24 protein-coding genes and 2 pseudogenes (1 of these 26 cut by a window edge) are annotated in these 43,820 nt (G+C 59.4%); 21 read left to right on the top strand and 5 right to left on the bottom strand.

What is annotated here, in order from left to right:
• Positions 1-929: 929 nt before the first annotated feature.
• The 5 genes and pseudogenes from tnpB (at position 930) to HNR60_RS24370 (ending at position 7,281) form a co-directional block, all read left to right on the top strand.
• Complete coding sequence (gene tnpB / locus HNR60_RS03580; protein ID WP_184254333.1) at positions 930-1,286, top strand: IS66 family insertion sequence element accessory protein TnpB; 357 nt, start codon at positions 930-932, stop codon at positions 1,284-1,286.
• A 122-nt stretch (positions 1,287-1,408) separates the two neighbouring features.
• A pseudogene (locus tag HNR60_RS03575) lies at positions 1,409-2,423 on the top strand (IS66 family transposase).
• Positions 2,424-3,744: 1,321 nt separating this feature from the next.
• Entirely contained in the window at positions 3,745-5,583 is a 1,839-nt protein-coding gene (locus HNR60_RS03570) for an ATP-binding protein (RefSeq protein WP_184254331.1), read from the top strand.
• The gene (locus HNR60_RS03565) at positions 5,580-6,407 is read left to right on the top strand and encodes a response regulator (RefSeq protein ID WP_184254329.1); all 828 of its coding nucleotides are present in this window, start codon (positions 5,580-5,582) and stop codon (positions 6,405-6,407) included. The genes HNR60_RS03570 and HNR60_RS03565 overlap by 4 nt, the downstream gene beginning before the upstream one ends.
• Positions 6,379-7,281, top strand: a complete 903-nt coding sequence (locus HNR60_RS24370) for a TIR domain-containing protein (protein ID WP_184254327.1) — start codon at positions 6,379-6,381, stop codon at positions 7,279-7,281. Before HNR60_RS03565 ends, HNR60_RS24370 begins: the two co-directional genes overlap by 29 nt.
• 459 nt (positions 7,282-7,740) lie before the next feature.
• Here HNR60_RS24370 and HNR60_RS03555 read toward each other — a convergent pair whose 3' ends face one another.
• Positions 7,741-9,003, bottom strand: coding sequence for a HipA domain-containing protein (locus tag HNR60_RS03555; RefSeq protein WP_184254325.1), 1,263 nt, complete (start codon positions 9,001-9,003; stop codon positions 7,741-7,743).
• On the bottom strand, positions 8,993-9,334 hold the full coding sequence (locus HNR60_RS03550) for a helix-turn-helix domain-containing protein (RefSeq protein ID WP_184254323.1): 342 nt from the start codon (positions 9,332-9,334) through the stop codon (positions 8,993-8,995). Before HNR60_RS03550 ends, HNR60_RS03555 begins: the two co-directional genes overlap by 11 nt.
• Before the next feature lie 366 nt (positions 9,335-9,700).
• Here HNR60_RS03550 and HNR60_RS03545 point away from each other — a divergent pair, with 366 nt between their 5' ends.
• The 10 genes from HNR60_RS03545 to HNR60_RS03500 all read left to right on the top strand — a co-directional run bounded on the left by HNR60_RS03545 (position 9,701) and on the right by HNR60_RS03500 (position 26,733).
• Entirely contained in the window at positions 9,701-10,792 is a 1,092-nt protein-coding gene (locus HNR60_RS03545) for a tyrosine-type recombinase/integrase (RefSeq protein WP_184254321.1), read from the top strand.
• 213 nt (positions 10,793-11,005) lie between these two features.
• Entirely contained in the window at positions 11,006-13,195 is a 2,190-nt protein-coding gene (gene zorA / locus HNR60_RS03540) for an anti-phage ZorAB system protein ZorA (RefSeq protein ID WP_184254319.1), read from the top strand.
• A gap of 10 nt (positions 13,196-13,205) precedes the next feature.
• The gene (locus HNR60_RS03535) at positions 13,206-14,078 is read left to right on the top strand and encodes an OmpA/MotB family protein (RefSeq protein WP_184254317.1); all 873 of its coding nucleotides are present in this window, start codon (positions 13,206-13,208) and stop codon (positions 14,076-14,078) included.
• A 26-nt stretch (positions 14,079-14,104) separates the two neighbouring features.
• Positions 14,105-15,466 carry an EH signature domain-containing protein gene (locus HNR60_RS03530; RefSeq protein ID WP_184254315.1) on the top strand — a complete coding sequence of 454 codons (1,362 nt, stop codon included), beginning with the start codon at positions 14,105-14,107 and terminating at the stop codon, positions 15,464-15,466.
• Positions 15,466-18,453, top strand: a complete 2,988-nt coding sequence (locus HNR60_RS24050; protein ID WP_184254313.1) for an SNF2-related protein — start codon at positions 15,466-15,468, stop codon at positions 18,451-18,453. Before HNR60_RS03530 ends, HNR60_RS24050 begins: the two co-directional genes overlap by 1 nt.
• On the top strand, positions 18,450-19,370 hold the full coding sequence (locus tag HNR60_RS03520) for an ASCH domain-containing protein (RefSeq protein WP_184254311.1): 921 nt from the start codon (positions 18,450-18,452) through the stop codon (positions 19,368-19,370). The genes HNR60_RS24050 and HNR60_RS03520 overlap by 4 nt, the downstream gene beginning before the upstream one ends.
• A gap of 157 nt (positions 19,371-19,527) precedes the next feature.
• Entirely contained in the window at positions 19,528-21,072 is a 1,545-nt protein-coding gene (locus HNR60_RS03515) for a type I restriction-modification system subunit M (RefSeq protein WP_184254309.1), read from the top strand.
• Positions 21,073-21,077: 5 nt separating this feature from the next.
• On the top strand, positions 21,078-22,256 hold the full coding sequence (locus tag HNR60_RS03510) for a restriction endonuclease subunit S (protein WP_246432798.1): 1,179 nt from the start codon (positions 21,078-21,080) through the stop codon (positions 22,254-22,256).
• A 12-nt stretch (positions 22,257-22,268) separates the two neighbouring features.
• A complete protein-coding gene (locus tag HNR60_RS03505; protein WP_184254305.1) occupies positions 22,269-25,694 on the top strand; it encodes a DEAD/DEAH box helicase family protein in 3,426 nt (1,141 codons plus the stop codon).
• A gap of 88 nt (positions 25,695-25,782) precedes the next feature.
• Positions 25,783-26,733, top strand: a complete 951-nt coding sequence (locus tag HNR60_RS03500; RefSeq protein WP_184254303.1) for a DUF5655 domain-containing protein — start codon at positions 25,783-25,785, stop codon at positions 26,731-26,733.
• 488 nt (positions 26,734-27,221) lie between these two features.
• On the opposite strand, the gene HNR60_RS03495 is transcribed toward HNR60_RS03500, so the two are convergent.
• Positions 27,222-30,101 carry a helicase-related protein gene (locus HNR60_RS03495; RefSeq protein ID WP_184254301.1) on the bottom strand — a complete coding sequence of 960 codons (2,880 nt, stop codon included), beginning with the start codon at positions 30,099-30,101 and terminating at the stop codon, positions 27,222-27,224.
• Entirely contained in the window at positions 30,094-31,185 is a 1,092-nt protein-coding gene (locus HNR60_RS03490; protein WP_184254299.1) for a hypothetical protein, read from the bottom strand. Before HNR60_RS03490 ends, HNR60_RS03495 begins: the two co-directional genes overlap by 8 nt.
• 314 nt (positions 31,186-31,499) lie before the next feature.
• On the opposite strand from HNR60_RS03490, the gene HNR60_RS03485 reads away from it, so the two are divergent.
• Together HNR60_RS03485 and HNR60_RS03480 are read left to right on the top strand one after the other, a co-directional pair.
• A complete protein-coding gene (locus tag HNR60_RS03485; RefSeq protein WP_347339299.1) occupies positions 31,500-34,112 on the top strand; it encodes a PD-(D/E)XK nuclease family protein in 2,613 nt (870 codons plus the stop codon).
• On the top strand, positions 34,109-37,450 hold the full coding sequence (locus HNR60_RS03480; RefSeq protein WP_184254295.1) for a UvrD-helicase domain-containing protein: 3,342 nt from the start codon (positions 34,109-34,111) through the stop codon (positions 37,448-37,450). The genes HNR60_RS03485 and HNR60_RS03480 overlap by 4 nt, the downstream gene beginning before the upstream one ends.
• A 32-nt stretch (positions 37,451-37,482) precedes the next feature.
• Here HNR60_RS03480 and HNR60_RS03475 read toward each other — a convergent pair whose 3' ends face one another.
• The gene (locus tag HNR60_RS03475; protein ID WP_184254293.1) at positions 37,483-37,677 is read right to left on the bottom strand and encodes a hypothetical protein; all 195 of its coding nucleotides are present in this window, start codon (positions 37,675-37,677) and stop codon (positions 37,483-37,485) included.
• A gap of 189 nt (positions 37,678-37,866) precedes the next feature.
• Between HNR60_RS03475 and HNR60_RS03470 the strand changes: the two genes are divergently transcribed.
• From HNR60_RS03470 to HNR60_RS03455, 4 genes and pseudogenes are all read left to right on the top strand, one after another.
• Entirely contained in the window at positions 37,867-39,270 is a 1,404-nt protein-coding gene (locus HNR60_RS03470; RefSeq protein ID WP_184254291.1) for a hypothetical protein, read from the top strand.
• A gap of 9 nt (positions 39,271-39,279) precedes the next feature.
• Positions 39,280-41,244 (top strand): tyrosyl-DNA phosphodiesterase 1, encoded by a 1,965-nt coding sequence (locus tag HNR60_RS03465; protein WP_184254289.1) that lies wholly within the window; start codon positions 39,280-39,282, stop codon positions 41,242-41,244.
• Entirely contained in the window at positions 41,244-43,379 is a 2,136-nt protein-coding gene (locus HNR60_RS03460) for an SNF2-related protein (protein WP_184254286.1), read from the top strand. The genes HNR60_RS03465 and HNR60_RS03460 overlap by 1 nt, the downstream gene beginning before the upstream one ends.
• Before the next feature lie 246 nt (positions 43,380-43,625).
• A pseudogene (locus HNR60_RS03455) lies at positions 43,626-43,820 on the top strand (IS630 family transposase); its annotated part runs 431 nt beyond the window's last position; the annotation flags it as partial.

Genomic DNA, 43,820 nt, shown 5'->3' with positions numbered 1-43,820 from the left:
CGTGCTCGCCGCCGCCGGCTACAACTTCAGGCTCCTGGTCCTCTGGCTCAGCCTTTTGCGCGCCTGGTTGGCCGCCATCATGCGAACCAAACCGCCGCCATCAACGAGCCGTCAGGTCGCTTGATTGGCCTTCTTCACGGACGACTAGATTGTAATGAGATTCGTATTCGAGTACTCTCGATGCAGATTTCTGAGCAAGAGAAGCTTTCAGTTGTTCGGGCTCGCGTCACCCAGCTCACTCGCGTCACCCAGCTCAATCGACGCTTTTGATCAATCGCTTTGAATTCGTAGTTATTATGAGTTTGTCATTGCCGGTGATCTGCCGTTTTGCTCTGCTTTTCGTTCGCTCGGCTTCTCTAAGGGTCGCAGTTGCAGCGCGCAGCGTGCCGCAGCCTGATTATCGTAGCGGTAATGTGCGTCCGATTTTCCTTGAGTTTGCGCTGCTTCTTGATCTGGCGCAGTTGCATAGTTGCGAGTTCGTCTACTGAGGTGCGATCGATATAATAGATCAGTTACGTACTAGAATGGTATGCAGCTTCTGCGCAACGAATTCGTCTGACTCTGCCGACGTGCGCCACGTCCAATCCATCGAACGTTTTGAAATTCCCATAGCGTATAGTCATTCATGCAGTCATGCGTCTATGCCGTCACACCCGGCTCACCTCCCGTAAGACGGCCCTCGGGGAAGGCTTACTTTATAACGCGAAGTTTCGAAGAAGCATTTGTTTCGACTTATGACGGGCGCGCACCTGAGGCGTTAATAGGTACTGTGATCTACATATGGTGCGCAACTAACAGTTGCGCGGCAACAGATTTCTTGTACGATCTCCGGAAAGTGCGGTTGCGATTGACGGCGTGATGGTGCGCATCGGCCCCGGCGCCCCGGCAGGTAGCATCGCCGCGGTGTTGCGGGCATTGAAAGCCGGCGCGTGATCGGCCCGACCGGCGCGGTCCGGGTGATGGTGGCGACCAAGCCTGTGGACTTCCGCAAAGGTGCTGACGGGCTGGCGGCGCTGGTGCGCGAGAGCCTGGCGGCGGATCCGTTCTCAGGCGCGGTCTATGTGTTCCGGGCGAAACGCGCGGACCGGATCAAGCTGGTGTTCTGGGACGGCACGGGTCTGTGCCTGTTCGCCAAGCGGCTCGAGGATGGCATCTTCCGCTGGCCTAAGATCGAAGACGGCGTGATGCATTTGTCGGCCGCCCAATTGTCGGCGTTGCTGGAAGGGCTGGATTGGCGGCGCGTCCATGCGGCACGCGAGACGGTGACTCCGGCGCAGCCGGGTTGATACTTGGCTCTGCGGCGAAGTGAATCAGCCGCGTTGGAATCGTCGCAAAGTTCCGGAAAATATGATCTAATTTGATCATGCCGAGCGATGGATTGCCCGACGATTCCGAGACGCTGAAAGCGATGCTGCTCGCCCGAGCGGGCACAGAACGAACGGCTGCGTCAGATCATCAGGGACCTGCAACGCCACCAGTTTGGTCGTCGGGCGGAGACGCTGCCCGAGGAGCAGATGCTGCTGGGGCTGGAGGACGTCGAGCAGGCGGCGGCATGTGAGGCGGCAGGCGCGGAGCAGGTGACACCGGCCGCGCGACAGGCCGGAGCTGCGAAGCGGCGAGCCAACCGCGGCGCGCTGCCGGCGCATCTGCCGCGAATTGAGACCACCCTCGACATCGACGACAAGACCTGCCGCTGCTGCCAGGGTGCGTTGCACCGGATCGGCGAAGACAAGAGCGAGCGGCTGGATATCGTGCCAGCGCAGTTCCGTGTTCTGGTCACGATCCGGCCGAAATATGCTTGCCGCCAATGCGAGGACGGCATCGTGCAGGCCCTGGCGCCGGCCCGGTTGATCGAGGGTGGGATGCCGACCGAAACCACCATCGCCCAGGTCCTGGTCTCCAAATATGCGCCGATCGCCAGCGAGGCTCTGCAGCGCATTGCCGCGCTGTACGCGATCGAGAAGGACATCCGTGGCCGCAGCGCCGAGGAGCGCCGCCTGGTCCGGCAGCAGAAAAGCCGGCCGCTGATCGACGCATTGGAGCCGTGGCTGCGCACAAAACTCGGCCTGATCAGCCAGAAGGGCAAACTCGCCGAGGCGATCAACTACGCGCTGTCGCGATGGGAGGGCCTGACCCGCTTCCTCGATGATGGCCGCATCGAGCTCGACAACAACACCGTCGAGCGCTCCATCCGCCCGATCACGCTGAACCGAAAGAATGCCTTGTTCGCCGGGTCCGACGGCGGCGCCGAGCACTGGGCCACCATCGCTTCGCTGATAGAGACCTGCAAACTCAACGACATCGATCCGCTCGGCTATCTCACGGACGTCCTCACCAGGATCGCCAACGGTCATCCCAACCGCGACATCGAGGCGCTATTGCCGTGGGCTTACCAAAAGCAAGACCTCAGAGCCGTGGCCTGAGAACGAGGCTTACGTCTTACCGGACAAACCTGAGAAATAATGCGAGTCAGAAATCTGATTGCCTGACAAAGAGAGTGAGGCGAAAGAGCAATAGCGCACTTATACATTGGTTGCGCCGACATAGGTGCAGCGGAAACACGGGGTGAGTCCGCAAAGGCCCAAGGCGCCAATGAAACTGTTCGGCTCACGACGGCTGTACGGTTCGTGATTTCAATTCTCCTGCGGCCCCCCGGGATGTCGAAGAGCAAGGCCAGCAGTCGTACAGTTTGGCAGGCGAAGGCGTCTTCGCGCTGGACGCGGCCGCGCCTTCAACGTCGATGATGTGAATGTCATTCGCAGTTGCGAAGGCGTCTTCGAGTGTGCCTCCCGTCTGCACCGTTTCCCTGAAATTCGTAATTGCCGCCGCGTCGCCCAACTGGCTGGTTCGCCGGAGCGGCTGAAACAATTGAATCGCGAGGCAGCAGTTATGTTTGCATCGAGACCGACCGGTGAGGCCGAAGGGGCGGTATCTGCACGGCTCGAGGAGCAGGGGGCAAATCCACGCTACCCTTGCGGGCACGCCGGTTTTTCAAACCGGTCTTGACATTGATTAAATTGACAATTTTGGTGTTTACGGCTTCCTGTTGCAGCATTGTTGCAGACTGGAGCGAAAAACGCCAATTTTCTAGGTGATAAGAAGCGACGAAGTTAGGACCGTAACTAACAGTTCTGCTGAGCGCTAAGGGGCTCTCTTTGCGCAGACTGAACCAGCAAACTTTCGCGATCCGCGAGGGGCGGCAGCACTCGAGGCGCACGACGCCAGGCGCGACACGGCGCTGTTCGACCACGGCCAGGAGCGCTGTGGTCTGGCCGACTCCGAATCTCTTAAGAGCAGTTCCTGCAACTTAAGAACATCGACCATCGCACCACCAGGGTGAAGCGGCCACAGTACAGCATCGTCGAGAGGTTGCGCTGGGCACTGCTCGATGAGCACTTTCCGGGTCGAGGGCCGCAGCACCAGGTTCGGGATCCTCGTTGAGATGCGGACCGTTCTCGACGATTACCTGGCGAACTATATCAGCGCCGTCTCTACCAGGCTGCGGCATGAAAGGGCAAACGCCAACCGCCGCCTTCGTCGGAGGTTGCCACCTCACAGAAAACCAAGGAGGCGAAGTAGGTTGGAAAGTACGCCGTCAAGGAAGTCGCTGCTCACTGCGGCACCGTCAGCCGAATACCCCTCTCTCCAAGTCGGGGCGACGATTTTATAGTAGCGACGATAATTGCTTATGACACAAATACATCTATAATAGTAAAATCGCACAGTGGTTAGTTGGAAGGACAGATGACTCGTTTCGCAACGTTGGACGGTCTTCCAAATCGCAGTCTATGGGACCTTTTGCTGGGTGAGACGAGTCACCTTCAACAGCTTCAGTTAGAAGTAATCAGAAGTATCGATCACCAGATACTGACCAATTTTACTGATGCCGTGACGTGTAGGCGGGATTTCACAAGCTTTCTCGGACGGCTAATTGAAGCAATATCAGAGACGTATACGTTGAAATCGGGAACTGCGGCTCTCTTTTCGCGGGATGCGACTGTGCCATTGTTTGGTGTTGATGAAAGTCTGGAGTCTCGTCCGATTGAGCTTGTTGGCGCGCTCGTAACCGAAAGTGCTAAGAGCCGCGCTTTCTATTCTGGGAATGATCTCTATTGCATCGCGAAAGCAAAGGATGAGCTATTCCTGCTGCTTTGCTTCCATGACCCCGTAACAAGGCGCCCAGATAAGGAACGTATGATTTCCTTTCTGAAGGTAGTGGCAAATCAGCTCTCCGTATTCTTGGTTAGTTCTGATCAAAGTGCAATTTCAGAGTGCCAATTAGCGGTGTCGCGTGTTTTCTTTGACAGAAATTTGCAGCCTTCTGGCTGCTGGCAGGGGCTGGTGGACGAATTTGATAAGTTTCTGCCTGATTGGAAAGGGATTATACCGTCGCCGCCAGCAATTCAGCTTCTCACCTATGATGCAAGCTCTGACGTATTGAGAATTGTTGCAACGAAGCGATCACACGGCATATCGAGGCAGTTGCGCCCGGGGGACTCAGCAATTGGACTGCTGCTGGAGAGTGATGCAAAAATCTTGCTTCTAAAGCCTCAAAAGGAGGCGGCGCGATACAAGGCATTCTCGGGAAAGAAGATGCATTCGGAGTTGATGATTCGATTGGAACACAACGACCGGACATTCGGCGTGCTGAACCTTGAGCATGAAGAAGATAATGCTTTCAACGGCATTTACGTACGATATGCGAAAATGCTTGCGTGCGTGCTTGGACCATTCATAGGCGGGCTGACGTCAAGATTTGCGGCGTATCGCGATAAGGAACTGACTTTGCTCTATACGTTCGGGAGGACTCTCGAAAGGCTTGGTCAAATGTATGGACACCTTGTAGAGCAGCCAGTTAGCGGGATTGGGACAGGTGTATCGGAGCTCGAATACCAGCTTGATCAAAACACAACAATGGACAATGCTGAAGTCAAAAAACAACTGCACATAATACGACGCTCGTTTGAAGGAATACGAAAGCAATCTCAGGCGTTCGTTGAATCTATGCCCTCGTATCTGCATTTTGCACCGTTTCCGGTGAAGGACACTATCAAGCGACGACTTAGAGCACTGAATAAGCTTCAACAGGAACGTATTGATATAAGAGTTATAGGCGACAAGGACTACACAGTGTACGCCTCGAGAATATTCCAGGAGCACATCTACAATCTTGTGAATAATTCTGTCCAAGCCGTTCAAGAGCGCGTCGTGGAAAGGTCAGTTGGCAGAGGTAAGATAGAGATCCGGGTTCGTCGTGTCGTGGAGAAAGATATGCAGAAGAGGAGCACAGGCATCTCTTTTGCGTTCATCTCCATATCCGACAATGGCGGTGGTGTACCAGAAGGCTGGCTAGAAAATGTCGGAATTCTTGGCATGAGCACCAAAGAGAATGGTTCTGGCTTTGGTGTGGCCGCTGCAAAGGAGTATTTCGAGGCGATCGGCGGGGCGGTTTCGTGGAAGAACCTTTCTCGTGACGGAGGGCGTGTGGGCTTCGAGATTGTTGCACGAGTGCAGATATTTGACCAAGATAGGCATATTACTGGAAGTCCGGCGGAGCTTTACAGGCGGAGTCAGTCGAAATGAAAGTTGTTCCGAGCGTCCTGGTAGTTGAAGACGACGAAGTGCTGCGTGAAGCATACGCCAAGAATATTGAAAGGGCCGGTTGTCTTACGGATCAGTTTCCTTCGAAGGAAGCGGCAATCGAAGCGGCTAGATCGAAGATCTATAGTGTGGCCCTGGTCGACATCATGCTGACTACCGATGATCCTGATGATCGCAGTGGCTTCGATGTGATTAAAACAATAAGAGACCTGGGTGAAGGGACACGATGCATAGCGATTTCTGGTTATCCGGGTTATGCCGCTCCTGCTGAAGCTGTCAATCTTGGAGTGAACTACTACATTCCGAAGGCTGAGATTTATGATCCTCCTGACTACGTAAGGCCGATCCAAACTGAGTTGTCAAAGTGCGAATTGCGTCGTTTTGGCGAATTCGCGTCGTTAATCGACTACATCGCGGCTCAATGCGACTACCATATTTGGGAAGGTCTTTCTCTTAGAGAATTGGGGGTAAATGCGTCAGAGTTCCATCAGTTGTTGAACAGCGCTATTACGCCTTTGTGTCCGTTACTTCCGGCGATTGGTGGAACAATTGCCGGCGATGTCGGAGCCGGAATGGTACAGTTAACTGGTTGGAGCAAGGTCATAGGGGCGGCGGTGAACGTGGTGCTGAGTCGTGATGCGGGCGCTTTCGAATCTGAAGGAGGTGCTGACCTGACAGAGCGCTTTAAAGAATTCTACTGTTTGATAAAGCGGAGAGATGAAGCGCGTTCGTCGTTCATACTAAGGGCAGCAGATGTCAAGAGAAGGAAGCGTTCTCGTGATAGAGGACGATCAACTATGGCGTGAGCGGTTGGCTGCAGGATTGAGTAATGCTGGGCTGTCTGTTACTGCGTTTTCAAATTGGATCGATAGCATCAGGTATCTCCGCGACGGCGAGGAGAAAGTAGCGTGTGTCGTCGCTGATTTGAGCGTAGGATCAAGCGTAGACTACGGTGTGAACTCACTTCGCTATTTATCAAATAGCGCGGCGCCTCCGACCTTGGTGCTCACATCCGCTTATATGGATCCGATTGTCCGCAAATGCTTTTCCATGAGTTTCGTTTCGGACGTTGTTCCGAAGGCAAATATAGCAGACATTGAGGCTGCTCTAACGAAGCTGACCGGTAAATCAGTAATGTTGCGTGAACGTCGTATGTTGCGGGTTGAGGTGGAAGCGATGAAAACGCGGACAGTGTTCGTTGTGCATGGCCGAGATGCTATTTCAAGAAGGAAGGTATTCGGATTTTTGCGATCTTTAGGGCTGCGGCCATTGGAATGGGAGGAGGCCGTGATGTTGTGCGGCAAAGCGTCCCCCTATATCGGAGAGGTGATTGATGCGGGAATGGCCCACTCTCAAGCAATTGTGGTGTTGCTCACCGGAGATGACGAAGTAAGGCTGTCAGGAGAACTAGCTTCTGAGCATGACGAAGCTGAGACTTCATTGCGGAGGCAGCCAAGAGCCAATGTTCTCTTTGAGGCGGGATTCTCCCTCGCGAGGTATCCGAATAGTACGATTTTTGCGGTGATCGGTGATGTGAAGCTATTTAGTGATATTCATGGTCGTCATTTGTTGCGACTGTCTGGTGCTGTCGAGGATCGAAATACCTTCGTGGGTAGATTGCGCGTTGCAGGTTGCGATTTGTCGACATCAGGATCAGATTGGCTCCAGGTTGAGCTATAAGCCTGTACAGAGAAGGTAGTCGGCAGACAGTGTTGCGGTGAACGGGCGGAGCAGGCGCGTACTTTGGCGGTTTGTGTATTTCGGCTTTCCTTCCTTCCTTCCTTCCTTCCTTCCTTCCTTCCTTCCTTCCTTCCTTCCTTCCTTCCTTCCTTCCTTTGCTTTGACCTGCGCAGTCCTTGGACGAAGGCGGTGACGGGCGTTGGGCCGTTCATGCCGCGGCCTTGGTGCGGCCGGTGCTAATTGTAGCCGACCAGACAGTCTTCGAGAACGGTCTGCATCTTGGCGACTACCTTGAACCAGGTCGGCGACCTTCGATTCGGAAGTGCTTTTCGAGCAGAGCGCGGTGCAGCCGCTCGACGATGCCGTTGGATTGCGGTCGCTTCGCCGTCGTGGTGCGATGCCCGTTTCCGCGTCCGTTAGAGGGCAACGAGGACCTTTACAAGTGGCAGGTCCACCTTGTTAAAGCGAAAACCCAGGATAGACGAAGGCGGTACTGATTCGTTCAGCGTCTTGTTCTGAAACTCCGTGGGAGCGCATTGTGTCGTACCACGCCCGTTCCACCTGAGCCTTCATGTCGTTGACGATCTGCTCGGCTTCGGGCCGGTCGAGCAGGAACCGTGCGTGCTGCGAGAGGATGTTGTTGGCGTTGGCGTAGCGGCCCTGATCGCCACAATCGAGTGCGAGATCCCGACGCTCGAGGCTGACGGGCGTCGAGGGCGTGAGGTCGTAGGCCGGAGACAGCTTCCAGTTCTTCTCCTGGGCGATGATCGCGTGATTGCGAGGATGATCATCAGTGTTGGAGATCAACGCGTTGAAGCAGACGCGGCGGAACAGCTCTTTGGCGTCTTTCTTGGGTTCCTCGACAATGCGGCGCAGTTCTTCGACTAGGACAGGATAAGACCAGTTCTGGCGCGCCTCTGGCGCCTCTTCGGAGCGCAGAATGGTCAGGCCGCTGACCATGCGTGCCCGCGTGTAGCCCTTGGTTGCTTTCTCACGATCGAAGCGCTTGACGAGAAGAACATCCTTGCCGCCCACGGTCTCGATCCGGCTTTCGGGCGTAACGAGGCCGCATTCGCGCGCGAGACGCAGCATGGCATACTCGACTCGCGTGTTATTCCAGCTATCGTCCGCCCGGTTGAATTTCGCCACCCATAGCGCGCCGTCGGTTTGTACGACGGCCTTGGGCCGGGCCCCGCCCATTGAGGTGCCGAGCAGCATCAAATCCTGCACCTGTTGCGCCTGCGGATCGTTCGGCAGGTCGTCCCGGACCACAGCGTCCGCCAAGGCTTGCAGCTTCTCGAGATCGATTGTCTGGTTGAATTGGCGTTTGGGCGCCGGTGGTTCGGTGTTGACGCCGAAGTCGAGGGCGCCCGCACGGTCGTCAGGTGATTCCAGCAGGTAATCGAGTTCGCCGAATTGCGCTTTGCCCGCATGCTTTTCGATGACGCGCCGGCCCCAATAATCAGGGCCGGCATCGCGTAGCGCCCCGAACACGCCATTCAGCCGAACGGTTTCGTAGGTGCGTTTCGACAGCTTGAGTTCGACGGGATCGATCTCAACGGCGCGAGGATCCTCGAGATATTTGCTGCGGTAGACGAACTGCCCGAGTGCGTCATTGCGCGCGTTCTGGCTCAGCACGAACTTTCCCGCCGTCACCGCCGACGTTTCGCCGGGCAGGGTGATGTAGACGAAGCACTCGGTGGCGGACGCCTTAGAAATCACCGCTCAGCCCCTTGCTCTTGCGCACGCGGGTGTTCTCCTTGGCCGACGCCAGCGCCAGCCCTTGTTCGTCGGTGGCCGGATTGGCGAGATCGCTAAATGGGCCGAGCAGGTCGTAGGCCCATAGCAAGGCGACGTAGACGCCTGAGGCCGTCGATGCCTTTCCTTTCTCGGCCTCCATGACGGCGCGGCGTCCCGTGCCGATCTTTTCGGCGGCCTCTTCGATCGTGATCCCGCGCCGAATGCGGGCAACGCGCAGGTTCTCGCCTAGGCGCTTGAGCGCCTGTTCGACCGGGTAGGGCGGAGCTTGCAAGAGCGGGTTCTTGTTGGCCATATGCTGTCTATGGAACCTTAAAAACGTTATGGTTCCTTTAAAAGCATAATCGTTTGTCGGAATATCTCAAGAACGGGTGCTTTCAAAGAAACCAAATAAGCTATGGCGTGCGTTCAAAAGCACTTGGGAGCCGCCGTGTTTATCGCAAAGCCATTTCATCGGCACGCCAATCACGGAGAACCGCCAATATCCATTCGGACCATCTAGCTTCTGTGAATCGTCGCCTCCGACGATTCCGCCGTTAAGTTGCGGTTAGTCTTGCGGGCACGCCGGTCTTCGAACCGGTATTGACATTGATTTCATGGCGCTATTATCCTTATTCGATGACGTGTTGCTGAATTGTTGCAGATCGGAACCGAAAACGCCATGTCGACCTTGATCAAGCGCGGGAAAAAATGGACCGCGACGGCACGCCTGCCGGACACTTTTCAGGGGCAGGCAGCCTCGAAGTCGATCAGCCAAACATTCGCAAAGAAGGATGCCGCCAAGCTCTGGCTGAGCTCGACAGAGACGGCCATGAAGCTCGGCAACTGGCGTGATCCTCGGCTCGAACCCAAGGCTTACGGGCCGCTTGGTTGGCCTGAGAAGCGCTTTGCCGAGGCGTTAGATGACTACCGGATCAAGGTGACGCCCGAGAAAAAGGGCGCCTCGCAGGAAGCTGCAATGCTTCAGATGTTCGCCCGGGAGGAATTCGCGCAAAAACGCATCCGGGATCTGACCGTGTCCGACTTTGTCGATTTCCGGGATGCCCGCAACGAGGCTGGTAAGTCCGCATCAACGATCAGGAACAACCTCAATACCATCTCGGCTGTGTACGAATGGCTGATTCACGAAAAGTCCGTGGACATCGCCAATCCGATCGCCTCGCTTCGAAAGCGGCGGCGAGGTGTGCCGCAGCCCACCGGGCACCGTGAACGGCGGCTCTTCGATGGCGAGGAGGAGGCAATCACGAAGGCCATTGAGGGGCTTTCGGTCGACCCGACCCGTCGGCAGTGGCGCGCGCTCTTCCCGCTTCTCCTCGACACTGGAATGCGGCTTGGAGAGGCAGTCTCAATTGAATGCGCCTGGATTCGACGGGAGTACGGATTTGTATGCATTCCCGACTCAAAGAATGGCACCGCGCGGCACGTTGCGCTTTCGGACCGAGCCTACGCCGGTCTGCTCGACCTGACCGACGGGGAGCCCGCCGACAGCAAGGTCTTCCGTTTCACGGACTGGGTCGCCAAAGACGCCTGGCGGAATGAGATCAGGGTCGCGGCAGGGTGTCAGGATTTGAGAATTCACGATCTGCGGCATGAAGCATTGTCGAGGATGGCGGCGCGAGGTGCCGACCTGAAGACGTTGATGCGACAGAGCGGTCACAAGACGGTCGCGGTTCTTATGAGGTACTTGAATCCGACACCTGCTGAGCAGAGATCAAGGTTGTTTCCGGCCACGGAGGTGGAGAAACCGAGTTAGTTCTCTATGGCCGATGAGGCGCGCGTAAGCTCAATTTCCGCCGTGGCGTCTTATGCGGCGCGGCGGTCAATCCAGACTCTAAGTTTGTGAAGCCTAGCCGACCACTTCACCGATCGTTTTCGCAAGAGAATTGCCTGTACAACTACACGATTGCGTTGCACTGAGAAATGAGGTCATAAGACGGTCGGATATTAACCGCCGGGCAGTCTTGAAATGCAAATTTTCTCTTCGCGCGTTCTTTGGAACGGGGCGATTCGTCTTCTCTTGTTCTGGAGCATAGTTGGGACCACAGTTTACGCCAGTTCGCTGACAATCCCGTTTCTCGACTTCCCTCTCATCCAAAAGACTATCGGCGCCGCCGTCTCCACCGGGCATGTTGAGGGTCTGAGTTCCCCCGAATTCGCATTTGCGCTGGCCTTCCTAATCGGCGTGGTTGCCCTAGGGCTGGCTGTTGCATACTTCGTTGTGCACGTGGTGCTCTTTTCACTCGCAATTTCTGATGCCACCCGGCGCATCAAGAGCGCGCGAAACTCAGCCCAATTTTCCGAGAATTTCGATGCAATCGACCAGCGCCTTGCAAAGCACCCATTGATTGGGGCGGCGTGGCGGGTGTTCGACCAAACGATGGTCCGAATACCGGGAGCAAAAGTAATCCATGCCACAGTGCGCCCCGGCAGCCTTCTGAATTTTGGTGTAGCGAGAGAGCAGCTTGCCGGATTGAAGATGATGGGCAGCATCCCCGGCTATTTCGTTGGCGTCGGGCTGCTTCTCACGTTTATCGGACTCGTTCTCGCGCTTCAGCAGGCGTCGGCAGCTGTCAGCAGCAGCGATGCGAACGGCATGCAAACGGCCACCCGGCAGCTGTTGAAAGTAGCGACCTTCAAGTTCACGACGTCCATTGCGGGCTTGGGATCGTCGATCGTCCTGTCCATCCTATTTCGATTCTACATCGTGTGGATCGAGTCCGTTTTCGATCGGCTTAATCACCAGATCGAGCAGCGAGTGCGAATCGTTTCATCGCAGTCGATCGCATGGGATATGAACGAAACTCTGAGTGCTCAGCTAACCGAGCTGAAGCAGATCAACAGCGCTGACTTCTTTGCCCGAATGGGTGAGAAGATTTCGCCGCAGATCCAATCGGCTCTTGCGACCGCGATGGCTCCCGTCGCGGCCAGTATCGACGACGCAATGGCGAGACTTTCTGACTCGAGCCAGAGCGGTGTCTCCGGCCTCATGAAAGAATTCAGCAAGACACTCCAGGTCGGAGCCGGCGATGAACTTCGGGAACTGACAAAAACGTTGCAAACGATGCAGGGCGCGTTGGTTGAAGCACAAGGCGGGATTGGCCGGACGGGAGAAGACTTCGGGCGCCGAATGACTGAAGCCGCCGAGAACCTGAATCGACTGGTCTCGGATGCCGGTGGACGGATGAACGAGAGCTCCGAGCAGAGCCGAAAGGCGCTCATGGACGTCGTAGGAGCGTTACGCGACACGTTTGAGAGAGCCAATCAGAAGGTGGACGAACAGCTTGGGCAAGCAGCATCGGGCGCTTCGGGGAAGATCGAGGAGGCCATGGCACGCGTCATGGGTAAACTGGAAGGTCAGGTCGAGAATTTCCGCGGGGGCCTCGATTCTTACCACCAGGATATGTCAAAACGGTTGAGCGACACCAACGCAATGGTCGGCTCGGCGCAGGCTGGTGCGGTGAGTGCCGTCGCGGCAGCATCAAGTGAGGCGGCCAACGCATTGAGGGATGGCCTTGCCGCGGCAATGCAATCCGTACGAACTGAGCTGGGGACTTTCGCGAGTGCGGTCCGCAGCGTCGAGCTGGGAATGGCGTCTCAGGTCACAGCTCTGAGGGATGCCACCGACCAGACCCGCTTGGCCGCCGACGCATTCGGCGCAACGGCTCAGGATGTTCGCTCCGCGTCAGGTCCGCTTTTGCTGTCAGGCGAGAAGATTGCTGGCGCGACCCAGATCTTGACTTCCGCCGTGTCAGTTGCCGGCGAGCGCATTTCGGAGAGCGTTGTCGAGGCGAACTCGAAGCTTGCCGATTCAGTGTCCCGGTCGGTCGTAAGCTTCGAGGAAGGACAAAAGTCGGCGGCTCAGTTTGCCGAGGCTTTAGGGGCGCATATCGGGCAGCTCTCCACGGTATGGACGGGATATTCCGAACGGTTTGAACGTGTCGATGAGGATCTTGGGAAGGCTATCGGTGATCTCTCGGAAGCGGTTAGCACCCAAGGTCAGCAGCTGGTCTCCTATGCGTCAAAGGTCGACGAGAGTTTTGCGACCGCAATTTCGCGACTGAATCCATTTCTGGAAGAGTTGAGGAGCAATACCGAGGAGCTCGGTGAGTCAGTTTCGGATTTGAAAGTCGTTCTTCATTCGTCAGCCGGTGCATGAGGCCTGAATCATGATCGCGGACGAGGGCGCGTCGGAATCTGAAGACGGCGAGAATTACTTTGTCTCCATGACCGACATGATGGTCGGCGTGTTGTTCATCTTCATCATCATGTTGATGATCTTCGCTCTTGACTTCCGAACCAAGACCGATGTGCAGGACAATGCTATCGACGTCGCGCGGGAAGTGGCGCGCAAGCTTGATGATCTGCAGAAGGACGTGAAGGCAGAAATTGCGTCCATGGACAGAAGCCAGGAGACCCGCCGCAAGCTCCTGACGACCCTAAAGTCTGAGCTCAGAGCGGACGGGATGGATGTCCAGATCGATGAAGCGAACGGCGTTTTGCGTCTCACCGAAGACGCTGTTCGGTTCGATGCCAGCCAGTCGATCCTCTTGGACAGAGCCAAATTGAATGTCGACCGGATCGCACGCGTTCTTGAAAAGGTGATCCCGAATTACGTGGCGTGTCAGATCATCGGCGGACAGAACAGGTGCCGAACGGGGCTCGAGTCGAGCATTGAGACCGTTTTTATCGAGGGACACACCGATTCGACCGGCGCGAGAGGAGGCGACGATCGCTATAACTGGCAGCTCTCGGTTGAAAGGTCGGTGAATACTTATCGTGAGATCGTCAATTTCGCTCCCAGTCTGCGTGCTTTGCGCAACACGCGCAATGAGGAGATCATTTCAGTTTCTGGTTATGCATCTACCCGACCGATCGACCCAAATGAAAACCGCGAAGCCTGGGCCAGGAATCGTCGAATCGATCTCCGCTTTGTTATGGAAGTCGACTCAAAGCAGCGCCTCAAGCAGATCATCAATCTGACGGATTCGATGAAAGTTGAGATCGACCGACTTGTAACGGCAAGCGGGGCTCGCAAGTGAGTGGCTTAAAGGCTTCGATACGGGCCTTGCCAACCGCCCGTCTGCCTGCCTTGGCGATACCGCCGATCACCCGTACCGCGCGTGAAGCCGAGGAGATCGGTTCAGCGGTCTTGGGAGCCGATTCACCCAGGGCCAGTAAAAACTACAATCTCGTTGCCAGGGAAATATTGCAAAAGGTAATCTCCACGGGTGAGTTGACGCGACGTGAAGCGCGGGATGCGGCCTGGTGCCTCTGGGAGACAGTCCCCGCCATCGCGTCAAGCAGTCCCGCCGTCACGTCCTTGGTAAGAGCCACGGAGATCTCGGGGAAGAAGCAGCCGTTTCGGGCGTTGGCCTCGTCCTACATGTCGGGCTATGCGCCTGATCGGCCCCGAATCGCAGAAATTTCTGCTGTTCTGATGCGTCTAGCTGGCAGTATGGGGAGGCCGTGGGGACCTCTCCAGAACGATCTTAATCTGTTCGATGTTGTGGAAGGGCCGCAGAACCTGGCGCGGATGGCCGTCGAGCGCAGCATCTCACCGACCGAGGTGCTGTCCGGCTATGGGCTGGGGGCCGTGAACGCGCAGTCTGGTTTTTCGAAATGTTGCATTGCCCGGGCGCTGGAACAGATGCGAGACGGGAAGGAGCCGCGCCACGACGTTCGGCTGCAATGGGTCAAGACATTTGCGCTCCGGGACGGACGAGAGTTGTTGTTTCAGGAGCATGGGCCGCTGGTTGCGGAAGCCTTACTGCTTCCGTTTGGCGCCTCCACGCCCGAGGAGGGCGTCACAGATAAGTTTTTGGCAATTCTGCTCCGTCTCTTCGGAGATCCACGATCGCAACCAGCGAAGTGGGCGCGGATGCGAGAGGCGGCAACAATTGTCCGTCGTTGGCTGACAAAACAGTCACTCAGGCAGTTCCTTGAGGTGGTGGATCGAACTGCCGTCGCCAGAATGTGGAAGCATCGGCGCGCCTTCTGGGGGGCAGTTTATGAGCGGGGGCTCATTTCGGATGCCTGGGTTGTATTTGGACCTCTTGGAGCTGTCGCCGCGCGCCGCACCTTTGGCAAGGAAATCTCCTTTGCGACTTTTGATGGTGGCCCCGTCGATAAGGGGCACGCCGTTCTCTTGCTGCGCATCGGACGTGGCGTTGTTGCGGAATGGAGCCATAACGGCCGATGCATAATCTGGAACGATTCTGAAGCGCGCGGCTCTCCCACGCTGCACTTAAGCACCTACCATGCCGCAGATCTTCGGTCGCCGAACGGCGAGTCTCCTAGTCTTGCGGAGCCGGTCTTCGCTATTACCCACAGCGGTGCAGATGTCTATGCTTGGCAGTCGAAGGTTGCAGGAAAGCTCCATCAGATGACCGGCGTTCGAATTCCTCAAAGCGACTATCAGGTGAAATAGTGACGCTTACATTTTCATGCTCTTTTCTTCCTGATGTCGTTCGCATTGAAGCGAAACGGCGGCGTCTGCTGAAGTGGGTAGCAGTTCCTGTCTGCGATTGGGCTGGCGAACGCGGCGGCGCTGGCGTTGCTGCGCGCGTGCTGATGGCATCTGTTAACAGCCTGGAGGGGCGGGCGGGGGAAGACTATGTCTTGTTGCCACACGCTAACGTCGCGAAGCTACCGGCGTCGATTGCCGACCAGCTCAATATGCCCGCGCTTTCCATGCTGTCGGTGACGTTGACATTTGATGGACGTGTTGACACCCCAGATGGCACCATTCGGGCGCGATGGTTTGACGAGCACACCCGACCCGTTTCAGCCAAGCGGGTGGGAGCGTTTGTTCAGGTAGGGGATCAAACTTCTCGCCTGTCTTCTTCACTATTCGAGCTGCTCGAGGCTATCGATGGCTTCAATGAAAGCGTCGGCAGCGATATCGAGGCTCGTATCACGAAATGGCAGCCGGTTCAGCTCGCTCTTAGGGAAGTCACCGGATCGGAAGTGAAGGCAGACGGCTTCCTCGGTTCGCTGACAATCTATCAGGCTGGCAGCTTCGCGCTCGATGCCCGCGAGACCGCAAACGGGCCTGACCTAGTGCCTGTTCTGATGGGGCGTAACAAGGCGCCGTCTCTGGATGACAACGCTCCCGCTGAAGATGACGGGGAGGTCCTTGATAGCGAACTACGCGATGATATTGCAGATGCGCTGCTTCCGCCGGAGTTGCAAAGAAGGTTTGCCAACGAGCGATTCGGTCCGTCGGATAAGACGCGCGACGCCTACGTTCTTTCCCGAAATACTTTCGTCATTTTGGACAAAGACCTGAAGGTCGCGCTCGACGTGGTTCGCGAAATGCGGGAGGCCTCTCCGGAAGCGCGGCGTAGTTTCCTGCGCAATCCCCGGCCAGCCATCGCAGCGGCCCTAGGACGTGACGATGCGGATCAGGCCGCGGTAGGTCTTTTCGTGGAAACCAAGCAATATTCGGAGCGCGTGCTCGGTTTGGGCATATGGGATCCGCCAAAGCTGCCATGGTTGCAGAAGAAGGCTGGGCAATGGGCTCCCGAAACGTTTCCTGTCACTTTGCGCGGGCGAACGATCGAACTGACGCCCGAGCGGCTGGACGAAATTATCGAGCAGGTTGACGTCGCAAAGCGGGAAGATCGCGCTGACGTCGCCATCGATCAGGAAGTCTACTCTGTCGCGGAAGTCGAGGCTGCGGTGGGTGGACTGCGCCCCGAAACGAAGGGGCCGGGTGCTGATCCAAGCCCGGAGCACCCGGAAGACGAGGGGGGCGCTGTTGTCGATGAGAACGTCCTCATTCTCAAGCAGAATATCGATGGCGTTGAGTACCAATTTAGTCACCCTCGTCGACCTGTAGCGATCAGTCGGGAATTGCCGATTGCCTGCTTGGCTCTCACGCGGCCGAAGCCGCATCAGACGCAAGGTTTCAAATGGCTCGTTGACGCTTGGGAAGCAGGCTGGCCGGGCGTCCTGCTTGCCGACGACATGGGTCTTGGCAAGACGTTTCAGGCCTTGGCTTTCATGGCTTGGGTTCGAAGCAACGCCGCCGAGAAGGCTCGCGGAACTTTGGGCACCCCGGCCAAAGGTCCGATCCTGATCGTAGCGCCGACCGCCTTGTTGCGAAACTGGGCTGCAGAGGCGGAGCTCCACCTTGGACCACATGTTCTTGGAGACCGCGTCGATGCGTTCGGCTCCGGACTCAAACAGCTCAAGAGCGCGAAGACGGCCGAATGGACGCCTGAAGACGCGCTGGATGTCGACAGTCTCCGCGATGCCGATTGGATCCTGACGACCTACGAGACGCTCGCGGACAATCATCGTGCCTTTGCGCGTGTTCCGTGCTCGATTGTCGTTTTCGACGAGATGCAGAAGGTAAAGTCTCCGGGGACGATCAACACCCATGCCGCCAAGGCGATCAATGCGGATTTCGTGCTCGGCCTGACCGGGACGCCGATCGAAAATCGGTTGGAAGATCTCTGGTGCATCATGGACCGGGTGGCGCCAGGTTATCTCGGTGACCTCAAGACGTTCTCCGCAACGCACACGGAGGACGCCCATGACGCGTTGAAGGACCTTAAGGCAAAGCTCGATGAATCGCGGCTTGGTCTGCCTGCCATCATGCTGCGGCGGATGAAGGACCAGATTCTCGTCGGCCTTCCGGTCAAGAGCATCAAGCCCTATCGTGTTGACATGCCGCCAGAGCAAAGCGATGCCTATGCGCGAGCTGTCCGGGAGGCTCAGTCCGGTGATCGAACGCCGGGCACGATGCTGAAGGTGATCCATGCGCTTCGCTCGATTTCGCTGCACCCCAACGGAGGCGGTGATATCGACCCGTATGATCCGGAAGCGGCAACCAAATGGGTCACCGAGTCCGCCCGGGTGCGGCAGGTGTTCTCGATACTCAGGGCGATCGAGAAGAACGGGGAGAAGGCGCTGGTATTTCTGGAACATCGCGACGTCCAGACGACCTTTGCGGCTGCTGCTGCGACGCTGCTCGGGTTGAGATCGGAGCCAGTTATTATCAACGGGACGACACCGGGTGCGAAACGCCAGGACATTGTCGATCGCTTTCAGAACGGACCGCCGGGCTTCAATTTGATGGTGCTTTCGCCAAAGGCCGCGGGTGTCGGCCTGACCATCACAGCAGCCAACCATGTGATCCATCTCAGCCGTTGGTGGAATCCGGCCGTCGAGGATCAATGCAACGATCGCGTCTACCGCATTGGGCAATCCAAGCCGGTGACCATCCATGTGCCGATGGCGTTGCATCCGTCGCTCGGCGATAGGTCCTTCGACGCCAACCTCGACAGATTGCTTGAACGCAGGCGCTCGCTGTCGCGGCACATGTTGGCGCCACCGGTCGGGGAGGCCGACGTCGGTGTGCTCTTCGATGAGGCCGTCGGAACGTCTGGAGCCGGTTCGCCGCAATGAAGGGTCTGATTATCAGGGAGCCATGGATCGGCATGATCCTGAACGGCAGCAAGACGTGGGAGTTGCGCACCCAGCAGACCACCATGCGCGGCGAAATCGCGCTGATCCGAAAAGGCAGCAGCCAGATCGTGGGCGTCGCTGATCTTGTCGACAGCCTGCCTCGGCTGGATCGACAGGGACTCGCCGAGTCGGTTCAGTTCCACCGCGTGCCGCCCGCCGAACAGGCGAGCGCCATTGCGAATGGCTGGCTATTCCCCTGGCTGATCATCAATGCGAGGCCGCTGTCGTCGCCCGTGCCCTATCTTCATCCCAGCGGCGCAGTTACCTGGGTCAACCTTGATCCCGACACTAGCCAGTCGATCGCCCGTGCGCGGCAGACAAGCCGGTCTGAACCGGGACTGGTGGCCTCCAAAGCCGCACCGCAGCCGACAAGGCTTCGTTCGGTTCAAGCATCCGATGCTCCGGAAGCTGTGGCGCGGGAGTCCGATCGCGACAGCGGCCGGAAAGCTAAGATTTCGCCAGCACTGGAAGCCGAACTCGTCGCGACCGCCGATCGGCTCGGCGTCAAGGTCAAGACGCTCGGATCTGACACAAGCAAGATGCGCTGCTTCGCCGTGCCATCGCGGGCAGGCGACCAGATCGTGCTGTTGAACCGAATGGCGCGGTCTGCGTCGCATTTCCAGATCTTCCTCGCGCCGGCGCTCGACGGCCGCCTCGCGGATGCTATCGCTGGCGTCCGCGGTGTGCAGCGCTTCGTCAACGCCAGCACCCACGACCATCGCATGCGCCACAGCGCGTTCCGCGCCTTCAAGGAGCGGCAGCCGGTTGGTGAGCCGTTCGGGCACGGCTGGCTGCTGGACCAGCATCGTGCAGGGGAGTTGTTCGGCAAGCTGGTCGAAATCATTCGCGGCAAATAGACGACCAGAAGAACATTTGTACTGAATAATCAATGCCATATTGCATTGTTCGGGGTACGATTGCGCCTTGGCTGTCCTCCGCCGCTTGATCTGGTTGCAGCTTCGTGAATCTGCCAATCTCTAGTAAGCGAGAGTTGCGAATGGCTTTGGGGACTTCATGCTGACCGGCGATCTACGATCTAAAATCGACCATGTTTGGAATGCGTTCTGGGCGGGCGGCATCGCCAATCCACTCGAGGTGATCGAGCAGATCACCTACCTGTTGTTCATGCGCGGGCTGGACGAGGCGCAGATCCTCGAGGAGAACAAGGCGACCCGGCTGAGGAAGCCGATCGCCCGGCGGATTTTCCCCGAGGGCAAAGACGGGCTCGGCAAGAAGGGGGGCGTCGCCTATGAGGCGATGCGCTGGTCCAAGCTGAAGAACAACGATCCCGCCACGATGTTCGAGATCGTCTCCGAGCACGTCTTCCCGTTCCTGCGCAACATGGCCGAGGCCGGCACCGCGCATGCGACGCATATGAAGGGCGCGCGCTTCACGATCCCGACGCCGGCGCTGCTGGCCAAAGTGGTTGATCTGTTAGCCGACATCCCGATGGAGGATCGCGACACCAAGGGCGACCTCTACGAATACATGCTGTCGAAGATCGCCACCGCCGGCCAGAACGGCCAGTTCCGCACCCCGCGCCACATCATCGCGCTGATGGTGGAGATGATGGCGCCGGGGCCGAAGGACGTGATCGTCGATCCCGCCTGCGGCACCTGCGGCTTCCTGGTCGCGGCCGGCGAATATCTGCGCGACAATCACCCCAAACTTTTTCACGACGCCGCTAAGCGCGAGCATTTCAACGAGGAGATGTTTCACGGCTTCGATTTCGACAGCACCATGCTGCGGATCGGCTCGATGAACATGATGCTGCACGGCGTCGACAATCCCGACATCCGCTACAAGGATTCGCTGTCGCAGGACCATGTCAGCGACTCGGACCGCTATTCGCTGGTGCTGGCCAATCCGCCGTTCGCCGGCTCGCTGGATTACGAGACCACTGCAAAAGATCTGCTCGCGGTGGTCAAGACCAAAAAGACCGAGCTGCTGTTCATGGCGCTGTTCCTGAAGTTGCTGAAGCCCGGCGGGCGCGCGGCGGTGATCGTGCCGGATGGCGTGCTGTTCGGTTCCTCCACCGCGCACAAGGAAATCCGCCGCATGCTGGTGGAGGACCACAAGCTCGACGGCATCATCAAGCTGCCATCCGGCGTGTTCCGGCCCTATGCCGGCGTCTCCACCGCGATTGTGTTCTTCACCAAGACCAATTCCGGCGGCACCGATCAGGTCTGGTTTTACGACTGCCAGGCCGACGGCTTTTCACTGGACGACAAACGCAACCCGCTGCTGCCGGTCGAGAGCATCGGGCCGAAGGCAGCCCTCAATCGGGCAGAACACGCTAAGAACAACTTACCTGACATCGCATCGCGTTGGTCCTGTCGCGATAGCAGTGAACGCAGACGCTCCCGCACAGCGCAGAGTTTTTGCGTGCCGAAAGCCGAGATCACCGCGGCCGGCTACGACCTCTCGCTCAACCGTTACAAGAAGGTGGTGCACGAGGCCACCGAGCACCGGCCGCCGAAGGAGATCATTGCCGAGATGAAAGCGCTGGAGCAAGAGATCGCGGACGGATTGGACGAGTTGGAGGCGATGCTGTCGTGAACGTCATGAATTCCGGGCGCAGCTTCTCGAAGCTGACTAGGCTCGGCGATTTGATCGATTTCCGAAACGATATCGTGCACCCGAAGGATAATCCGAAGGGTGAAGCGATCTTCGTTGGATTGGAGCACGTAGAACGCAACACCGGAATCAGAATTGGCGCTGAGAAAGTCGACTTAACCGAGCTGACAGGGCGCCGTGCCCGCTTTTTTGCCGGCGACATCGTTTATGGATATCTGAGGCCTTACCTCAACAAAGTCTGGACTGCGGAATTCGACGGAATTTGCTCCGTTGATCAGTATGTATTCATCACTCGCGAGAACGTTGATCGAAATTACATCGCTCATTTCTTTCGAAGCGAACAATTCCTGAAGACCGCACCTGTCGACTCGACGCCCGGCCAGTTGCCGCGAATTCGATCGGGGGAGATCGCAGACACGCCGATAGCTCTTCCCCCGCTCAACGAGCAGCGACGGATCGCGGCGATCCTGGACAAGGCGGATGCGCTGCGCCGCAAGCGCAAACACGCCCTCGACCTCCTCGATAATCTTATCCAGTCAATCTTTCTGGAGATGTTCGGTAGTCCAGAGAGCAATCCAAAAGGTTGGAAGCAGGGCCGGATCAGCGACCTTCTCGAAGATACCCAATACGGAACAAGCGAAAAGGCAGGCGAGAAGGGAGACTATCCCATCCTGAGGATGGGCAATCTGACAGCTGACGGAAGGATGAATTTCGAAAGCCTCAAGTATATCGACTTGGATGACAAGGATCTTGAAAAATATACGGTAAGGCGCGGTGACATACTTTTTAACCGGACGAACAGCGCCGACTTGGTCGGAAAGACGGCTGTGTTTGATCGCGACGAGAGATTTGCCTTCGCAGGCTATCTTGTCCGCGCCCGCGTTAAGAAGGGTGTCAGTCCATATTACGTTGCAAGCTATCTGAATTCCAGGCACGGAAAAGCAACCCTCCGCGGCATGGCAAAGAGCATCGTCGGAATGGCTAATATCAATGCGAAGGAGATGCAGTCGATCCCGATTCTTATTCCTGACGCCAAAATCCAACGAGCCTATTCTGACGCTCTCGCCTCAATCGAGGCGTTACGTGCTGTAAGCAAGCGTCATATGAGATTATTAGATTCCTCTTTCTCCTCCCTCCAATCTCGCGCCTTTTCCGGCCAACTCTGAACGGACAATTGCATGTCCAACTTCGCCTTCCTCGCCGCTGAATTTCCTGCCGTGCACGAGGCGGCGGTGGAGGCGGAGCGTCAGGCCGGGGTCTCGCCGACCGCGGCGGCGTTTTTTGCCGGCAAGGCGGTCGAGGTCGCGGTGAAATGGGCGTTTCGCAGCGATCCCGATCTGCAGCTGCCGTATCAGGACAATATCGCTGCCCTGTTGCATGAGCCGAGCTTTCGCCGCGCGGCCGGCGAAGCAGTGTTCGCCAAGGCAAAATACATCAACTCGCTGCGTAACCGCGCGGTGCACGAGGAGAAGAAGACCAGCCCCGGCGATGCGCTTGGTGCGGTGAAAGAGCTGTTCCACGTCTGCTTCTGGTTCGCCCGAACCTACGCGCGCCAGACCAAGCCCGCCGATGACCTCGCCTTCGATCCGTCGGCATTGTCGCGCCGCGACGAGGTGCTGAAGAAGGCCTTTGTCCAGCTTAAAGCCCAACAGGCCGAGCTCGACGCCAAGAACGGCGAGCTGACTAAGCTGCTCACCGACAAGCAAAGCCTCGACGCGGAATTGCAGGCGCTGCGCAGCGCGGTCGGCGCCGCGCGAAAGGCCGCCGAGGCGCAGCCGGACACCCACAATTACAACGAGGCCGAGACCCGCGACCGCTATATCGACCTATTGCTTCGCGAAGCCGGCTGGGCGCTGGATCAGCCCGACGACCTCGAATTTCGCGTCGAGGGCATGCCGAACAACGAGGGCATCGGCTTCGTCGATTACGTGCTGTGGGGCGCCGACGGCAAACCACTCGGACTGGTCGAAGCCAAGCGCACCCGCAAGGACGCCCGCCAGGGCCAGCAGCAGGCGAAACTTTACGCCGATTGCCTGGAGGCGCGCTACGGCCAGCGCCCGGTGATTTTTTACTCCAACGGCTATGAGCACTGGATCTGGGACGACACCCGCTACCCGCCGCGCCAGATCGGCGGCTTCTACAAGCGCGACGAGCTGGAGCTTGCGATCCAGCGCCGCACCAGCCGCAAGACGCTGGCGGAGACCAGGATCAACACTGCGATTGCTGGAGACAAGCGGCCCTACCAGCAGCGCGCCATCCGCGCCATCGCCAAGAGCTTCGAAGCCGACGGTGAGCGCAAGGCGCTGCTGGTGATGGCGACCGGCTCCGGCAAGACCCGGACCGTGATCGCGCTGGTCGATCTTCTGATGCGCGCCGGCTGGGTCAAGCGCGTGCTGTTCCTCGCTGACCGCGTTGCGCTGGTGAACCAGGCGGTGAGCGCCTTCAAGGCGCATCTGCCGGACGCGGCGCCGGTCAATCTGGTCACCGAGCGCAGCAGCGACGGACGGGTGTTTCTGTCGACCTACCCAACCATGATGAACCTGATCGACGGCAAGCAGGACGGCAAAGCCAAATTTGGCCCCGGCCATTTCGACCTGATCGTGATCGATGAGGCGCACCGCTCGGTCTACCAGCGCTTCCGCGCCATCTTCGAATATTTCGACAGCTTTCTGGTTGGCCTCACCGCGACGCCGAAGGACGAGATCGACAAGAACACCTATTCGCTGTTCGACCTCGAAGACGGCGTGCCCACCGACGCCTATTCGCTCGACGAAGCGGTGGCCGATGGTTTCCTCGTGCCGCCGAAGGCGATCTCGGTGCCGCTGCGGATCGTGCGCTCTGGGCTGCGCTACGACGACCTCAGCGACGAGGAAAAAGACCAGTGGGACATGCTGGAATGGGGCGAGGACGAGGTCCCCGACAGCGTCGAGGCCACCGAGGTCAACAAGCGGCTGTTCAACATCGACACCGTCGATCTGGTCATCGCGCATCTGATGCAGAACGGTATCAAGGTCGAGGGCGGCGACCGGCTCGGCAAGACCATCATCTTCGCCAAAAACCAGGCCCATGCGCTGTTCATCGAAGATCGGTTCAACAAGGCCTATCCGGATCTGACCGGGCAATTCGCCCGCGTGATCACGCACCAGACCGGCGCCTATGCGCAGACCCTGATCGACGATTTTTCGAAGAAGACCAAGGCGCCGCATATCGCGATCTCGGTCGATATGCTCGACACCGGCATTGACGTGCCGGAGGTGGTGAACTTGGTTTTCTTCAAGCAGATCCGCTCCAAGACAAAATTCTGGCAGATGATGGGCCGCGGCACCCGGCTGTGCGAAGATCTGTTCGGGCCCGGCCAGCACAAGGAATTCTTCCGCGTCTTCGATTATTGCCAGAACCTGGAATTCTTCGGCGCCAATCCGGAGCTGAGGGAAGCCGCCAGCGCCAAATCGCTGTCCGAACGGCTGTTCGCGGCCAGGCTCGATCTGGTGCGAGCACTGAACGAGAAACACGCCAAGCCCGACGGCTTCGCGGCCGGCGAACAAGCGCCCTATGATGCCGGCCAGGATGATGCGCCGCCGAGCGAGGACGCGATCCGCGCCGACGCCTTGAAGACACTGCAGGCCACCGTCGGCGGCCTCAACCTCGACAATTTCATCGTCCGTGCCCACCGCCGCGCCGTCGAGAAATATCGCGCGCCGGAGGCCTGGCAGACCATAGACGACGAGACGCGCCAGGAACTGATCGACGAAATCGCGCCGCTGCCGTCCGCGCATGGCTTTGGCACCGAGGAAGCCAAGCGCTTCGACCTCCTGATGTTCTCACTTCAGCTCGCGCTGCTGCGTGGCTCGAAGCGGTTCGGCACCTTGAAAAAACAGCTCCTAGAGATCGCCTCCGCGCTGGAGGACCAGACCGGCATTCCGGCGATCGCGCGGCAGGCCGAACTGATCGAAGAAATCCAGACCGATCACTGGTGGGAGGGCGTCACCGTCCCGCTGCTGGAGCTGGTCCGGCTGCGGCTGCGCAACTTGGTGCAGCACATCGAGAAATCGAAGAAGGCGGTGGTTTATTCCAATTTCGCCGACGAGATCGGCGACGGCATCGAACATCCACTGCCGCAAGTCGGGGAAGCCGATTTTGCGCGCTTCAAGGCGAAGGCACGGCATTTCCTCAAGGCGCATGAAGACCACCTCGTGCTGCACAAGCTGCGGCAGGGCAAGCCGCTCACACCCACCGACCTCGCCGAACTCGAAAAGATGCTGCTGGACGCCGGCATCGGCGAAGCCGGCGATATCGAACGCGCGCGAGAGGCCAGCCAGGGCTTCGGCCGCTTCGTCCGCTCGCTGGTCGGACTCGACCGCGCGGCCGTCAGCGAAGCCTTCGGCGAATTCCTCGCGAGCGGAACTGCTTCAGCGGCTCAGATTGAATTCATCAACATGGTGATCGAGCATCTGACCGATCAGGGCGTGATGGACCCGGGCCTGCTCTATGAGCTGCCGTTCAAAGACATCGCACCGACCGGGCCGGAACAGCTGTTCGACGAGGACAACATCACGCGGCTGTTCTCCAAGATCGAGGCCATCAACGCCAGCGCGGTGGCTTGAGGCGACCGTGCAAGCTGTGAGCGACCGCCGCTGTAGCCTTCCCCCACCTACGGATCAGCGATGTGAGTCAATATCCAAGGAAGTCCCTATGAGCGACGTCAAACTCTTTAAGATTGAGCACGATCAGGTTCGAGAACTACCGGGTGAGGCGCTGCAAGTCGAACGATCGCTGCAATTGCTGTTCGAAGCCAATCTCGAATCTTTACTCGGAATCCGTTTCCTTGCGTCCGAGCATAACACGGGATCGGTCCACGGCGGCCGAATAGACACCCTCGGCCTCGACGAGGATGATTGCCCGGTCATCATCGAATTCAAGCGCGCCGTGAATGAGAACGTCATCAATCAGGGACTGTTTTATCTCGATTGGCTGCTGGACCACCGCAAGGAATTCCAGTGGCTGGTGATGGAGAAGCTCGGACCGGAGATTGCCAAGGACGTCGATTGGAGCGCGCCGCGGCTGATCTGCATCGCTGGAGATTTCACCCGATACGACCAGCACGCCGTCAAACAGATCGCCCGGAACATCGAGCTGATTCGCTATCGCAGGTTCGACACCGGCCTCTTGATGCTGGAACTGGTCCATGCACCGAAGCAGGGAAGATCGAGTGGGCCAGCCTCTGTCGCCCCTCCGACGACACCGGCGGTTGCCATTGCCAATGAGGCGACTGAGGACCCCTATATTAGCTCGCGAATTGATTACAAACTCGCACGCGCCGATCCTGACCTCCGTGACCTCTTCGAAGCCGTTCGGCAATATCTGATCGGATTGGGTGACGACGTTCAGGTTAAAGAGCTCAAATTTTACATCGCCTTCAAACGGCTCAAGAACTTCACCTGCGCCGAAATTTACCCGCAGGCGAGGGTCGTCACCCTCTATCTTCGCCTCGATCCAGCGTCGGTAGAGATCGAAGAAGGGTTTTCTCGTGACGTCGCGAAGATTGGCCATTTCGGCACCGGCAACCTCGAGCTGTCGCTGAAGAACATGGACGACTTCGCCAAGGCGCAGCCTCTGCTGAGAAGGGCGTATGAGGGCTCTTAAGTCGAACGGTTACATCGACTCTGAACACGAACCGTCTCGTTGTTATTTTCTAGGTCGATTAGCTTAATACGGAAAGGACTCCTTAGATGGCTGAACGGCTGGCTTGCAGCCGTTGATCCAGGGAAGGCCGAGCTCGTTGAGAACCGGGGAGACGTTTCGAAGCTTCCATCCCATCGACGGCTTGCCGGGGGCGATGGCTATCACTGGCTGGCGGAATTCGGCCTTGCTGTCCTGTTAACTCCTCGGTCAGCATCAGGAAATAGCTGCCGACCCAGACGGCGACCTCGGCGGCGGTCCAGGCGTTGCCCGATCCACTCGCGTTCGTATTTATGCCTTCCAACGACACGAGCGCATTCCTCAGCCGGTTGAATCGTATCAGGCGTTTGCGGCAACGCAATACGGGACCGCTGACGCGAGGACTTCCAAGAGCCCTCCAACCCCGACCTTGTTTCGGGCGACGATCGACTCTCGGATCACCAACGCGGCCCCTACACGGACGCCGGTTCTTCGAGCGGCACCTCTTGCTCCTGAGGTGGCTCGATTGTCACTCCTCTTTCTCCGACAGCAAGTAGAACAAGATCGTTCGGATGCTGAAACTTGTTTAGGCCATCCGCCATCAAGATTTCGGCCCGATCCCTTGCCGCGGTCAGTTCGAAATGACGCTGTTCGGCAGTCTTGGTAGCGGGTATGGCGTTCTTGGTCGGCGCTATCAATAGTTGCTTGATCAGATCTGCTGGGGTCGAAAACACACCAGAAGAATCGCGTTCAATCAGGATCAAGCGCTCGGCCTGTGTTTTGCCCTGATCATTCTGATAACGAGCGAGATACGCAGCAAAGAAATGCGGTAACTCCACTGCATCGAAAGCTCCATAAGAACCTTCAAACTCGGACGCAGTTATCGAGCTGATCAAGAATTCCACGAAGGAAGACGAGAAGTCGAGCAATACGGTCTCGGTCTGCGGTCTCCATCCACGCCGTTTGGTCGTCACCGGAATAACGGTGCGCCCTCCAAATTCAGGGAACTTTCCTTTCAGGTCAGCGGGCAATCGGATGACGAAGTTCTGGTCGCGGGACTCGGACGCTAATTCGATACCGAAGAACGGCAGCGCCCGTTTAAGCACGCGAGCCACTTCCTCGGTCGTGAACGAGTTTTCAATGGTTGTCTTTAGGTCGAGGCCGTCTATTGTCTGCAAGACCTCGTCCTGCATCTCTTTCGCTTTTTGCGCCTCGTTGAGCGCCGCGTCGATTCGCTCTTCAGTGCGGTCGGTTTGTCCCTTTCTGGCGTCTTCGAGTAGTTGAGATATGTCGACGCGATCGAGGAGCTCACCCATGATTTCCGCGGCATAGGCATCGTTGTCCGAAAATTCAGAGCTGACCTTCGCCATTTCCGAGACGATGGTGCCCACGCGGTCAATCAAAATGCTGATGATTTCGTTGTCGATAGTGTCTTTCGCCTGGAAATTAAAGACCACGACCTTCTGCTGCTGCCCGTAACGGTAGAGACGACCGATGCGCTGACTGATGCGGCTCGGATTCCAAGGAAGGTCGTAGTTGATGAGCACATGGCAATTCCTGTGCATATTTAGACCTTCTCCGCCTGCCTCGGTCGAGATCAGAACCGGCGACACGTCCTCGAACTTTTGAACTGCGTTCCGCTTCTCGTCAGCGGTCTGTCCGCCATGGATCAGGACAGGCTCTAAGCCGTTTAGAATCGAACGAAGCTTATGCAGAATGAAAGCTTGCGTTGCGCGATATTCGGTGAATATCAGAACCTTTTCGCCCTGCTCGACGAGCCCTCTGACGACCTCAAGGAGTTGATCGCCCTTCTTGTCAGATCTCATACATTTGCTGGTCTTTTCCAGCAGTCTGCGAACCATTTCGATCTCGCCATCGAAGAACTGCGTCGCTACGGCCGCTCCGGGCAGACTGTGCAGGTCGTCAGGCGTGTCATCATCATCAAGAACGAGCGACCGATCCACGGGTGCCTCGGCATCTTCAAGCCTGGCAAGCCGGCCCTTGAGGGAAATAAAGAGGGCCGCAACGGAAGACGACGCAAGCTTTCGATAAATGGTCATTACGAATCCGACAGCCCGTCCCTCCGCCCCCCCGATGTTTTCGCCTGCCTGATAGCCAGTTCTCAGATAAGTCTTGAGATCCCGCTCCATATCGGCAAAGTCGGGGTCGTGTACGACCTCGATGCGCTTAACCAAAAGCCCCTTGAATAAGAAATTGCCATCGATATCGACCGTGTCGATCTTGCGGTTTCTCAGGACGATCTCTCTAACCACGTCATTATTGACCTCAATTTGATCGATAACGGTCCTGAGATCCGGCCGCACAAGGGCGAGGAGGTTCCTGAACTTCCCCGTGTCGCCCTGATGGGGAGTTCCCGTCAGCAGCAGCATGGAGTCTGTCTTTGATCGGAGTGCCTGCGCGAGCTTGAACCGTAGCGTCGATTGTCCTCGGTCGTTTCGAGCCAGCCTGTGGCCTTCATCGAAGACGACGATGTCCCAATTCCCGGCGGCTAGAAGCATCCCGAAGCTGCTTTCGAGATCGCTGCCATCATCCTCGGACGAACGGGGCTTGGCGAGGTCGAGCGAAATGATCGCCCGCTCATAAAGACCCCATTCTCTGTGGTCAGACACTCTGAAATCGATACCGTAGATGAGGAATCTGCGGTCGAATTTGAACAGCATTTCCTCCTTCCACTGCCGCGTCAGCCCCGAGGGAACGACCAGCAATATCCGGCGAACGTTCTGCCTTCTTTCCAGCCCCGCGAGGAGCAGACCAACTTCGATCGTCTTGCCGAGACCAACGTCGTCCGCGATGATCCAGTTAGTCTGGCCAGATTTAAGGATGTGGTGAACGAGCGCAATTTGGTGTGGAAGAGGATCTACATCCAGCCGGTCGAGCGCTCCAGTAGCGTCGTTCCAGCCCTTGAGCGCGTGGGCGATAATATTCAGAGCCGTACGTTCCGGCGCGCGGTCGTCTGCGGGTTCTGCGCGTTTGAATCGGAGGGCGGCGCTCATGATCCGCCTGAGCCGCTCGAATGGAAGCCAGATGGTTTCTCCTGTCTGATGAAGCTGGACCAGAGCCTGTTGCCGGGTCGCCAGCTCTCGCGTTTCGATCACGGTCCCGACACCAAGCGTACGACGTACTCCCGACAGCGGAACGTCCTGAACCACGAAGCCAGGCTTCAGGCCACATCCCCATTCTTCCTCGGAAAGCCACGAAATGCCTCTCGGCCCGAAATCGACCTCGATCTTAAGCCCGTCGTCTCTGGTACGCGACCGTAGGACTATTCCGATGTTGTCCGGGTCTCCCTTTCTGCAAACCCACGCGCCGTCGATCGGTATGAGTTCAGGCATCTGCATCTTCCTGCTTTTTGTTCATCGACGATTGGTGGTGACCCAGTGAATTCACGTACCAGCCAGTTAAAGACGCGGTTCGGGAGTGGTCATTGAAGATCCGACATCCATCGATCATCGCGACATCCTTTATCGCGAGATCCTCTTCGTACCAGCGAGATGCCCTTGGGCGGTTTGGTGCCTCACTGATCATCCATCTAGTGTAGCGTCGATCGATGATAGGCTGTTCGAGAGCGCCTTCGTGGAAGGCGTCGATGCGCGCCACGGCGTAGCTTAGGAACTGGAAACTGAGCTGGTCTCCAGCCGGAAGATCCATCCATTCATCCACCCAGGAAGGGTCAATGAGGTTTTCGGGCGGTGTTCCCCGAGCTTTGACCACAAGAGAATAGGCAAGTTTCCAGGTAAGGGTACTTTGACTCTCGGGAATGAAGAAGAAGCCCTTCCTTCCTCTGATCAACGAATAGCGCGGATTTTCTGTCCAAGCACATCGAAATTCATACGCCGCCAGAATATCCTCTGGTGATGCTTCCTCGCGGGCCAAGCTTGCGATAGCGCGAAAGCTCGAAGGATGAGGATAGTCAATAAACAACTCGACGAACCTTCCAAGAAGCGGAGTTCGTCGTCTGTCGCTCACGTGAGCCAACTTCAAGATCGCCCCCGCGCATTTTCTTGCTAGCGTCTCTCGGGGAGAGATGTAAGTCTTCTCAACGAACGGCGTCTCTTGCGCCGCGGGATCATAGGGATGAAATTGTATTTCGTCGGACCAGTCGTTGCCACTGAACTTGGCCGTTTTCCTTTGCTCAAATCCGGGTATTGGATCCCAAAAATCGGGCTGGCTTGGAGAGTTAACATGGCAAATGAAGGAATCGGCCGAGGGTGTAGGTTGTGGAATAACGTTCGCCGCCGGCGGTACGATATCTGAAAATTCATTTTCAAGAGGCAGAGGGCTTAAGCTCGATGGCAGAATCTCCGACTTCCGGAGAGCGGGCTCGTCAATAACGTGAGGCTCCCAGAAGTCGCCAATAATCTTGGGGCTTCTAGGTGTTGAAGAGAAATCCTCCTCGCTCCACGAATCGACCTTCACCGCTAAGCTGTCCCGACGAGTCAGACGGTCCTTTCTCAAGCGACCTTAGACGGTATTTGACAACGAATTGCTCAGAAGGTCCAGCTTGCAATAGATCGTAGTGCAGACTTGCGAAGGATCCGCGCCGGGCTCTTGAATATCGTGAACCTGACCCCTTATCACGCGGCCGAGGTTGCTACGCGATTCCGTTCGTGAGACGTTGCTCGCGGATTTCGGTGATTTGCGCGCGGGGCTGGCGGGACGTTAGACGACCGAAGTGAACAAAGGGCGGGGGCTTTCGTCGGCAGATGCTGCAATCACGCAGAACGATAGTCGTGCATACGATCCTTGCCGGCCATATGAGCCGGGTGGAGGCCGCCCGTCGCAACGAGGCTGGTGTTCAGGTAATGACGATGGGCCAGCTTGCCGCGAGGCTCGCCGGCGGTCTCCTGCAACCGGTCGACCTCGACGTTTTGACTGAAACCATCCGCGCTGCGCTGCCCGACGTCGAGATGGGAGAGCTCGATCCGATCAAGGATCTGCCGGGGATGCCGGCGGCGGTGACGGCGACCTTCGACAAAGCTTGGCGCGCCGGCGTTGATCTATCGGCGGTGGGGCATCCCCGAACCGACGCCTTGGCGGCGCTCGAGCAGGCCGTCGTCGAGCGTCTGCCGGCGTCGATGAAGCGGGCCGGCGACCTGGTAGCGCTGGCGCTGCAGCGGATAAAACACTCGCAGGCCGTGATCGGTCCCCTGGAAATCCATGGCCACAGCGAGATGTCGCCGTGCTGGCGGCCGCTGTTGCTTGCGCTTGCCGGCGCGATCCAGGTCACCTGGGTAGCCGGGCCCAGGCACGTTCCGGAGTGGCTGAAGGGCTCGAAGGTCGATGTTGTGACGGCGCCGCCCGCCCAGCCGCTGCCGGCGACGTTCTCCTGCGCCAACCAGCTTCATGAGGTCGCCGAGGCGTTTCGCTGGATGAGGGCGCTGCTGGCGAAGGGGACGCCAGCGCCGGACATCGCCATCGCGTCGTCGAGCCCGGGCGACTACGACGACCACGTGTTCTCGGCGGCGCGGGACAGCAATTTTCCGATCCATTTCGTCGGCGGCATCAAGGCGCTGACGACCGCCGAAGGACAGGCGGCCAGCGCGTTGGCCGAGCTGCTGGTGAAGGGGCTGTCGCAGGAGCGCGTGCGCCGGCTGAACGCGCTGCTGCGCGGCGGCCCGCTGCGCGACCTGCCGGCGGGTCTGCCCGCCGATGCCCCGCTGACCTCGGTCGAGCGTTGGGAGCGGGGGCTGACGCAGGCGGATGACGCCGCCTGGCCGGACGGCAAGAACAGGACCGCCGAGGTGATGGCGGTGATCCGACTGCTGGACCGAGGCGCCGATGCGGCGGCGGAGGCGGGCGAGACGATGTTAAGCGGATTGCAGCGCTCGCTGTGGCGCCGGGCGCTGCGGGAGGGACCCGCCCAGGCGCTGCCCGTGACGCTGGCGACGTTGCGTATTGACGACGGCATCGAGCCGGCGGCCAGCGCGATCTGGACGTCTGCGATCGCGCTGGCGTCGTCGCCGCGCCCCCACGTCTGGCTGCTGGGGTTGAACGCCGGCCGTTGGCCGCGGCGGATCTCGGAAGATCGGCTCATTCCGGATCATGTGCTTTCGATCGAAAAGCTCGATCCGCTGCCGGTGGCGGACGGCGACAAACGGGACTTCCGGACCATCGTGACGACGTCGCAGAGCGTTTCGATTTCGTTCAGCCGGCGCGACGCCGAGGGCCGCATGCTCGGCCGCTCGCCGCTGATCGCCGAGCTTGCGGAGACCTATCTCGATCGTGCCGGCACACCGGAGCATGCGTCGAGCGAATCCGACAGGCTTCTGGCCCGTCCTTCGGAGTTCTCGAAGCTGCCGATCGCGCTTTCCGGACTGTCGTGCTGGCGGGACTGGCACCGCAACGAGATCACGCCACACGACGGTCTGATTGCGCCGGCGCATGCGCGGCTGACGAAGCTGTTCGAGCAACCGCTGTCGGCGACGTCGTTGAAGATGCTGCTGCGCGACCCGATCCGCTTTGTGTGGCGCTATGCGCTGGGATGGAAGGCGCCGGAGGATGCCGACGAGCCGCTGACGCTCGATCCGAACGTCTTCGGCAATCTCGTCCATGGCTTACTGCGGGAAACTGTCGAGCTACTCGAGGCCGGCGGCGGCATGGCCGGCGCCGACCAGGCGCGGATTGAGGCGGCGCTTGCCGCTGCGCGCGACCGGACCATCGCGGATTGGGAGGATGCCAAGCCGGTGCCGCCGGACGTGATCTGGCGCAGCACCACGGCCCGCGGCCATGCGTTGGCGGCGGCAGCGCTGGCCTACGACATCGGCGAATATCCTGGGCAGCGAACCTGGTGCGAGATTCCCTTCGGCGAAACCGATCCGGACGAAGGCGGTCGTGACCTGCCGTGGAAGGCAGACGCCGCCGTAGAGATCCCCGGCACCGGGCTTCTGATCAAGGGACAGATCGATCGGCTCGATCTCGCCGGCGACCGGTTGCGGGCCCGCGTCGTCGACTACAAGACCGGCAAGCTCGGCAAGAAGATGGACGAGGTGATCATCAAGGGTGGCACCGAATTGCAGCGCTGTCTCTACGCCTTCGCCGTCAAGACCTTGCTGGGCGTCGACGTCGCGATCGAGGCCTCGCTGCTTTATCCGAAGGCCGGCGAGGGCGAGCAGGCGGTGTTTCCGCTGGCGGACCTCGATGGCGCGTTGGCGAAGGTGTCGACGGCGGCGGCGGCGTCCCGCGACGCTTTGCTCGGCGGCATCGCGCCCCCGGGCGAGGACGCCGCCGGCGACCGTAACGATCATGCGTTCGCGCTGCCGGCCAACGCCGGATATCTGCCGCGGAAACTGCCGCTGGCGAAGATCAAGCTCGGCCCGGCCGCAACGGTTTGGGAGGAGCTATGATCGTGGTCCCAGATCTCGCTGCGCGGCTGACCGCGCTGGCCGCCGTCGACCGCACGCTGCTGGTCGAGGCCGGCGCCGGATCCGGCAAGACGTCGGTGATGGCGGGACGCGTCGCGGTGCTGTTCGCCAGTGGCGTCGAACCGAAGCACATCGCCGCGATCACCTTCACGGAATTCGCCGCCAGCGAGCTTCGGCTCCGGATCGAGCGGTTCACGACGGCGCTTTCCAGGGGCGAAGTGCCTCGCGATCTGAGGCAGGCGTTTCCGGATGGCGTCACCGAGGCGCAGAAGGCCAATCTCTATCGGGCCTGCGAGGCGTTCGATCAGTTGACCTGCAGCACCATCCACGGCTTCGCGCAGGGTCTGATCAAACCTTATCCGGCGGAGGCCGGGATCGATCCCGGTGCAAACATCGTCGACCCCACCGAGGCCGATCTGGCGTTCAAGGAGCGCTACGACGCCTGGCTCAAAGAACGGCTTTCCGGAGACGGCGGCGACGGCTTGATCGCCCAGCTTGTCCTCGCCAGCGAAGGGGCCGGCCTGAAGCTCGTCGAGGATGTCGCCCAGTTCTTGCGCCGAAATCGCGACGCCGACTGTGCGCAGGTGGCTTGGTCGCAGCGGCACATGACTGGTTTGGTCGCGGCGGCGAAGCAGTTCGAGGCCGACCTCGACGGTGTCGGTTATCAGGAAGAGAAGACCTCGGCGGCCTGCCGGGCGTTGGGCGCCTTGGCTGAGCTGCTCGTTGGCCACAAGCTGACCGACGCGGCGCCGACCAACGCCGCCCTGATCGCGGCGCTGAACTTCGAGCGCGACGAGAGCTGTTTCACGCAGTCCGGCAGCGCCCGTGCGCTGCAGACCAGCGGCAAATGGCAGGAGGCGGCCGCCAAGGCGGGCCTGACCAAGACCGCCGGCAAAGCCGCGTTCGATGCAATCGTCCCACGCTACAAGGCCTGCCACGCCGCCCTGGAGACCCTGCTGGGCGCCGTCGCCGGCGAACTGCTATCGCGCCTGCGTACCGAGATGCAGAGCCTGCGCGACGATTGGCGCGACTACAAGCGGGACGCCGCGCTGTTGGATTTCGACGATCTGCTCTACACCGCGCGCAACCTGCTTCGGGACCACAAGGTGGTCCGGAAGGCGCTGGCGCAGCGCTTCCGTCACGTCATGGTCGACGAATTCCAGGACACCGACCCGCTACAGATCGAGATCCTGTGGCTGATCTGCGGCGAGGATTGCAAGGACGGCGCCGGCAATGCGTTGGCTCGCCCGCTGCGCGCCGGCAGCCTGTTCATGGTGGGCGACCCCAAGCAGGCCATCTACCGCTTCCGCGGCGCCGACGTGAATGCCTACATCGCCGCGCGGACGGCGATCGACGCGGGCTCGCAAATCAAGATCACCGCCAACTTCCGCTCGGTCGAGCCGATCCTCGCGTTCGTCAACAAGCGGTTCGAGCCGGTGCTGTCGGCCGATGGCCAGCCTGGCTTTTCCGAGTTGTCGCCGATCCACCCCGCGATCGGCTCCGAGCCCGGCGTCTGCGCGCTGGATGTGGTCGTCGCCGGCGAAAAGCCGAAGGCCGCCGAGATCCGCGACGCCGAGGCCGCCGCCGTTGCCGATCTCTGCAACAGGCTGGTCGGCAACCTGTTGGTTCGCGACCATCAATCAGGCGACATGAGGCCGTGCCGGTTCGGCGACATTGCGCTGCTGGCACCTGTCGGTACCGAGCTCTGGCGGTTCGAGGAGGCGCTGGAAGAATTGGCGATCCCGGTCTCGACCCAGGCCGGCAAGGGCTTCTTCCGCCGCCAGGAGATCCAGGACCTGATCGCGTTGACCCGCGCGCTCGCCGACCCGCGCGACACGCTCGCGTTCGGGGCACTTCTGCGCGGGCCGCTGGTCGGCCTGACCGAGACCGAGCTGCTCGACATTTCGGAAGCGCTGCCGATCGATCCAGAACGGCAGGGGCTGCCGATGCTGACGCTGCGGACCGATCCGGGGCACGTCGGCCATGCGCTCGCCAAGAATGTACTGACGACATTATCGTCGCTGTACCGGCAGGCACGGACCACGACGCCCTACACGCTGCTCGCCGATGCGATCGCGGCGCTTCATGTTCGGCCGCAGATCCGGCAGCGCTTCAAGGCCGGCGCCGAGCGGGCGGTCGCCAACGTCGATCTCTTCTTGGAGATGGCGCGGGCCTACGACGTCCGCGGTCTGCGGGCTTTCGCTGGCGACATGCGCGCCAATTGGGAGGATGCCGTCCGCCAGGTCGAAGGCCGCCCCGACGCCGAACAGGAGGCGGCCTCGCTGATCACGGTGCATGCCGCCAAGGGGCTCGAGTGGCCGGTGGTCATTCCGATCAACATGACCGGCACGCCCAAATCCGAATCCGGCCTGGTGCAGGACCGCTCGCAAAATCTGTTCTCGATCCCGATCCTCGGCAACGACCCAGCGGGCTATGCCGACATCGCTAACCGCGCCGAGGAGGAAAGCCGTCGCGAACGCGTGCGGCTTTGGTATGTCGCGGCCACCCGCGCGCGCGACCTGCTCATCCTGCCGAGACATTCCGCCGATCTGTCGGACAAGTGCTGGGCGAAGCTGGTCGAGCTCGGCGTAGCCGGTCTGCCGCCGATCAAGCCCGAGGACATCGGCGCCGCGAAGGAGCGGACGGTTTCGTCGAAGGAAAACGCCCAGACTAGAGCGATCTTCGCCGCCGAAGCCGCTGCAATCTTCGACAGCCGCAAGGTCGTGACCTGGCGCCGCCCGAGCCGCAGCGAGTTCGATCAGGTCGGTGAGGGAGAAACGAAGATCGAGAGCGCCGATATTCCGGAGGCGACGGAGATCGCGCCGGCCGCCGTCCTCGGCAGTTCGACGCGCGGCAGCATCCTCCACAAGCTGATGGAGGAGGTGCTGACCGGCGAATCTGGCGATACGAAAGCGGAACTCCAAGCGCGGGCGGCCGACCTGATCCGACAGATGGGCCAAGCGCCCGCGCCCGACCCGAAGACGGGTCTATGCGCCGCCGAACTGGCTAGCACGGTGCTGCGGACGCTGGCACTTCCGGACGTCGCGGCGCTGCGCCCACGTCTTGTCCCCGAACTGCCGGTGTTCGGCAGCGAGACGCACGATGGCGAGGAGGTCTTGCTCTCGGGCCAGGTTGACGCCGTCGCGTTCGATGACACCGGCGCCATCGACGCCGTCGTCGACTGGAAGAGCGACGTCACCCCCGCCCCATCGGCGATCAATCACTACCGACAGCAGATCGGCGACTACCGCAAGCAGACCGGCGCACGGCGCGCGCTGCTGGTATTCATGACGACGGGGAAGGTCATCGATGTCGTTTGATCAGAGGCACTCAATCATTTGACACAGATGCTTCAAAACAAAATGTCGGAAATGGCAAGCAAGAAATTCAAAAACGAGCCTGCGCCCGCTGCGGCGGAGTTTCCGATACTGCCGATCATGTGGAGTTCCTTGTGCCCTTCAGATGCGCGAGTTGTGTGGGGCATTTCTGGAATAGCACCTTCCATTACTTCGGGGGGCTCGCCAATCCTGAAGCCAAGACGGTTCATTTGATGATCGATTTCTTCGACGATCTTGCGTTCACGAACAAGATCGACCCAAACAACACATTGTACTCAGGATGGCTCGCTACCAATGAGGCATTGGAATCGCTGATCTCTAGGGGGGCCGTATGAATTTGGCAAAAAGGAAGGATCGCCATAGCACGATGAATGAAATGACCACGGGGCAGGTCGTCGATGGCGCTTGACCACACCGAACATTCGCTCCTCGAGCCAAGGCTGCTGTTCACCGAGCCGTGGGATCCGATCGTTGTAAGGAGGGGCGACGCGCTGGGCCTTCTTGCACTCACCAACGTCTTCGCTGAACTCGTTGCGCCGGGGCTGACCAATCGCGTGCGCGACGGGCGATGGGTCACGATCATGGCGTGGTGTCTTGTCAGATCCCAGCAGATAGCCCACGCGAGCGGCAGTAGATCGGTATCCACGCGGCCGGAGCAGAACGCGCGGTACGCCTGGCTGCGCCCGCTCGAACTCATGTGGACCGCGCGAACGATCGCACTGGCCGAAGCTGATTGGAAGGAGCGCCCGTTACCGGGTCGCCGGCGAGTTCAGCCATGGTACGACGATTACTCGGAGGGAGGGGAGTATGCCGCTCGTTTCGGCATGTCCGAAGATCAGTTTCGAGCATACCGTCAAACTGGGACCTACGGCGCCTATCGGGTCGCATTCCGCAGATGGCCGGAGATGACGATAGGCGGCGATGGCTGGACCCCGGGTCCGGCCGCGCGTGCGCTGGCGAAGTGGCTAGATTCCAAACTCGGGTCGGCGCGGCCGAACTGGCATCTCCACGCCGGGAATGGAAAGAGGGAGGGCATTTCGACCCAGAGTGCTAAACTTGGTCGCGGCGAGGAATGCCGATGGTGGTTGCAGCACTGGGCCAATTTCGATCGCGGCGGAAGCCGGATCGAAGAAACACTTCCGCGACCCCGGACCGAATTGGATGTGCTACCGGAGGCGGACCTCCTCGAACCCATCATCTTCGGAGGGAATACCGGGAAGCGGCGCCGAGAGGTTGCAAAAGAGATCTCCGACTGCACAGCAAAGGATCACACCGGCATCTGCGAATATCTCGGGAAGGTGTTAGCAGAACAAGAACCGGCCATCGCATTGCTGCCTCGCTTTTCGCGGCTGGCCGATGCCGGAATCGCCGCGATGGATTTGATTTCGAAGTCGCTCGGCGGCAAGAGCCGGGTGCCGCTTGCGGAGGCGGCTTCGACGCCATCGGCAAAGCGAGTTTGCGAAGAACTCTACGCGGCGGCACGCGATTGGCCGACGGACGAAACCCTTTCGCTTAGGCACATCGGCTCGGCGCACAGATTTGCGAACGCGATTTCGAGCGCCGACCCGATCGCGTGTTTCACGGCTCTGCTCCAGCACCATGAGATCTACGGCGGCGGCCTGAGGTGGTTCGTGCTGCGCGGCGAGCTTGTCGAGCCGCGCACAGGGCCTTCGGCGGCCGCCTCCAGCTACCGCTTCCGTCTTTGGTCGCTATGTCGGTTGGCGACGCAATGCGGCGTAATCGACGAGATGCCCGCAGGTCTTCTCGACGAACCGGATGAAGCTGAAGAGAACGGGCTGTGAGGAACTGACATGGACGCCATTGGCTGGGAATCACTTCTGAGGACCGACGCTCCGCCCGAGTGCACTCTTCTGCGCGCTTTGTTCACCACCTACGACCGGGCGGATGAGCGCTTGCTGGTAGAGCACGCGCTGCCGCTGTTCCTGAAACTGGGCCATGAGCCGGGGGGTGAGGGGGCCGAGCGGCATTACTTTCTGATCGAACTTGATTGTCGGCTGCGGCAGATGCATGACCGCATCGTCGTGATTTCTTCGAACACGCGCGACGAACCGGCCGATGAGGAGGTGGTCGACAGCGCATACCAGTGGATCTGGCGGTCGATCCGTCACCTGACCGTAGGCAGTCGGGGAAGGGCCGTTCAACACGCGAAGCTATGGCTCCTGCACTGGCGCAGTCCGACGGGAACCGAATATCTGGAAATCGTGGTGTCCTCCGCGAACCTGACGCTCGCCGCGCTTAGGGGACAGCTCCAGGCGGCGTGGCGCACCCTGATCGAGCTCAGGGCCCAGTCCTCGGGAGCAAGACGCGCAGGGTGGGGTATCCTGACCGACTTCGTTGTTGAGTTGGCCTCATCTGCGGGGGATCCGCACAGCCTCGATCATTTCGTCGAGCTGCTCGGCCGTAGCGATTGTCCCGAAGGCGTCAGCTTTGTAGCGAGCGTTCCTGGATCGCATTCGCGCGCCGATCTCCGGCATACCCCTTGGGGAGCCGCAGGACTTGCAAAGATTACGCCGGCGGGCAACGGCCCGACCAGCGTCTCCATCATGGCGCCCTATGTCGGATCATGGAATTCGGATGCGCTTGATCAATGGTGCAGCAGTTTCGGAGGCATGCCAAAGAAGCTTCGACTCGTTTGCATCGGGAAGGACCATCCTTGGCAACGGCACTGGCTGCTGCCGGCGGCATCACTCAGCGCTCTTCTGAAATCGGGAGCCTCCCTCATCCGGCTGCGCCGCGACCCGGCGGCGCAGCACCGCTCCGATGCCTTCCATGAGCGTCATCGCAAAGAGGATGACCGCTGGAGCCACGCCAAGCTCTACCATTTCCGGCGTGGCAATTCTCGTCGCCTGCTGGTCACGTCCGCGAATTTCAGCATGGCTGCATGGGGCAAAAGTGATCACGGTGCACTGACGATCGAAAACTTCGAACTTGGAGTTTGTATCGAGCAGGCGGAATGGCCATTCGAACACCTCGAGCGGTTCGGCGATGCGAACGACATCGCAACCGTCGCGAACCTGGCCACTCGCAGTACGCCGACTATCACCTGGGCTCAGGCGGCTTGGGACGGGCGACAGATCAAGGTGGAGTGCCGCTGCCGGGCACCTTCTGAACTTTCGGGCGAGCTTTGCACCGGGACCGAGACGACCCGGTTTGCCGGCTGGGCTCGCCTTGACACGACCAACGATCTCTACCGTGCGAATATTCCCTATGCGGCCGAGTGGCTGTCTCCGTTCGTCATTGGGTTGGCGTGCAATGACGAACGCCTGCGTATTCCGATATTTGATGAACGCCAGCTCGCCGAGCGGGAAATCACGCTGCTGCCCGAGGTTGACGAGGCGTTGATGCAAAGCCTCCGCGACCAACTGCTGTTCGAGGAGTACGGCGGGGGCATAGCCCCGGATGATCAGGATCTTGATCCCCTCGGCGGCGACATCGTTGACCAGTTGCCGATAGACGAGGACGATATCGAGGCGACCGGTGCCGGCCCTTCGGATAGCTATGCCGTTCCTGCCTTCGTCATCGCCCGCCGGCACCTGGCCGTCGTCGACAGTTGGTCGGGCGCCGTGAGGGAATTGTCAAAACGGCAAGAAGAGGACTTCCGCCGGGTTCATCTCCGCCGCGACGGCGAACTTCTGGTCAATGCGTTGCTTCGCCAGGCGGAACGGGACGGCACGTCCGGTAAGACTTGCGCACTGGGGGCGGGCCTCGCTGCGGAAGAGATGCAAATCCGGCTCCAACACTTTCCGGAGGAGTGATGCTTCCGATCGAACCGCTCAACCTTCATGCGCGCCAGTGGCAATTCCTGTCCAACCCGGACGGCTATGCGCAGGCTAGCGCCACGGCCGGAAGAAAGCTGGCCTTGGAGAGCACACGACGTCAGTTCGTCACGGCTGCCGACATCCTTGTGCGACTGAACGGAAGCCTGGGCGAAGAGCCGAGGCGGGGGCTACTGCTTGCAGACGACGTCGGGCTTGGCAAGACGTCCGTAGCGGCTCTGGTTGCCTGGGTGGTTGCGTCGTCTGGAGGCGGACGGTCGGTCCGAATCCTGGCGCCTAACGACGTCATGGTGAGACGGTGGGAAGCCGAGCTTCTTGACCACATTGCCCCGCTGGGGTCCTGCGCTCCTCATCTTGATGTTCGGAAGAACCATGTGAAGGCTCGCCGGGTGGTGCGCCTCTCGTCCGGCTCGATCCAGGTGGTGAAGCACTCCTATGCATCATCGGAATCGCCGCTGGCCTGCGACCTGTTGATCGTCGACGAGGCGCATCGGGCCAAAGGCGAGCAGACAAGTTTCAGCAAGGCCCTGAGGCGACAACGGAAATATGCAAAACGCGTCCTGATCCTGACCGCCACACCTTTCAGCATCCGCATCGAGGAACTGCAACGCATGCTTGAACTGATCGGCGCCGATGAGGCGGTGCCTTTCGTTCGTGCGTTCAGCCACGCGCTCGAGGATCTCTATTCCGGCAATACAAGCCGAAGTCCCGAGATCGTTGCCGAGTGCCTGGCCGCGAAGGCGAAGGCCGCCGTGGAAGCGATGGCGAAATTCGTCATTCGCCACAGCGTTGACGATCTGCCGGCCGAACAACACTGGTTCGGCGACCGCGACGATTGGTCGATCCCTGTCCCGCCGGCCAAGCCATCCGAGGAGGAACTGATCCTGAGGATGGACCGGGCGCTCCGAGTCGCGTCGCAAGAGGGCGCCATTACCGGAGGAGCAAGAAACGATCCTCGATTCCATGTTGGATGGCGCCATTTCGACGATGTGAGCCGAGAGCTTCACCTGGAATCGGTGCCGCTCCTTGCCGAGCCGGCGAAGTCGGTTGTCAGCAACCATCTCGCCGCGGTTGAACAGCTGCGGAAAGAAGTCGGGATCCATTCGAAGATCGCCGCCGTCACCGAGGAAGTCAAGAATGCCATCGCCTTGGGCGAAAAGGTTCTGCTGTTCTGTCACCACCATGCCACCGCCCAGGAGCTCACCGCCTGCCTGGACAAGAACCTACCGACGCTGAAAAAGCTTCCTTCGCCTGGGCCCAGGCTTTGGGAGATCGCCTGGAACGAGGCGCTGGGTTGGGCCCACGACGACAACGATGAGCAGAATCTGCGCAGGCCGTTCGTGCGGTGGCTGTGCGGCGACCTTATCAGGACGCAAACGTGGAGCTGGTTCGGCGCCGACCCGAGTGGATTGTCGAATCTTGCCGAGGCCATCAACACGACGCCGGCCCGGGGGTGCCGCAAAGCGGAGCTCATCAGCGACGCAGCCCGACGGCTCTACGACGCGATGAAAGTCTCGAGTTCGAGCCGCGAGGTTTTGAAGAGGTCGACCGAACGCCTGGATCTGTTGCCGGGCGCAAACGGGGCATCGCGCGTTCTGGCCGTATGCGACCCGAGTGAAGATCAAAGGGAAGCTCATCTTTTCGTCCATAATCGGCAGCCGGACACGGCCATCTCCGTCTTCAACAGTCCCTTTGGTCCAGACGTTCTTGTGGTGACCGACAAACTTTCGGAGGGCATCGATCTGCATCGCTACTGCAGGCATCTCGTTCACTATGAACTGGATCCCAGCCCGATCAGGACGGTACAACGAAACGGACGGGTCCGCCGCGTCAACAGTTGGGCTGCGGTGACCGGGAAAAGCATCAAATATGCCTACCCGGCATTCCGGGGGACACGGGACCACCGGGTGGTGCAGATCATGAAGAAGCGTATCGACAGCTTTTCCCTGCTCCTTGGAGGCGTTCAAGATTTCGACATCGACCAAGTTGCCGAATCCGACGAGCGCTGGCGCAATGAAGTCATCCAGCTCGCTAAGAAGCGTCTGGCCACCAGTGCGAAGATACTTCGGGCGCGAGAGTTTTCAGAGGACGCCAGAATGCAACGCTTGGTTTAAGGCCTACCTCAACCTCCCGTGGCTCTCGCGTCTGACGGCGGGCGTAGGTCCTCACCACTGGTTCAAGCTTGGCGATCAAAGCCGTGATGCTGACAGAACCAGCATGATAATGGACCATCTCATCCTCGGTCATCGGATGCCGAGTGTCGTCGTGTTTTGCCGTCCCCGCCTAGGTTACCCCAGGGGTAACTCTAAGATTCATGATTTCAGCGATCGATCACGGCATGGATTGATCGTTCGCCGATCCTGCGGCGCGAGGGGCTGCGGTTCAAAAAACTCTGTTCCCGCTTGAGCAAGGCCGCGCTGACGTGGCGCGGTGACGACGCCGTTGGCACGCCTTACAGGCCCGCCTCGATCCAAAGCGCCTGGTGTCATCGACGAGACCTGGATCAAGACCAACATGGCCCCGTTGCGCGGCTGGGGCCTCAAGGGCGAGCGGCT

The organism is Rhodopseudomonas rhenobacensis, from assembly GCF_014203125.1.
GTDB classification, from domain to species: domain Bacteria; phylum Pseudomonadota; class Alphaproteobacteria; order Rhizobiales; family Xanthobacteraceae; genus Rhodopseudomonas_A; species Rhodopseudomonas_A rhenobacensis.
The sequence above is the reverse complement of the archived record's forward strand: the minus strand, read 5'-3'. Positions and strand labels throughout refer to the sequence as shown.

What these genes read in the sequence shown, in the direction of transcription:
- HNR60_RS03510 (WP_246432798.1), top strand. Translation starts at nt 21,078, where the DNA reads ATGAATTCCGGGCGCAGCTTCTCGAAGCTGACTAGGCTCGGCGATTTG.
- HNR60_RS03500 (WP_184254303.1), top strand. Translation starts at nt 25,783, where the DNA reads ATGAGCGACGTCAAACTCTTTAAGATTGAGCACGATCAGGTTCGAGAA.
- HNR60_RS03475 (WP_184254293.1), bottom strand. Translation starts at nt 37,677, where the DNA reads ATGAACCGTCTTGGCTTCAGGATTGGCGAGCCCCCCGAAGTAATGGAA.
- HNR60_RS03505 (WP_184254305.1), top strand. Translation starts at nt 22,269, where the DNA reads ATGTCCAACTTCGCCTTCCTCGCCGCTGAATTTCCTGCCGTGCACGAG.
- HNR60_RS03570 (WP_184254331.1), top strand. Translation starts at nt 3,745, where the DNA reads ATGACTCGTTTCGCAACGTTGGACGGTCTTCCAAATCGCAGTCTATGG.
- HNR60_RS03465 (WP_184254289.1), top strand. Translation starts at nt 39,280, where the DNA reads ATGGACGCCATTGGCTGGGAATCACTTCTGAGGACCGACGCTCCGCCC.
- HNR60_RS03470 (WP_184254291.1), top strand. Translation starts at nt 37,867, where the DNA reads ATGGCGCTTGACCACACCGAACATTCGCTCCTCGAGCCAAGGCTGCTG.
- HNR60_RS03550 (WP_184254323.1), bottom strand. Translation starts at nt 9,334, where the DNA reads ATGGCCAACAAGAACCCGCTCTTGCAAGCTCCGCCCTACCCGGTCGAA.
- HNR60_RS03545 (WP_184254321.1), top strand. Translation starts at nt 9,701, where the DNA reads ATGTCGACCTTGATCAAGCGCGGGAAAAAATGGACCGCGACGGCACGC.
- HNR60_RS03520 (WP_184254311.1), top strand. Translation starts at nt 18,450, where the DNA reads ATGAAGGGTCTGATTATCAGGGAGCCATGGATCGGCATGATCCTGAAC.
- HNR60_RS03535 (WP_184254317.1), top strand. Translation starts at nt 13,206, where the DNA reads ATGATCGCGGACGAGGGCGCGTCGGAATCTGAAGACGGCGAGAATTAC.
- HNR60_RS03480 (WP_184254295.1), top strand. Translation starts at nt 34,109, where the DNA reads ATGATCGTGGTCCCAGATCTCGCTGCGCGGCTGACCGCGCTGGCCGCC.
- HNR60_RS03495 (WP_184254301.1), bottom strand. Translation starts at nt 30,101, where the DNA reads ATGCCTGAACTCATACCGATCGACGGCGCGTGGGTTTGCAGAAAGGGA.
- HNR60_RS03460 (WP_184254286.1), top strand. Translation starts at nt 41,244, where the DNA reads ATGCTTCCGATCGAACCGCTCAACCTTCATGCGCGCCAGTGGCAATTC.
- HNR60_RS03515 (WP_184254309.1), top strand. Translation starts at nt 19,528, where the DNA reads ATGCTGACCGGCGATCTACGATCTAAAATCGACCATGTTTGGAATGCG.
- zorA (WP_184254319.1), top strand. Translation starts at nt 11,006, where the DNA reads ATGCAAATTTTCTCTTCGCGCGTTCTTTGGAACGGGGCGATTCGTCTT.
- HNR60_RS03565 (WP_184254329.1), top strand. Translation starts at nt 5,580, where the DNA reads ATGAAAGTTGTTCCGAGCGTCCTGGTAGTTGAAGACGACGAAGTGCTG.